This is a genomic window from Micromonospora sp. CNZ303 (assembly GCF_004345505.1).
Genome location: NZ_SLVT01000002.1, coordinates 274840 through 331152, shown reverse-complemented (window position 1 = coordinate 331152; position 56313 = coordinate 274840). Strand labels below are relative to the sequence as shown.

The window sequence follows — 56313 nt, the reverse complement described above, 5'->3', positions numbered from 1 at the left end:
GTCGGTGAGCTGCGGGCCCACGAGCGCAGCCCACACCTGATAGACGGTGACGACCCGAGCGACGAGCGGGAGGTCGTGCTCGACGGGGTTCTCGTCGCCGAGGCCTGTCGAGGGCTCGGCATCGGGCGCCGGTTGGTCACCATGCTCGCCGCCGAGATGGACCGCTCAGGCATCCGCACGGCCCACGCGATCGCCGAGGACGGTGGCGTCGACCTGCTGCTCGCCTGCGGATACCAGTTCAAGACGAGCCGGCCGTGGGCCCTGCGGTACGACCGTCGGCCCACAACGGCGAACCGACCGTCAGGGCAGGGCGGGTGAGGCCAGGGCCGCGGCGGCGGTAGTGAGGGCGGCGAGCGCCTCGCGCATGCGCCAGGCGTCACGGTCGCGGGGGCCGATGGGGTTGGAGACGGTACGCAGCTCGACGAAGGGGACGCCGGCCTGCGCGGCGGCGACGGCCACGCCGTACCCCTCCATGGCCTCGGCGACCGCGTCGGGGTGACGCCGGCGCAGGGCGTCGGTGCTGGCGGCGCTGCCGGTCACCGTGCTGACGGTCAGCACCGCGCCCACCGTCGCCGTCGGTAGCGCGGCCCGCAGGGCGGCCAGCAGGCCGGGGTCGGCGGCGAGCGCGATGCCGCCACCGAGCCACTCCGGGGGCATGCCCAGCTCGTCCACCGGGAGGAAGCCCGCCGGCGACTCGGCACCCAGGTCGGCGGCGACGGACACGGCGCCCAGCACCGTCGCGCCGACCTCCGCCCGGCCGGCGAAGCCGCCCGCCACGCCCGCGCTGACCACACCGCGGTACGGACGCCCGGCCGCCTCGGCGAGGACCAGCAGCCGGGCGGTGGTGGCGGCGGCCACGGCGGGGCCGACCCCCACCGGCAGCACCGTCGTCGACGCATCCGTCAGGCCCGCGCGGACCGCCTCGGCCTCGGCGGGCACCGCCGTGACCACCAGCAGGCCCGTCACGGCAGGGGCCCCTGCGGCTCCCGCCGGGTCTCGTCGTCCGCCCCGCCCGGCCCGCCGACGGCCGACGACGGCCGGTAGATGTGGTACCCGGGCGGGTCCAGTGCCGGGTCGTCCAGCGGCGAGCCCTGCGCCGGGGCGGGCGAGACGGGCGCCACCCCGGTTTCGGCAGTGGCCCCCGCCTCGGTGCGTGCGCCGGCGCCCGTGCCGGCCGGCTCTTCCCCGTTACCTCTGCCGGTCCCGGTGTCGCTGCCGGTTTCGTCGGTTTCGTCGGCCAGTTCGTCGTCGGCGAGCGGGCGACCGGCCAGCCGCTCGGCGCGCAGGCGGCTCGCCACCACCACGCCTCGGACGGCGGCCAGCGTGCCGGCCCCGGCGGCGACCGCGATCCCGATCCGGCCGTCGAAGGGTACGAGCCCCAGCCCGCCCCCGGCGACGAACGCGAGCATCAGCACGGTCTCGGAGTGCGCGAAGGAGCTGGCCCGCAGCCGCTCGGGGATGCGCTCCTGGATCGAGGCGTCCACGGTGAGCTTGGCGATGCCGCTCATCAGCGCGGCCACCAGGCAGAGCAGGGCGACCATCGGCAGCGAGAACTTCAACGCGGCGAGGATCGCCACCCCACCCACGATGATCATGCCGCTGGACTGGATCGCGACGGGTCGGTGGATGCGCAGACGGGTGCCGATCGCGGTGGCGAGGAAGGTGCCCACGGCCAGCGCGGCGCCGACGAGGCCCAGCGCACCCTCGTCGCCCAGGTCCCGGCCGAAGACGACGGTGGTCAGGTCGCCCGCCTTGATCGCGAAGGCCAGGAAGAGCAGCAGGAACCCGTATAGCCCGCGTAGCGTCGCGGCACCGATCAGGGTGGCCATCACGAGCCGGCCGGCCGGCCGTCCCCGGCCCAGCGGGCGGTCGCCGGTGCGCCGCCAGAGCGCACGCAACGGCCGGGGCACCCGCTCCGGTGGCTCGGAGTCGGCCTTCGGCGGCAGGCGCAGGGAGATCACCATGCCGACCAGGAAGATGATCGAGGCGACCCGGAGCGGCCACTGCGGCCCGAACCAGAAGGCGGCCAGCCCGATCGGAGCGACCAGGGCGCCGGCCACCGTGCCGTAGACGCTGGCCCGGGCGCCCACCTGGGAGAGCCCCAGCCCTTCCGGCAGCAGCCGTGGGACGGCCGCCGAGCGGGCCACCCCGTATGCGCGGGAGAGCGCCAGCACGCCGAAGGCCGCCGGGTAGAGGCCGAAGCCGTGGATGTAGTCGGAGATCAGCCAGGCCAGGAAGGCGCGGCCGAGCATGGTGGCGGCCAGCGCGTACCGGCGGCCGTGGCGGAAGTGGTCGAGCAGCGGGCCCACCACCGGGGCGAGCATGGCGAACGGCACCATGGTCACCAGCAGGTAGAGGGCGACCTTGCTGCGCGCCTCGCCGAGCGGGACGTTGAAGAAGATCGTCCCGGCGAGGCCGATGGCGATCAGCGTGTCCCCGGCGCAGGAGACCGCGTGCAGGTCGAAGAGGCGGACCATGCCGACCTCGCCCCCGGCGCCCCGGGTGCGGGCCCGGCCCGCCCGCCGGGTCATCCAGCGGCCACTGCTGACCGAGCCACGGAACAGCAGGCGGACGGCCTTGATGCCGGTGCCGACGGTCCGCCCGAGTACGGACCGCCCGGAGCGGGAGAACAGCGGCATGCCCCCCATCCTCACCCATCCGGTCCGTCCGTGCCGCACCACTGTCCCAGAACGTCGTCGGCGGGTGCCTGTCGGTCGCCCGTACGCATGGGGAACAATGGTCTGGTGACCAGGCCCGCCTCCGCTCGTGCCGCTCGTCTCGACCAGGTCTGCGCCGCCGCAGTCGAGGTGGCGCGTGACGCCATCACCGAGGTCGACCCCTCGGACATCGGCGACCATCTGCAGGCCGTCGCGGAGGGCGACCGGCTCGTCACCCACTACTTCGAGTGTCGGCTCGCCGGCTACCGGGGCTGGCGGTGGGCGGTCACCGTCACCCGCGTGCCGCGCAGCCGGCACGTCACCGTCTGCGAGACGGTGCTGATTCCCGGCACGGACGCGATGCTCGCGCCCGGCTGGCTGCCGTGGCAGGAGCGGCTCAAGCCGGGCGACCTCGGCCCCGGCGACCTGCTGCCCACCCCGGCGGACGACGACCGGCTCCAGCCCGGCTACCTGCTCTCCGACGACCCGGCGGTCGAGGAGACCGCGTGGGAGCTGGGTCTCGGTCGGGCCCGGGTGCTCTCCCGGGAGGGGCGCAGCGAGGCCGCCCAGCGCTGGTACGACGGCGACCACGGCCCGTCCGCCGCGATCTCGGCCGCCGCCCCCGCCGCGGCCCGCTGCGGCACCTGCGGCTTCTACCTGCCGCTCGCCGGTGCCCTGCGGCAGTCCTTCGGGGCCTGCGGCAACTTCTACGCCCCCGACGACGGTCGGGTGGTCAGCGCAGACCACGGCTGCGGGGCGCACTCGGAGACCCTGATCGAGGCCGCCGAGACCCCGGTCGACGAGATGCCGACGGTCTACGACGACAGCGCGGTCGAGCCCGTGGCGGTCAGCCGGGCGCCGGGCTCCGTCGAGGCCGCGGAGCCGGCGGAGCCGTACGGCCACCCCTGACGCCACTGGCGCGGCGCCGATCCGGCGGACCGGTGTCGTCGCAGGTCAGCGGCCGGCGCGGCGGCGGCGTCGGTTGGCGTCGTGCCGCATCATCACGGCGAGACCGGGGAAGCCCCACAGGAAACCGGCCAGGCAGGTCCACAGCCAGTCCTGGTGATCGTGCGCGGTCAACCAGTCGCGGAAGAAGATCAGCAGCACCAGCCCGGCGAGCGCCCAGGCCGCCATCCCGGCGAGGGCGAACGGCACCATCGGCGGGTCGAGCGGCTCGGGCCGCGGGGGCTGCTCCTTCGGCACGCGGCAAGCGTACGCGATCAACTTTTCCTGCTGGCCGGTGATCTGCGACGATGCGCGCGACAACGGAAGATCCACCTGCGAGGACCTGATGGCAGTAGCGCCGCCCGAGAACGGCACACCACCCGACCCAGCGCACCCCCGGAACGGTTTCGACCGGTACTTCGAGATCTCCGCCCGTGGCTCGACGATGAGCCGCGAGGTACGCGGTGGCCTGGCGACCTTCTTCACGATGGCGTACATCGTGGTGCTCAACCCGCTCATCATCGGTGGTGCCGTCGACGGCGACGGCAAGAAGCTCTCCATCGCCGCCCTCGCTGCGGCAACCGCCCTGGTCGCCGGCCTGATGACCATCCTGATGGGCGTGGTCGGCCGGTTCCCGCTGGCGCTCGCCGCCGGCCTCGGCGTCAACGCGCTGGTCGCGTACGAGATCGCCCCGGAGATGACCTGGGCGGACGCGATGGGTCTCGTGGTGATCGAGGGCCTGATCATCGCGGTGCTGGTGCTGACCGGCCTGCGTACGGCGGTGTTCCGCTCGGTGCCGACGCAGATGAAGACGGCGATCGGCGTCGGCATCGGCCTCTTCCTGACCATCATCGGCCTGGTCGACGCCGGCTTCGTGCGCCGGGTGCCGGACGTGCAGAACACCACTGTCCCGGTCAGCCTCGGCATCGGCGGCAGCCTGGCCAGTTGGCCGCTGCTCGTCTTCGTGGTGGGTCTGCTGCTGACGATCGTGCTGATGGTGCGGCGGGTCAAGGGCGCGATCCTCATCGGCATCCTCGGCTCCACCGTGGTGGCCATCATCGTCGAGGCGGTGGCGAACATCGGGCCGTCCTTCGTCGACGGCAAGCCCAACCCGAAGGGCTGGGCGCTGAACGTCCCCGAGCTGCCGAAGACCTGGGTGGACGTGCCGGACCTGTCGCTGCTCGGCAACTTCAACCTGTTCGACTCGTGGGGCCGGGCCGGCTGGGTCGTCGTCCTGATGTTCGTGTTCACCCTGCTGATCACGGACTTCTTCGACACCATGGGCACGATGGTCGCGGTCGGCCAGGAGGGGAGCATGCTCGACGAGCGGGGCACCCCGCCGCGGGCCAAGGAGATCCTGCTGGTCGACTCGATCGCGGCGGCTGCCGGCGGTGCGGCGAGCACGTCCAGCAACACGTCGTACATCGAGAGTGCCGCCGGTGTGGCGGAGGGCGCCCGTACGGGCGTGGCCAACCTGGTCACCGGCGGGTTGTTCCTGCTGGCGATGTTCCTGGCGCCGCTGGTCGTGGTGGTGCCGTTCGAGGCGGCGTCGACGGCGCTGGTGGTGGTCGGCTTCCTGATGATGACCGCGGTGCGGACGATCGACTGGTCCGACTACGAGATCGCGATCCCGGCGTTCCTGACGATCGTGCTGATGCCCTTCACGTACTCGATCTCCAACGGCATCGGCGCGGGCCTGATCACGTACGTGGTGGTGAAGCTCGCCAAGGGCAAGGCCCGGGAGATCCACCCGCTGCTGTACGGGGTGGCGGCCCTCTTCGTGCTCTACTTCCTGCGTGGACCGATCGAGTCTGTGGTGCTCTGAACACGGCCTGCTCCGGGCCGGTGACCGAACGGGGTACCCGGCCCGGAGCAGGACAAACTTCTCGTGAGCGTGGTCATATCAGTGGTCATTCGCCAAGCTAATTAGTTAGGCTAACTATCGTGACGGAGCGGACGGTGACGGCGAAAAGCGTGCCACCGGCGCAGCTGGCACCTCAGTTGCGTGATGCGATCACCCGGCTGAACCGACGGGTCCGCCAGGCCCGGCCGGTCGGCGACCTCACGGTCACCCAGCTCTCCGCGCTCACCAGCCTCCGGCTGGCGGGTGCGCTGACACCTCGGGAACTGGCCGACGTGGAACGGGTGCAGCCGCCCACGATGACCAGGATCGTCGCGAAGTTGGAGGAGCGCGGCCTCGTGCAGCGCACCCCCCATCCGACCGACGGCCGGCAGGTCATCCTGGCGGCGACCGAGGGGGGACGGGCCGTGCTCGACCAGTTCGAGCGGGTCCGTGACGAGTGGCTGGCCCGCCGGCTGGCCGACCTGACCGAAGCCGAGCGGGAAACCCTGCGGCAGGCCGCCGAGATCCTTCAGCAGCTCGCCCGAGCCTGACCCGCGCGTCGTGCCACCGCGCCGTCCGCCGTCGATGACGCGTACGACCGCGAGGAGGCGCACCAAGAGTGCAGGCGAAGCTGAGCACGATGTTCCAGTCCCTACAGGTCCGCAACTACCGGCTCTTCGCATCCGGACAGCTGATCAAGCTGATCGGCGTCTGGATGATGTTCATCGCCCAGGACTGGCTGGTCCTCGAGCTCTCCGACAACTCCGCCACCGCGCTCGGCGTGGTGACCGCGCTCCAGTTCACCCCGGTGCTGCTGCTCACCCTGCTCTCCGGGCGGCTCGCCGACCGCTACGACAAGCGGATGCTGCTCTTCGTCGCGAACGCGTTCTGGACCGTCCTGGCCCTCGCCATGGCCCTGCTGGTGATCACCGGCCTCGTGCAGCTCTGGCACGTCTTCGCGTTCGCGGCCCTGCTCGGCGTCGCCAACGCCGTGGAGACCCCCGTGCGGCAGGCGTTCGTCTCCGAGCTGGTCGGTACGTCGCTGCTGCCGAACGCGCTCTCGCTCAACGCGGCCGTGTTCAACTCCGCCCGGATCGTCGGGCCGGCCGTGGCCGGCTTGGCCATCGCCGCCTTCGACGTCGGGCCGGTCTTCCTGTTCACCGCGCTCAGCTCGATCGCCCCGCTGGTCACCGTGATCCGGATGCGCCCCGCCGAGCTGCACCGGGAGGCGCTGCCGCCGCGCGACGAGCGGGCGTCGGCCAAGGTCGTCGACGGCCTGCGCTACGTCTGGCGGCGGCCCGACCTGCTGCTGCCCATGGCGGTGATGTCGGTGATCGGCATGTCGCTGTTCAACTTCCAGCTGACCCTCGCCGCGCTGGCCAAGACCGTGTTCCAGACCGGTGCCGCCTCGTTCGGGCTGTTCAGCACCGCGCTGGCGGTCGGCGCGCTGGTCGGGGCGCTCGCCGGCACCGGGCGGCGCAGCCGCCCGTCGGTCTGGCTGGTGCTCGGCGCGGGGGTCGGCTGCGCCAGCTTCGGCACGCTGGTGGGGCTCGCCCCGGCGTACTGGATGGTGGTGACGCTGCTGCTGCCGACCGGGTTCTTCATGGTCTTCTTCGCCCAGGCGGCCAACCAGCGGGTCCAGCTCGGCACGGACGCCGCCTTCCGCGGCCGGGTGATGGCCCTGTGGGTGCTGGTCTTCCTCGGCACCAACCCGGTCGGTGCGCCGCTCATCGGCTGGGTCGCCGAGACCTACGGCGCCGGTGCCAGCATCTGGATCGGTGGGCTGATCTCGCTGGCCACCGTCCTGGTCGCGCTCACCTGGCAGCTGCGCCGCTCCGGCGCCCGGCTGCGCTTCCGCATCCTGCCGATGCCGCGCTTCTACGTCACCTCCGCCGACTGCTGAGCCCGTCACCGGGTTTGCCGACCGCTTCCCCGACCGAGGGCGCGGATGACACGAAAGCGGTAGCGGTAAGGGGGAAAGAGGCTTAGCGTCGATACGTGGAGCTCGGGCGCGCGCTGCTGCTGATCCTGGCCATCGTCGCCATGGCCAGCCTGCCGGCGCTGATCGCCCTGGTCTTCTGCGCGGACGAGATCATCGACCGGGTCGCCTGCGGGTACGCCGAGTGGCGTGAGCGCCGGCAGGAGCGGCGCACCATCGTCCGGCTGGACCGGGCCGTCGAGGCCGACGCGCTGACCCGCGACATCGACCTCACCGCCTTCGACCGGCCCGACCGGCGCCCGCTGGAGGAACTCGCCGCCGACCTGCGCCGCCTGCGCAGCCAGGGGGTGGGTTCCGACGGCCGCCAGCCCGTCTGGCACGGCATGGTCCTCCAGGCGTACGACGACCGGCTCCGGCTGGCCTGCCGGGCCCTCGGGCTGGCCGAGCACCTGACCGAGCTGGAGGGCGTCGACCTGGAGCTGGAACGCGTCCGGGTGGAGGGCCTGCTGCACGCGGCCGGGCTGACCCTGCCGGCCGCCCGGGCCGGTCACTGGCAGCGTCACCGCTGAGGGCGGGGCCCGCGTGAGGCTCTTCGTCGCGCTCTACCCGCCGCCCGAGGCGGTCGCGCACCTCGGCGCGCAGGTCGCCCGCCTGCGGATCGGCGCGGCGGCCGCCGCCGGGACCAACGTCCGGCTCGCCGACCCGGCCAACGCGCACGTCACCCTCGCCTTCCTCGGCGACGTCGAGGCGGACCGGCTGGTCGCCGTGGAGAGCGCGCTCGGGCTCGCCGCCGAGTGGTCGAGCGACGGCCGCCAGGCCGCGCCCCGGCTCCGGCTGGCCGGCGGCGGGCGGTTCGGGCGGGGCCGGTTCACCGTGCTCTGGGTCGACCTGCGGGGCGAGGTGGAGCCGGTGCTGGTGCTGGCCCGGCTGATCCGCTCCCGGCTGCGGCACGCCCGCCTGCCGCACGACGAGAAGCCGTTCCGCCCGCACCTGACCGTCGCGCGCCCCGGCGACCGGGTGCCCCCGGCCGACGTGGCCGCCGACGTCGCCACCCTCGACGACTACGAGGGCCCGGAGTGGCCGGCCGGCGAGATGGTCCTCGTGCGCAGCCACCCCGGCCCCCGCCCCACCTACGACCGCCTGGCTGCCTGGCCTCTCTGACGCTCCCCGGTCACCAGGCCCAGGCCTCGGGGCCGGGGCCGCCGTTGCCCACGGGCGGGAAGAGCTCGTCCAGGCGGGTGAGGGCGTCCCCGCCGAGGTCGACGGTCAGGGCGCCCAGGGAACGGTCGAGCTGGTCGGTGGTGCGCGGTCCGATGATCGGGGCGGTCACCCCGGGCCGGGACAGCAGCCAGCCGAGGGCCACGTCCGCCGGGTCGTGACCGAGGTCGCCGCAGAGTTTCTCGTACGCCTCGATGGTCGGCCGGTGCTCGGCGAGCGCGTCGGCGGAGCGGCCGCTGGCGCCCCGCGCGGCCCCACCCTCGGCCATCTTCCGCAGCACTCCGGCGAGCAGCCCGCCGTGCAGCGGCGACCACGGGATGATGCCCAGCCCGTGGTGCTGCGCGGCGGGCACCACCTCCAGCTCGACGTACCGGGTCATGAGGTTGTAGATGCACTGCTCCGAGACCAGGCCGAGGAAGTGGCGCTTCCCCGCCGCCTCCTGCGCCACGGAGATGTGCCAGCCGGCGAAGTTGGACGATCCGACGTAGAGGACCTTGCCCTGGGCGACCAGGGTCTCCATGGCCTGCCAGATCTCCTCCCACGGCGTGCTGCGCGAGACGTGGTGCATCTGGTAGAGGTCGATGGTGTCGGTCTGGAGGCGGCGCAGCGAGTCCTCGCAGGCCCGGACGATGTGCCGGGCGGAGAGGCCCTGCTGGTTGGGCCACTCGCCCATCTTGCCGTAGACCTTGGTGGCCAGCACGACCTTCTCCCGCCGGCCGCCGCCCTGGGCGAACCAACGCCCGATGATCTGCTCGGTGATCCCCTCGCCGGTCTGCCAGCCGTAGACGTCGGCGGTGTCGAAGAAGTTGATGCCGTGGTCGAGGGCCCGGTCCATGATCGCGAAGCTGTCCGGCTCGGTGGTCTGCGGCCCGAAGTTCATCGTGCCGAGGCAGAGGCGGCTGACCGACAGGCCCGTACGGCCGAGGTTCGTGTACTCCATGGGGCCACCCTGCCACGGCGGCAGTTGGAGCGCCTCGCGTTGACTCCGGCGACCGGTGGTCGCCGGAGTCAGGCGGTCACGAGGACTCGCGGGCCGCCGGGCCGCTGCCGAAGAGCACGTCGTCCCAGCTCGGCAGGCGCTTGCGCGGCTTGCCGCCGGCGTCGGTCGACTCGCCCGCCGCTGCCGCCGGCGCGCCCGTACGACGGGGCCGGAGCACCGCCAGCGACGGCACGGCCGGCACCTCCTTGGGCGCGTCCGAGTCGTCGTCGAAGGCGGAACCCTGCCCGCCGCCGAGCAGCGCCGCCGCCCCACCGCCGACCGGCCGCTGGCGTGGCGCGTCCTGCCCGGCCAGGGCGGCCGGGGTGCGGGGTTCGAGCCCACGACCCGAGGTCGAGCCGAGCGGACGGTCGAGCGAGGCGAGCAGGGCGTCCCGCCCGGCCCGGATCGGGTCGCGCCCGGGACGGCTGTGCTCCGCCGCCGCCGGCAGGCCGTGCCCGCCCCGGCTCGGCTCGCCGCGCGACGGGCCGGGCAGCGCGTGGCCGCCCCGCTCCGGTGCCGGCTCCTGGCCGAGGATCGGGGTGGGCCGCTCGGCGCAGAGGTATTGCGCCATGTCGTCGTGCGGGGTGACCGACTGCCGGGTCTTGTCGAGATCCCAGATCGCCTGCGCGGTCGCCTTGCCCGAGGGCCAGGTCGCCACGATCCGCCAGGTGCCGTCGTCGCGGCGCCACGCGTCCCAGGAGATCTTCTCGGTGTCGATCCCGTGCTGGGCCAGCCGGCCGTTGACCACCTCTGCGAGCGGGGTGGGCTTCTCCGCGCCCTTCAGCCGGGTGCGGCGGGCGTGCTGGGCGAGCATGGCCCGCTCCTGGAGCACCGGGCCGGCGTAGCGCAGCACGCGGTCGACCGGCACGCCGGCGATCCGGGCGACGTCCTCGGCGGACTCGCCGGAACGGATCTTGGCCTGAATGTCCCGTGGGGAGAGTGAGGGCACCGGGTCGGCGGTCGCCGACGGGGCCACCGCGAGCGGCGGGGCGCCGGGCTCGGCGTGCAACGCGCCGGCGATCCGTTCGTCGATGGGCAGGGCGAGCAGTCGCCCGACCTCGTCGGCGAGCACCAGGGCCTGGCCGTCCTCGGAGAGGGCGACGAAGCGTACTGGGCGCATGGCGTAGCCTCCGTCCCGCTTCGCTGGCCGTCACGCCACGAGCCGGCCACCCGGGCGTCCTCGCACCACCGTACGCGCATCTGTCCGCAGGTGGGGGATGCGACACCCGCATGTCGCGACTGAGCTGCGACGATGATCACGGTCGGTGGCCGCCGACGTGTCCGGCGGCCACCGACCGTGACGGCGATCAGAGTCGCTCGACCACGTAGTCGATCGACTCGGTCAGCGCCTCGACGTCGGCCGGCTCGACGGCCGGGAAGAGCGCGACGCGGAGCTGGTTGCGGCCCAGCTTGCGGTAGGGCTCCGTGTCCACGATGCCGTTGGCGCGCAGCGCCTTCGCGATCGCGGTGGCGTCGACGGAGTCGGCGAAGTCGATGGTGGCGACCACGTTGGAGCGCAGCGCCGGGTCGGTGACGAACGGCGTCGCCACCTCGGAGCGCTCCGCCCAGCCGTACACGATCGCGGCGCTCTCGGCCGTGCGCTTGGCCGCCCAGGCCAGCCCGCCCTGGGAGTTCATCCAGTCGGTCTGCTCGGCGGCCAGGAAGATGGTGGCCAGCGCCGGGGTGTTGTAGGTCTGCTCCAGCCGCGAGTTGTCGATCGCGGTGACCAGGTCGAGGAAGGCCGGGATGTAGCGGCCGGACGCCTTGATCTCGCCGGCCCGCTCCAGCGCGGCCGGCGACATCAGGGCCAGCCACAGGCCGCCGTCGGAGCCGAAGCACTTCTGCGGGGCGAAGTAGTAGACGTCGGTCTCGCCGACGTTGACGTCCAAGCCGCCGGCGCCCGAGGTGGCGTCGACCAGCAGCAGCGAGCCGGGGTCGGCGCCGGCCACCCGGCTGATCGGCACCGCGACACCCGTCGAGGTCTCGTTGTGCGGGGTGGCGTAGACGTCCACCCCGGCCTCGGCGGTCAGGGTGGGCGCGGTGCCGGCCTCCGACTTGCGGACGGTGGGCTCGCCGAGGAACGGGGCGTCCTTGACGGACTTGGCGAACTTCGCGCCGAACTCGCCGAAGCTGGCGAACTGCGCCCGGTCCCGGACCAGGCCGAACGTCGCGACCTCCCAGAAGGCCGTGGTGCCGCCGTTGCCCAGCACCACCTCGTAGCCCTCGGGGAGGGAGAAGAAGTCGGCGATGCCGCGGCGCAGCCGGGCCACCTCGTCGCGGACGGTCTTCTGCCGGTGCGAGGTGCCCAGGTAGCTCGTCGCCACCTCGGCGAGGGCGGAGACCGCCGCCGGACGGACCTTGGACGGCCCGCAGCCGAACCTCCCGTCGGCGGGCTTGAGGTCGTCGGGAATCCGGATGGTCGGTGCGTCAGCCACGGTTGTCGAGATCCTTCCGCATGGGCGAGGGCGGGCCCGGTGTTCAGGCGGGCGCGGATCGACGGCGGACGCGCGCTCAGGCGCACGACGTGGCCGGGACCCGGGCCCGGTCCGGCGACACTGCCGGCCCTCATCCTCCCACCCGCGCCGGCCGCGCCGACCGCTGATCCCACCAGCGACGTTGAGGCGTCCACCACAATCCGTGCCGGTACGCCGCCCCGATGTCGCACGCCGACCGCACCCGGTTGCAAGGAAGGGCCCCTTCCTATACGCCAGGCGTTAGGAGGGGCCCTTCCTTACACCTCAGACGCCGTGCGGGATGGCGTCCCAGCCCTCGACGTCGCTGGGCTTGCGGCTGCCCGGGCCGACGTAGCGGGCCGACGGGCGGACCAGCCGCTGGAGCTTCTTCTGCTCCAGGATGTGCGCGCTCCAGCCGCCCATCCGGGCGCAGGTGAACATGGAGGTGAACATGTGCGCCGGCACCTCGGCGAAGTCCAGCACCACGGCCGACCAGAACTCGACGTTGGTGGCGAGCACCCGGTCCGGCCGGCGGGCCTGGAGCTCGGCCAGGGCGGCCTTCTCCAGCGCCTCGGCGATCTCGAAGCGCGGCGCGCCCAGCTCCTTGGCGGTGCGGCGGAGCACTCGGGCGCGCGGGTCCTCGGCCCGGTAGACGCGGTGGCCGAAGCCCATCAGCCGCTCGCCCCGGTCGAGGACGCCCTTGACGTAGCCCTCGGCGTCGCCGCTGCGCTCGACCGCCTCCAGCATGCTGAGCACGCGGGACGGGGCGCCGCCGTGCAGCGGGCCGGAGAGGGCGCCGATGCCGGAGGAGATGCAGGCCGCGGCGTCCGCGCCGGTGGAGGCGACGATCCGGGCGGTGAAGGTGGAGGCGTTCAGGCCGTGCTCGGCGGCCGAGATGAAGTAGGCGTCGACCGCCTTGACGTGCCGCGGGTCCGGCTCGCCCCGCCAGCGCTTCATGAAGCGCTCGACGATGGTGGACGCCTTGTCGATCTCCTTCTGCGGCACGGCCGGCAGGCCCAGGCCGCGCGCCGACTGGGCGACGAAGGAGAGCGCCGTGACCGACACCCGGGCGAGGTCCTCGCGGGCCTGCTCGTCGGAGATGTCGAGCAGCTGGTTGAGACCCCAGTACGGGGCCAGCATCGCGACCGCGGACTGCACGTCCACCCGGATGTCACCGGAGTGCACCGGCACCGGGAACGGCTCCGCCGGCGGCAGACCCGGGCCGAACCGCCCGTCGACCAGCAGCGCCCACACGTTGCCGAAGGAGACCTGGCCGATCAGATCCTCGATGTCGACGCCGCGATAGCGCAGCGCGCCGCCCTCGCGGTCGGGTTCGGCGATCTCGGTCTCGAAGGCTACGACGCCCTCCAGCCCGGGTTTGAAATCGGCCATATCGCTCTCCTGGATCTGCTCGGTGCGCCCGCCCGGGCTCCGGTCCCGGCCCAGCCGGGCGAGCGCCTTAGGCGACCCTCAGGGATGTGTTCGTGACATCTTGCCTGCTGGGTAACCGGATTCGCGACCCACTGCGACTGTGCCGCACACGACATCCCCGGTCCGGGTGGCCCGGACCGCGTCGGCGACACTGTGCGGTGCGGGCTGGCCAGCGCCGCAGGCAGCGGGCCGGGTCGACGAGGAGGAGGGGGAACGTGACGGGGGACACAGTCCGGCCGGCAGGTATGCGTAACGAGTACGCCCCGGAGCTGGGCCTTTCCGAGGCGGACCTGGCCGCCGACTGGCACGGCCAGTTCGCCCGCTGGTTCGCCGACGCGGTCGCCGCCGGACTGCCCGAACCGAACGCGATGGTGGTCGGCACCGCCGACGCCGCGGGCCGCCCGAGCGCGCGCACCGTGCTGCTGAAGGGGTACGACCCGGAGGGCTTCGTCTTCTTCACCAACTACGGGTCCCGAAAGGGCGCCGAGGCGGCCGTCAACCCGCACGTGAGCCTCGTCTTCCCCTGGTTCCCGCTGCACCGGCAGGTGGTGGTTGCCGGCCGGGTCGAGCGGGTCGACCGGGCGGAGACGGAGGCGTACTTCGCCAGCCGGCCGCGCGGCTCCCAGCTCGGCGCCTGGGCCAGCACCCAGTCCCGGGTGATCCCCGGGCGGACCGTGCTGGACGAGGCGTACCGGGCGGCGGCGGAGCGGTTCGCCGAGGTCGAGCCGATCCCCGCCCCGCCGTACTGGGGTGGCCTGCGGGTGCGGCCGGAGTCGGTGGAGTTCTGGCAGGGCCGGGTCAGCCGGCTGCACGACCGGCTGCGGTTCCGGCTCACCGGGCCCGGGGAGTGGAGCGTCGAGCGGCTGGCGCCGTGACCCAGCTCAAGGACGCGCGGCCGAGCGGGCTGCGCCGGTTCGCGATCGACGTGCGCCCGCTGGCCGTGCCGGCGTACCGGCGGATGTGGCTCGGCAACGGCATCGCGATGTTCGGCATCCAGCTCACCGCCGTCGCCGTGCCGGTGGAGATGTACGCGCTGACCGGCAGCTCACTCTGGGTCGGGCTGATCGGGATCGCGGCGTTCGTACCGCTGCTGGTCTTCGGGCTCTGGGGCGGCGCGGTGGCCGACGCGCACGACCGGCGCAAGGTGCTGCTGGCGACGGCGGCGGTGCTCTGGGCCGCCACGTTCGGTCTGGCGGTGCAGGCGGTGCTCGGGATCGGCAGCCCGCTGCTGCTGCTCGTCCTGGTGGCGGTGCAGTCGATCGCCTTCGCGATCAGCTCGCCCACCCGCAACGCGATCCTGCCCCGGCTGGTGCCGGCGGAGCTGGTGCCGGCGGCGACCACGCTGAATTTCACCACCTACACGGCCGCCTCGGTGTTCGGCCCACTGGCCGCCGGCCTGATCTTCGCCTGGTGGGGCACCGACCTCGGCCTGCCGATCGCCTACGCGGCCGACGCGGTGCTCTACCTGGTCGCCGTCTGGGCGACCGTGAAGCTGCCGGCCATGCCGCCGGAGCCGGACCCGGACGCGGACCCGGACGCCGCCCCACGGCGGGCCGGGCTGGCCAGCATCGTCGACGGCCTGCGCTACCTGGCCACCACCCCGGTGCTGATGCTCTCCTTCGTCATCGACCTGATCGCCATGGTGCTGGCCATGCCCCGGGCGCTCTTCCCCGAGATCGCCGAGTCCCGCTTCGGCGGCGGCGCGGCCGTCGGCTGGCTCTACAGCGCGATCGCGGCGGGCGCGATGCTTGGCGGGCTGACCTCCGGGTGGATCGGGCGGCTGCGCCGGCAGGGGCTGGTGCTGGTGCTGGCGGTGGTCGGCTGGGGGCTGGCGATCGCGGCGGCCGGCCTCGCCGGCCAGCTCTGGCTGATGGTGCTGCTGCTCGCGGTGGCCGGGGCGGCCGACCTGGTCAGCGCCGTGCTGCGGCAGTCGATGCTGCTGGTCTACGCGCCGGACCGGATGCGCGGGCGGCTGATGGGCGTCAACACGGTGGTCATCGCCGGCGGCCCGCGCCTGGGCGACCTGCGGGCCGGTGCGGTGGCGGCCGGTTTCGGCGGCGGCGTCGCCTGGATCGGCGGCGGGCTGCTCTCGGCGGCCCTCGCGGTGCTGCTCGCGGTGGCCTTCCCGGTGCTGCTGCGCTACCGGGCGGCGGACCCGTCCGGCGGTGACAAGGCGTGACGGGGCGGGTCGGGGCGAGCGACGGCGGGGCGGGAACCGTTAGGGTCGCCGGCATGGACACCCCCGACCAGCGTCCGCCCTCGGGCGCACAGTGGACCATTTCCGCCGCCGGCCACGAGGCCGTCATCGTGGAGGTGGGCGGTGGGGTCCGGACATACCGGCACGACGGGACCGACCACCTCGACGGGTACGACGCCGACGAGATCTGTCCCGGCTGCGCGGGGCAGGTGCTGGCCCCCTGGCCGAACCGGATCCGCGACGGGCGCTACACCTTCGGCGAGCGGTCGTTGCAGCTCACCCTCAGCGAGCCGGACCGGGGCGTGGCCATCCACGGGCTGGTCAACTGGGTGCCGTGGCGGCTGGTGGAGCAGTCGTCCGACGCGGTGACCGTCGGCTACGACCTGCCGCCGCAGCCGGGCTACCCGTGGCCGCTGCGGCTGCGTACCCGGTGGAGCGTCGGCCCGGACGGGTTGCGCGCGGAGCACGAGGCGACGAACCTCGGCGCCGAGCCCGCGCCGTTCGGCTTCGCGGTGCACCCGTACCTGCGGGTGCCCGGGGTGGCGGTGGACGACCTGTCGATGCGGCTGCCGGCCCGCACGCGGTTGCAGGTGGACGGCCGGCTGCTGCCGATCGGGGGTACCCCGGTCGCCGGCACCGAGTACGACTGGACCAGCCCCCGCCGGATCGGCGGCGCCCGGCTCGACCTCTGCTTCGGCGACGTGATCCGCGACGACGACGGCGGTTCGGTGGTCAGCCTGGCGGCCCCGGACGGCACGGCGGGCGTACGGATCTGGGCGGACCGGGAGTTCGGCTGGTGGCAGGTGTTCACCGGTGACGCCCTGCCCGGCGAGCGGCGGCGCCGTTCCGTGGCGGTGGAGCCGATGACCTGCCCGCCGGACGCGTTCCGTTCGGGCCGGGACGTCATCACCCTGAAGCCGGGCGCGACCTGGCGGGGTGCCTGGGGCGTACGGCCCGGGGCCTGAGCGGGGGAGCGCATGGAGTTCGGCGAGGTGGTCCGGCGACGCCGGATGGTGCGCAACTACGACCCGGACCGTCCCGTCCCGCCCGACGTGGTGGAGCGGCTGCTCGACCACGCGGTCCGCGCGCCGTCGGCCGGCTTCGCCCAGGGCTGGGGCTTCCTGGTGCTGGAAGCGTCGGAGGACCGCGAGCGGTTCTGGGCGGCGACCACCCCGGGCGGCGGCGGCCGGGAGCGGTGGCTGGCGGGGATGCGCCGGGCCCCGCTGATCGTCGTCCCGCACGCGAACCGGTCGGCCTACCTGGAGCGCTACGCGGAACCGGACAAGGGCTGGGCGGACCGTTCGGCTGAGCGCTGGCCGGTGCCCTACTGGTACGTGGACACCGGCTTCGCCGCCCTGCTGATGTTGCTGACCGCCGTGGACGAAGGGCTGGGGGCGTGCTTCTTCGGCATCCCCGCGCAGCGCCTCGACGCGTACCGGGAGGCGTTCGGGGTGCCGGGGGAGTACGAGCCCGTCGGCGCCGTCACGGTGGGTTATCGCGCGCCTGACCACCGGTCACCGTCGCTGCGCCGCGGGCGTCGCCCGGTGGGCGAGGTGGTCCGGCGGGGGCGCTGGAGCTGAGCGGCGCCGGATGTGCCGTCAGGTGTTTCGTCCGGTGGCGAACCGGACGGCGGGTGGCGAAACTGACATCGGGGAGCAGAACGCGGTGTGGTGCAGCCCGCTACGCTGGCACGGTCATCGGTGCCGCAGGTCGCGGTGCCGCGCCGCGACCCGACCCGGTGTCGTGGGTCGGCCCGGCCAGGGGGAGGGGAGCGTGCCGTCGTGATCTTCAGAGCGGTCCGGGACGGGCGTCCCTACCCGGAGCACAACCTGACGCTCAAGCAGTGGGCGGAGATCCCGCCGAGGCCGCTGCGCCTGGACCAGTTGATCACCACCAAGCGTGAGCTGGCGCTGGACAAGCTCCTCGCCGAGGACTCCACCTTCTACGGCGACCTCTTCCCGCACGTCGTGCAGTGGAACGGCGGGCTCTACCTGGAGGACGGGCTGCACCGCGCCCTGCGCGCGGCGCTCCAGCAGCGCAACCAGATCCACGCCCGGGTGCTCGTCCTCTCCGGCCCGATCGAGTGAGCGCGAGCCGCCGGTCGTCCGACCCGTCCTGACCTGCTATTTCGCGGATTCGACGCGGCGGGTTCGCCTGCCGGCGCGCTTCGACGAGCGGCTGTCGCACCGGAGCCGTACCGTCATCTCAGACGACGTGTCTGACGAGGACGGTGAGGGCCATGGCCCGCGACGGTGACATCAACGAGCCCACGAGGGAGTTCCCCGGTTATCCGACCGGCGAGGCGCTCAAGGAGCGGTCGGCTGTCACAACCGAGCCGGATGCGGGCGCGCCACCACCACCGGCGGGCGGGCCTGCGCGCGGCCTGCTCTGGGTGCTCGGCGCGGCGGCGCTGGCGGTGGTGGTGCTGCTCGGTGTGCAGGCCACCGGCCTGCTGCCGGACTTCCGCAACCCGTTCGCCAAGGAACAGACCGACCGCAGCCAGCCGCCGCTGCTCAAGTCGATCCAGGATCTCAGCCGCTACGTCGCGGCCGAGGGCAACTTCCAGGTGGTCGTCGATCTCCAGAACGACCGGCGCAACGTGCCCGACTGGCTGCTCAGCCAGCGCACCCTCTTCGTCGGGGCGGGCAGCGTGGAGGCGTACGTCGACTTCGCCAAGATCTCCGAGGGCGCGGTGGTGGAGTCGGCCGACGGCAAGTCGGTGGAGATCAGGCTGCCGGCGCCGCAGCTCGCCAAGACCAACCTCGACCTGGAGAAGAGCTACGTCTTCGCCGAGGAGCGCGGGCTGCTCAACCGGGTCGGCGAGCTGGTGAAGGGCGACCCCAACCGCCAGCAGCAGGTCTACCAGCTCGCCGAGGAGCGGATCACCACCGCCGCCCGCGACAGCGGCCTGACCCAGCGGGCCGAGGAGAACACCCGCAAGATGCTGGAGGGGCTGCTGCGCTCCCTCGGCTACGAGAAGGTGACGGTCACCTACACCGCCCCCTGACGGCGCTCCCACGACACGACGGCGCCCGCCCCTGTCGACGGGACGGGCGCCTCGTGCTCACCCCCGCCTCGGGCGGGGGCGGGTGGGCTCAGTAGCGGGCGGCGGCGTAGCGGTCCTCGTTCGGCATCAGGACCCAGAGCACCAGGTAGACGACCACCTGGGTGCCGGGCAGCAGCAGCGACAGCAGGAACAGCAGCCGGATGAAGCCGGCCGACCTGCCGAAACGCTGGGCCAGGCCGGCACAGACGCCGGCGATCATGCGCCCCTGATGGGGGCGGACCAGTTTGCGACTCATCGTCGTACTCCCACTCTGCGGCGTTCGCCGCCTCTGCCCTCAACGGTAGGAAGGGGTGGCCACCGCGCCCTCGGTCCGGAGGAGGATCGGCGGTGCCCGTACCCGTAGGTGGTTACCCGGGAACCGGCCCCGCGACGCCCCCGGGACCCGCCGGGACGTGTCGACCGGTCGCGGCTGGCGGCAGGCGCTGAGCTGGGCGGGTAGGCTCGCCGGTCGGGCACCCACACCCCCGGGTGCCGGACGGCCGCCCCGACCGGGCCGGCCACGACCGTGCCGGAGACCCACGAGGTACGACGGCGAGGAAGTGCAGCCATGATCAGCGTTTTCGACCTCTTCAGTGTCGGCATCGGGCCGTCCAGCTCCCACACGGTGGGGCCGATGCGGGCCGCCCGTACCTTCGTCGCGGGCCTGAAGGCCGACGGGTTGCTGACCGGCACGGTCCGGGTGCAGGCGGAACTCTTCGGCTCGCTGGGCGCGACCGGGCACGGCCACGGCAGCGACCGGGCGGTGCTGCTCGGGTTGGCCGGCGAGGCCCCGGAGACGGTCGACACCGACACGGTCGACGCGCGGATCACCCGGATCCGTGCCGAGCGCCGGCTGGGCCTGCTCGACGCGCACGAGATCGACTTCGACCCGGACCGCGACCTGGTGCTGCACCGGCGCCGGTCGCTGCCGTACCACCCCAACGGGATGACCTTCGTCGCGTACGACGACCGGGGCGCGGAGCTGCGGGCCCGGACGTACTACTCGGTCGGCGGCGGTTTCGTGGTGGACGAGGCGGCGGCCGGGGCGGACCGGATCAAGCCCGACACCACGCGCGTACGTCACCCGTTCCTCACCGGCGCGCAGCTGCTCGACGTGACCGCGTCGACGGGGCTGTCGATCAGCGAGGTGATGCTCGCCAACGAGCTCTCCTGGCGCGGTGAGGGCGAGGTGCGCACCGGCCTGCTGGAGATCTGGCGGGTGATGCGGGAGTGCGTCGAGCGGGGCTGCTCGCGCGACGGGGTGCTGCCCGGCGGGCTGAAGGTCCGCCGCCGCGCCGCCGAGCTGCGCCGCAGCCTGGAGACGGAGTCCGACCCCGCCGACCCGCTGCGGGCGATGGACTGGGTGACCCTCTTCGCCCTCGCCGTCAACGAGGAGAACGCGGCCGGCGGTCGGGTCGTCACCGCGCCGACCAACGGGGCGGCCGGCATCATCCCGGCGGTGCTGCACTACTACACCCGGTTCTCCCCGGGCGCCTCCGAGGAGGGGGTGGTGCGGTTCCTGCTGGCGGCGGGCGCGATCGGCGTGCTGTTCAAGGAGAACGCCTCGATCTCCGGTGCCGAGGTGGGCTGCCAGGGCGAGGTGGGCTCGGCCTGTTCGATGGCCGCCGCCGGGCTGGCCGAGGCGCTGGGCGGCACCCCCGCGCAGGTGGAGAACGCCGCCGAGATCGGCATGGAACACAACCTGGGCCTGACCTGCGACCCGGTCGGTGGTCTGGTGCAGATCCCCTGCATCGAGCGGAACGCGGTGGCTAGCATCAAGGCGATCACTGCCGCCCGGCTGGCGCTGCGCGGCGACGGGGTGCACCACGTCTCGCTGGACAAGGTCATCAAGACCATGCGCGAGACCGGCGCGGACATGAAGGTGAAGTACAAGGAGACGGCGCGCGGCGGACTGGCCGTCAACGTGATCGAGTGCTGAGGGGGCGTTCGTTCATCGACTGCTAGCCTGTCGTCCGTCCGGTGAGGCGGGAGGCGGCGGTGACCTCTGGCGTCGCGGCGTTGTGGTCGCACCGCACCTCGCTGCGCATCCTGGTCCGGCGCGACCTCGCCGTGAAGTACCAGCAGTCCGTGCTCGGTTACCTCTGGTCGCTGATCGAGCCCCTCGGCCTGGGGGCGATCTACTGGTTCGTCTTCGGGGTCCTCTACTCCCGGGACACCAACCGCCACCTCGGCGACGCGGCCGACTCGTACCCGCTGTTCCTGCTCACCGGGATCTTCGCCTGGATGTGGACCAGCTCGGCGCTGAGCGAGGCGACCAACGCGCTGACCGGCCAGGCCCGGCTGATCACGACGATGAACGTGCCGCGGCAGGTCTTCCCGATCGGCCGGGTCACCGGCCGCTTCGCCGAGTACGCCGCCGGCCTGCCGATCCTGCTCGCCGTCGCCGTCGGGTACGCCGCGTCCGGCCGGGTCGAGCCGGGCTGGTCGCTGCTGGCCCTGCCGCTCGCGGTGGCGGTGCAGGCCGTCCTGCTGGTCGGGCTGGCGCTGCTGCTCTCGGCGGTCAACGTGCTGATGCGCGATGTCGAGCGCTTCATGCGGCTGGTCGTCCGGGTGCTCTTCTACGCCACCCCGATCATCTATCCGCTGAGCCTCGTGCGCGACGCCGACCTGCCGGGCTGGCTGAAGGCCGCCTACGAGCTGAATCCGCTGGTCGGCATCTTCCAGCTGCACCACGCGGTCTGGTACCCGGACGAGTTCCCGGACGCCCGGCTGCTCGCCACCTCCGTCGGCGTGAGCCTGCTGGTGCTGGCCGCCGGCTGGTGGACGTTCCGCCGGCTCGAACCCGCCGTACTCAAGGAACTGTAGGGATGGCCGATCCGATCATCGAGGCGGAGGGGCTCGGCATCCGGTTCGTCCGCAACCGGCGGCGGCAGTTGCGGCTGCGGGAGCTGTTCATCCACCGGGGGCGGCGCGGCGCCGACGACGGCCGGTTCTGGCCGCTGCGGGACGTGTCGTTCTCGGTCCGGGCCGGGGAGACCGTCGGCGTGGTCGGGCGCAACGGCACCGGCAAGAGCACCCTGCTGCGGCTGATCGCCGGCGTGCTCATCCCCGACGAGGGCCGGATCCGGGTGCGTGGGGACGTCGCGCCGCTGCTGGAACTCTCCGCCGGGTTCTCCAACGACCTGACCGGGCGGGAGAACCTCTACCTGGTCGGCGGCCTGCACGGACTCCCGTCGGGCTACCTGCGGCGGCACTTCGACGACATCGTCTCGTTCGCCGGCGAGCAGGTGGAGCGGGCCGTCGACACGTCGGTGCGGCACTACTCGTCGGGCATGAAGGTCCGGCTCGGCTTTGCCATCATCTCGCACCTGCCGCACCCGATCCTGCTCATGGACGAGGTGACGGCGGTCGGGGACGCGGAGTTCCGCAAGAAGTGTTATGCGACGATCGACCGTCTGCTCGGGGAGGGGCGCACTCTGGTGCTGGTGTCACACAACGAAAAGGACCTGACCCGGTTCTGCCGTCGGGGGTTGTACCTCGACGGGGGCCGGCTGACCGTCGACGGGACGATCGCCGAGGCGCTCGCCGCGTACCACGCCGCGGTCCCGCGGTGACGCTCGCGATCGTGCTCGCCGCCGACGCACCGGCCGCGAGCCTGCCGACCCGCTCGGGCGAACACCTCGCCGACCGGCTGGCCGACCAGCTCCGGCGCGCCGGGGCGCACGAGGTGCGCCACGCCGCCGGGCTGGACGAGCTGGCCGACCTCGTCGACGCGGCCACGGGCCCGGTGCTCGTGACCGGCGCCGACCTGGTCGCGCACACCGCCGTACTGCGGCACCTGGCCACCAGCCCCGTCGGGCCGACGGTCGCGTTGGTGCTCACCGATCCGCCCGGCGACGGCCACACGGCCGTGCGCGAGGAGCGCGGCCAGGTGGTCGGGGCCGGAGCGGCGCAGGCGCTGGACGGCGAAGCCACCGGCGTGTTCGGTGGCGCGCTGCGGGTCGGCGTGGACGACCTGCCGTCGCTCGCCGCCGCCGCGCGCGCGGCCGCCGCCGGGGTGGTGCCCGTCGGCGCGCCGTCGGCCGCCGCGCCGCCGCCGGCCGGGCCCGCCGTGGACCGGCTCTTCGCCGGCCTCGCCGGGCTCGGTGTGCTGACCTTCGCTCAGCGGGTACGCCTGCTCGTGGCGCACCGGGTGGGCGACCCGGCGGGGCTGGCCGCCGCGGAGGCGGCCGTGGCCGCCGTCGACGAGGACCGGGCCGAGCTCAGGCTCTCGGTGAAGGAGCGGGACGACTTCTTCACCACCTTCTTCGTCAGCACCTGGTCGCCGTACGTGACGAAGGCGTCGGCGAAGCTCGGGCTCGGCCCGACCGCCGTCACGATGATCTCGGTGGCCTTCGCGGTGGCCGCCGCGGTGCTCTTCGGCACGGGCGGCCGGCTGGCGCTGGTCGCCGGGGCGGTGCTGCTCTACCTCGGCTTCGTGCTGGACTGCGTGGATGGCCAGCTCGCCCGCTACACCCGGCACTTCAGCGCGTGGGGCGGCTGGCTGGACACGATGGCCGACCGGGCGAAGGAGTACGTGGTCTACGCCGGCCTCGGCTACGGGGCCACCCAGGCCGGCTTCCGGTACGGCTGGGCGCTGGCGATCGCCGCGATCACCCTCCAGACCGTGCGGCACATGACGGACACCTGGTACGGCGTGCTGCACGACGAGGCGGCGCGCCGGCCGAAGGCGGTGGGCACCGCCGGCGGCGGCATCGGCGACAAGCTGAACGCCGCCTCCAACCGGGTGCAGGCCGACACAGGTTCGGTGTCGTACTGGCTGAAGCGCACGGTGGTCTTCCCGATCGGGGAGCGGTGGGCGTTGATCGCGATCACCGTGGCGTTGTTCGGCCCGCTGGTCAGCCTGTACGCGGTGCTGGCCTGGGGGGTGCTGGCCTTCGCGTACACCGGGGCGCTGCGTACGCTGCGGGCCCGCTGGATGCGGGTGCCGGTGCTGGACACGGTCGACGCCACCCTGCACCGCGACGACGGGCCGCTGGCCCGGCTCCTGCCGGCGCTCCGGCCGGTGGGCCCGCTGGCGCTGGCGGTCGTCGCGGCGCTGGGCCCGGCGGCGCTGCTGGTGGCGGCGCTGCTGACCCGCGACGGGGCGCAGGTCCCGCGGTGGGCGGTGCCGGTCGCGCTGCTGGTGCTGCTGGTCGCCGGCCTCGGCGCGGGCGCGACGCACGCCGGGCCGCTGGACTGGCTGGTGCCGGCCGCGCTGCGGGCGGGCGAGTTCCTGTTCGCCATCGCGGTCGGGGTGGTCGGCGACGTGCCGCCGTGGCTGATCTTCGGGTACGTCTTCGTGCTGACCCTGCACCACTACGACCTGACCGCCCGGTTGGAGAAGCGGCAGTCCGCCCCGCCGCTGCACGTGGGCACGCTGGGCTGGGAGGGCCGGTCAGTGCTGCTGGCCCTGGCGGCGATCGTCGGTTTTGCGGGTATCGGTATGGCTACACTCGGTACGTACCTTCTCGTGGTTTTCGTGGGGAGTGTCGCCCTCGCCTGGGTCGTCCTGCCCGCCCGCGCCGCGCGGGCGTCGGTGGGCCTGGTCGGCGCGGGAGGTCGCTCGCCGGGCTGACGACAGGGGCCGGCCGATGACACTGATCAGCTTCGTCGTGCCGGCCTACCGGGTGCAGGGCTACCTGCGCGAATGCCTCGACTCCATCCTCGGGCAGCCCGTCGCCGACATCGAGGTGATCGGCGTCGACGACTGCTCGCCCGACGACAGCGGCGAGATCCTGACGGAGTACGCGGCCCGCGACCCGCGGATGCGCGCCGTCCGGCTGACGGAGAACGTGGGGCTCGGTCCGGCCCGCAACATCGGGCTGGACCGGGCCGCCGGCGAGTACGTCTGGTTCGTCGACGGCGACGACTGGCTCGCCCCCGGGTGCCTCACCGAGGTGGTCGGCCGCCTCCGCGCCACCCGCCCCGACGTGCTCCTGGTCGACCACGTCCGGACGCACTGGAACGATGCCACCAGCCGCAGCGCGATGGCGGAGGTCTTCCCGGAGCCGCCCGGCGAGGAGACCTTCCGGCTGCGGGACCGGCCCGAGACGCTGCGGCTGCTGCACACCGCCTGGAACCGGCTGGTCCGCCGGCGGTTCCTGATCGAGGAGGGGCTGCGCTTCGCCCCCGGCTGGTACGAGGACGTCTCGTTCAGCTATCCCGTGCTGATGGCCGCCGAGCGGATCGGCGTGCTGGACCGGGTCTGCGTCAACTACCGGCAGCGCCGCACCGGGGCGATCACCAGGACCAGGGGCGAGCGGCACTTCGAGGTCTTCGACCAGTGGCACCGGGTGTTCCGGCTGATGGACGCCTGGGGGCCGGCGGTCGACGACCTGCGCCCCGCGTTGTTCGAGCGGATGATCTGGCACTACCTGAGCGTGCTCGGCAACGGGGAGCGGATCGACCCCGAGCTGCGGCCGGCCTTCTTCGCTGAGATCACCGCCGACCACGCGCGCTGGCTGCCCCCCGGCGGCTATCCGGCCCCGGCGGGCGCGGAAGGACTCAAGCACCGGCTGGTGGCCGCCGGGCGCTGGCGTACCTTCAGCGCGCTGCGCACCGCCTACCGCGCGCGGGACGCCGCCCGGCGTACCGCGCGGAGCGCCAAGCGGCGGTTCGTGCCCCCGGCCCGGCGCGCGGCCCGGCTGGCCCGGGACGCCCTGCTGCGCGAGTACTACCGGGCCGAGCTGCGCCGGCCGGTCGATGAGACGCTGGCCGTCTACGCGGCCTACTGGTACCGGGGCTACTCGGACAACCCGGCAGCGATCTTCGAGGCGGCCCGGCGGCTGGCGCCGCAGGTGCGCGGGGTCTGGATCGTCCGGCGGGACCGCGTGCACACCGTGCCCACGGGCGTCGCGTACGTGGTCGCCGGGACGCCCGCGTACTACCGGGCGCTGGCCCGGGCGCGGTGGCTGGTCAACAACGTGAACTTCCCGGACCACGTCCGCAAGCGGCCAGGCACCGTGCACGTGCAGACCCACCACGGCACGCCCGTGAAGGTGATGGGCCTGGACCAGCAGCGCTACCCGGTCGGCGCGGTCGGGATGGACTTCGCCGGGCTGCTGCGCCGGGTGGACCGGTGGGACTACAGCGTCAGCGCGAACAGCTTCTCCAGCCAGATGTGGGAGCGCGCGTACCCGGCCGCGTACACCACGTTGGAGGTGGGCTACCCGCGCAACGACCGGCTGGTCACCGCGACCGCCGGGGAGGTGCGCCGGCTGCGTGCCGACCTCGGCCTCGGGCCCGACGAACGGGTCGTCCTGTACGCCCCGACGCACCGGGAGCACCTGCCCGGCTACCGGCCGCCGTTCGACACGGAGCGGCTGCTCGACGTGCTCGGCCCGGCCGGCCGGCTGCTGATCCGCAGCCACTACTTCCACGACCGGGAGCTACGCGCCCGGCGCCCCGCCGACCGGGCCCGGGTACGCGACGTCAGCGGCCATCCGCGCGTGGAGGACCTCTACCTCGTCGCGGACGTGCTGATCACGGACTACTCCTCGGCGATGTTCGACTACGCCGTGCTCGACCGGCCGATCGTCGTCTACGCCCCCGACTGGGAGGCGTACCGGCTGGCCCGGGGCGTCTACTTCGACGTGACGGCGGAGCCGCCGGGCGCGGTGGCCACGAGCTTCGCCGACCTGCTCGACCTGTTCCGCGCCGGCGAGGTCGACTCGGCGGCGGCGCGCGCGGCCCGGCAGCGGTTCCGGGCCCGGTTCTGCGCGCTCGACGACGGCCACGCCGCCGAGCGGGTGGTCCGCCGGGTCTTCCTCGGCGAACCGGCCAGCGACGGCCGGTCGCCGCGCGGGGTCGGCGCGCTGGCCCCGGCGTCGCAGGCGCAAGGCGGACCCCGCTGACGCTGGCTCGTCCCGCCGGGTGGGCGTCACAGGGCCGTCACAAGCCGAACATGGAACGTTTACCCGATGTGCGAACCGCATGATCCTCGTCACAGTCATTCGGGATTCGGTCGACGAGGTGGGGGGAGGGCACGGTGACAACCGTCGCACTCAAGGATGTCACGAAGGTGTTCCGGGACGGCACCCTCGCCGTCGACAGCGTCAATCTCGACGTCAACGACGGCGAGTTCATGGTGCTGCTCGGCCCTTCGGGCTGCGGGAAGTCCACGGTGCTGCGGATGGTGGCCGGGCTGGAGGACCCGACGTCGGGCGCGGTGATGCTCGACGGCGAGCTGGCCAACGACCTGCCGCCGCGCGACCGGAAGATCGCCATGGTCTTCCAGGACTTCGCGCTCTACCCGCACATGACCGTCGGCGACAACATCGCCTTCCCGCTCAAGCTGGCCGGGTTGGAGCCCGAGCCGCGAGGCGAGCGGGTCACCGACGTGGCCAGCGCGCTCGGCATCGGCGACGTACTCGGCCGCAAGCCCAGCCAGCTCTCCGGCGGGCAACGCCAGCGGGTCGCGATGGGCCGGGCGATCGTGCGTCGTCCGGGCCTGTTCCTGATGGACGAGCCGCTGTCGAACCTCGACAGCGGGCTCCGGGCCGAACTGCGCGCCGAGATCTCCGGCCTGACCCGGGAGCTGGGCGTCACCACCATCTACGTCACCCACGACCAGGCCGAGGCGCTGACCATGGCCGACCGGGTCGCCATCATGCGCAAGGGCGTCCTCCAGGACGTCGGCACCCCCACCCAGGTCTACGGCCGCCCGGCCACCCTCTACGTGGCCGCGTTCCTCGGCAGCCCGCGGATGAACCTGCTGGAGGCCTCGGTCTACGTCCACCTCGACCGCTACGTCACCCTCACCCTCGGCGACCAGGCACTCCACCTGCCGTGGGACGACATCCGCAGCCGGGCGGTCGCGCACTACCACGGCGAGCGGATCGTGGTCGGGATGCGGGCCGAGGCGCTCACCCCGGTCGCGCCGGACACCCAGGGCGCCGTGCTGCACGGCCGCATCCGCTACCTGGAGCACCACGGGCACGAGTCGCTCGCCTTCCTCGACATCGGGGCCACCGCGATCGTGGTGGACGAGATGGGCACCCGGACCGAGGCGCCCACCGGCCAGCGCGGCCTGCGCCGCTTCGGGCAGGTGATGCAGCGGCTGACCGGGCGCGCCGCCGAGGAGGAGCCCGCCGCCCCGGTTGCCGCCACCCGCACCAGCGTGCTCAACGACCCGGGCCGGCACCACCGGCGCCCCGCCGAGCTGGCGGTCCGGCTCGCGCCGTACCCGGGGATCGCCGCCGGGCACCCCCTGGCCGTCTCCGTACGCATGGACGCGCTGCACTTCTTCGACGAGCGCGGCGACCGCATCGACGTGGGCTGGCGCTGACGGAGGTGCCCTTCCTTACACGCGAAGGCGGGCTTGCCGGGGAAGTTACCGGCTAGTAACGTCGGGCCATGACCACCGACTCGCGCCAGGTGGCGGCCGGCATGCTGGAGGCTGTGCCGTTCGCCCGTACGCTCGGCATCGAATTCGTCGAAGTGGCCCCCGAGGCGGAGGGCGGGGTACGGGTGACCGTCCGACTGCCCGACTCGCCGGCCACCCACAACCACGTCGGCGGCCCGCACGCCGGGGCCATGTTCACCCTCGGCGAGACCGCCTCCGGCGCGGTCGTGCTGGCCGCGTTCGGGCAGCTGCTCGACCGGGCCACACCGCTGGCCGTGCGGGCCGAGATCGCGTACCGGAAGCTCGCCATGGGCCCCGTCCTGGCCACCGCGCGCCTCGACCGGCCGGTCGCCGAGGTGGTCGCGGAGCTGGAGTCCGGCCGCCGGCCGGAGTTCCCGGTCCAGGTGGAGATCGCCACCGAGGAGGGCAAGCCGACCGGCGGGATGACCGTGGTCTGGACGCTGCGCCCGAACTGAGCCGCGCGGCAAGCGGACCGAAAGCGGTTTACGGGCGCGGAGGTCTGGATAGATTCGTACCGTGCTGGGCCTGCCTGCTCACGTGACCGCCTGTCTCTTCGATCTGGACGGTGTGCTGACGCAGACCGCCCGGGTGCACAACGCCGCGTGGACGGAGACGTTCGACGCCTTCCTGCGCCGCCACGCCGCAGCCACCGGCGCGGAGTTCCGTCCCTTCGACCCCGGGCCGGACTACAACCGCTACGTCGACGGCCGACCGCGCGCCGACGGGGTGCGCACCTTCCTCGCCTCCCGGGGCATCGTGCTGCCCGAGGGGTCGCCCGACGACCCGCCGGACGCCGACACCGTCAACGGGGTCGGCAACAGCAAGAACGTGCTGCTGCTGGAGCGGCTGCGCACCCACGGCGTGGACGTCTACCCCGGTTCCGTCGCGTACCTGGAGGCGGCGAGCGCCGCCGGGCTGCGCCGGGCGGTCGTCACGGCCAGCGCGAACGGCCGGGAGGTCGTCGCCGCCGCCGGGCTGGAACCGCTGCTGGAGGCGCGGGTGGACGGGCTCGTCGCCCGCGCCGAGGGACTGCGCGGCAAGCCCGAGCCGGACACGTTCCTGGCCGGCGCGAGACTGCTCGGGGTCGACCCGCGCAACGCCGTCGTCTTCGAGGACGCCCTCGCCGGGGTCGCCGCCGGCCGCGCCGGCGGGTTCGGGTACGTGATCGGGGTGGACCGGGTCGGCCAGGCCGACGAGCTGCTGGCGCACGGTGCCGACGTCGTGGTCACCGACCTCGCCGACCTGCTCGACCCGGGGCAGACCGCGTGATCCGGGAACGGGCCTATCCGGTCGAGCCGTGGCACGTCCGGGAGATCCGGCTGGACATGGACGTCCTGGCCCAGTCGGAGTCGGTCTTCGCCCTCTCCAACGGGCACGTCGGGCTGCGCGGCAACCTCGACGAGGGGGAGCCCCACGGCCTGCCCGGCACGTACCTCAACTCCTTCTACGAGCTGCGCCCGCTGCCGTACGCCGAGGCGGGCTTCGGGTTCCCCGAGTCCGGCCAGACCGTCGTCAACGTGACCAACGGCAAGCTGATCCGGCTGCTCGTCGACGACGAGCCGCTCGACGTCCGCTACGGCGAACTCCTCGCCCACGAACGGGTCCTCGACTTGCGCGCCGGCACCCTGCACCGGGAGCTGCACTGGCGTTCCCCGGCCGGCCGCGAGATCAAGGTCCGCAGCACCCGGCTCGTCTCGTTCACCCAGCGCGCCGTCGCCGCGATCAGCTACGAGGTCGAGGCGGTGGACGGCCCGCTGCGGCTGATCCTCCAGTCGGAACTCGTGGCGAACGAGGCGCTGCCCGCGCAGAGCGGGGACCCGCGGGTCGCGGCCGTGCTGGAGTCGCCGTTGCAGGCCGAGGAGGAACTCACCACCGCCGACGGCGGGCTGCTGATCCACCGGACCAAGGTCTCCGGGCTGCGGGTGGCCGCCGCCATGGAACACGAGGTGTACGCCCCGGGGCGCACGACCAGCCAGTCCGAGGGGTACGAGGACTGGGTGCGTACCACGATCGGATGCGTGCTCCAGCCCGGCGAGACGCTGCGCGTGGTCAAGTACCTCGCGTACGGCTGGTCGAGCCGCCGGTCGCTGCCGGCGATGCGCGACCAGGTCGAGGCCGCGCTGACGGGGGCGCGGATCGACGGCTGGGACGGGCTCCTCCGCGAGCAGCGCGAATACCTCGACGAGTTCTGGGACGCCGCCGACGTGGTGGTGGAGGGCGACCCGGAGATCCAGCAGGCAGTCCGGTTCGGCATGTTCCACGTCCTCCAGGCCGGCTCCCGGGCGGAGCGGCGGCCCATCGCCGCGAAGGGCCTGACCGGTCCGGGGTACGACGGGCACGCGTTCTGGGACACGGAGATGTTCGTCCTGCCGGTGCTCACCTACACCCAACCGCCCGCCGTGCGGGACGCGCTGCACTGGCGGCACGGCACCCTGGCCGCCGCGCGCGAGCGGGCCCGGACGCTCAACCTGGAGGGCGCGGCGTTCCCCTGGCGCACCATCGAAGGGCCGGAGTCGTCGGGGTACTGGCCGGCCGGCACCGCCGCCTTCCACATCGCGGCCGGCGTCGCCGACGCGCTGCGGCGCTACGTCCAGGTCACCCAGGACACCGAGCTGGAACGCGAGATCGGGCTGGAGCTGCTGGTGGAGACCGCCCGGCTGTGGCGGTCGCTGGGTCACCACGACCGGCACGGCCAGTTCCACATTGACGGGGTCACCGGCCCCGACGAGTACACGGCGGTGAAGAACGACAACATCTACACCAACCTGATGGCGCAGCGGAACCTGATCAGCGCGGCCGACGCGGTGATGCGCTACCGGGACGAGGCGTTCCACCTCGGCGTGACCGACGAGGAGGCGGCAGCCTGGCGGGACGCGGCGGCGTCCATGCACATCCCGTACGACGAGGAGATCGACGTCCACGAACAGGTGGAGGGCTTCACCCGGCTCCAGGAGTGGGACTTCGCGCACACGCCACCGGAGAAGTACCCGCTGCTGCTGCACTACCCGTACTTCGACCTCTACCGCAAGCAGGTCGTCAAGCAGGCGGACCTGGTCCTGGCCATGCACTGGCGCGGCGACGCCTTCACGCCGGAGCAGAAGCTGCGCAACTTCCTCTACTACGAGCGGCGTACGGTGCGCGACTCCTCGCTGTCGGCGTGCACCCAGGCGGTGCTGGCCGCCGAGGTGGGCCACCCCGAACTGGCGCACGTCTACCTGCGCGAGGCCGCGCTGATGGACCTGCACGACCTCAACGAGAACACCCGTGACGGGGTGCACATGGCCTCGCTCGCCGGCGCGTGGATCGCCCTGGTGGGCGGGTTCGGCGGGCTGCGCGACCACGACGGCAACCTTTCCTTCGCGCCGCGGCTGTCGAGCCGGCTCGGGCGGCTGGAGTTCTCCCTCCAGTGGCGCGGGATGCGGCTGCGGGTCGACGTCCGGCCGCACCAGACCACGTACGCGCTGCGCTACGGCGACCCGGGAGACGTGCTCGAGTTGCGGCACCACGGTGAGCCGGTCCGGGTCACCTGCGGGGAGCCGGTGACGATGCCGATCCCCGCCGCGGAGGTGTCGGGCCCCGTCCCGGAGCAGGCCCCCGGCCGGGCTCCCCTGCTCCGCCTGCCCGAGAACGAGCCGTGACCGGCCGCCGGCCCGCCGTCGACGACGGCGGCGGGCCGGCGGCGTAGGACGCTGTGCCGGTCACCCGGCGGCGTCGGTCAGAGCGGCCTGCCCTGTGACGGGCGGTCCGCCGCGTCGCGGGGCGCCATCGCCCGCGGGTCGTCGGCTGTGCGCGCCTGGGCGGCGTCGTCCGCCCAGTCCCGGCCGCGTTCGGTGTCCTGTTCCCGCCGGTCCCGGTCGGTGGTCTGCTGCCGGGTCTCCCGCTGCTGCTGGGCCATGGCGATCCTCGCGATCCGTCGGGGCGCGGTTGCGCCGGTACGGTCTGCGGTCACCCGACGCCTACCCGGGCCCCTCGGCGACAAACGCCGGGGGCGCCGGGGCCGCTTGCCGGCGCCGGGGACGGGTATGCGGCCGGAACGGGGACGACCGAGGACGTACGGGAGGCGAGATGGACGTGCGCAGCAGTGCGGTGGCGATCCCGGCGGGGGACGCCGAGCTTCCGGCCGACCTGCTGGTCCCGGCGGAACCGGCCGGCGTGGTGCTCTTCGCACACGGCAGCGGCAGCTCCCGGCACAGCCCGCGCAACACGGCCGTGGCGCACGTGCTCAACCGCAGTGCCCTCGGCACCGTGCTGGTCGATCTGCTGACGCCGGCCGAGGACCAGGTCGATGCCCGTACCGCCGAGCTGCGCTTCGACATTCCCCTGCTCGCCCGGCGGCTCGCCGCGATCGTGGACTGGCTGGCGGCGGAGCGGCCCCTCGGCGCCGTGCCGATCGGGCTGTTCGGGGCCAGCACCGGGGCCGCCGCCGCCCTGGTGGCGGCGGCGGCCCGACCGGACCTCGTCGGCGCGGTGGTCTCCCGGGGCGGCCGTCCCGACCTGGCCGGCGCCGCGCTCGACCAGGTACGCGCGCCCACGCTGCTGCTGGTCGGCGGCCTGGACGAGCAGGTGATCACGCTCAACGAGCAGGCCCAGGAGGCGCTGCCGGACACGGCCGAGCTGACGGTGATCCCGGGGGCGACCCACCTCTTCGAGGAGCCCGGCACCCTGGAACAGGTGGCGCACAGCGCCGCCGACTGGTTCACCACCCACCTCCCCGCCCCGCACTGAGGACCCACCCGGTGGGTGGTCAGGCGGGGGTCGGGGGCGCGGGCGTCGGGCGCTGGCGGTGTTGCTGGACGGTGTCGATGACCCGCCAGACGACGGCGGTGACCGGCACCGAGACGAAGGCCCCGGCGATGCCGGCGATCAGGGTGCCGGCGGTCACCGCCACCAGGATCACCGCCGGGTGCAGGCGCACCTGACGCTTCATGACCAGCGGTTCCAGCAGGTTGCCCTCGACCTGCTGGACGGTGATCACGGCGGCGAGGACGAGCAGCGCGGTCACCGGCCCCTTCGCCGCGAGCGCGACAAGCACCGCCACGGCGCCGGCCACGGTCGCCCCGATGATCGGGATGAACCCGCCGAAGAAGGTGATGAGCGCGAGCGGAAAGGCCAGCGGCACCCGGAGCACCACCAGCGCCAGGCCGATGCCGATCGCGTCGATCGCGGCGATCAGCATCGTGCCCCGGCTGTACGCGCCGAGCGTCCGCCAACCCGTCCGGCCCGCCTCGGCGGTCACCTCCCGGTTCGGCCCGGTCGTGCGGGACAGCGTCCAGCGCCACATGGACCTGCCGTCCTTGAGCAGGAAGAACAGCAGGACGAGCGCGAGCAGCGCCGAGCCGAGCACCTCCGCGGCCGTGCGGGCGCCGGAGACCGGGTCGACCGAGCCCTGCCCGAGCCCCTGGCGGGCCTGGTCGAGCAGCTGGTCGAGCTGTCGGTCGCTGACCGGCAACGTCGAGGTCACGAAGTCCCGGGTCCGTTGCAGGCCCTGCACCAGCTCCTCGCTCAACTCGCTGAACTGGTTGGCGGTCAGACTCCACACCAGCGCGCCGACGCCGAACAGCAGGCCGAGCAGCAGCAGTACCGTGAGCAGGGCGGCCAGCGCGGCGGGCAGATGGAGCCGGCGCAGCGCGAGCTGCACCGGGTCGAGCAGCGCGGCGAGGAAGATGGTGACGGCCAGGGCGATGGCCAGCGGCGCGAGCAGCACCGCGATCTTCCCCAGCAGGTACAGCCCGGCGACGATCACCACCAGGCAGGCGCTCCACACCACGGCCGAGCGGACCAGCCAGGGGAGCGCCGCCCAGGTGGTCTGTCGGGAGCCCGCGTCCCGGCCCGCCGTTCCCTCGGGCGTACGCCCGGCATCGTCTGCGACCACGTCGGCCCTCCTCGATCTCCGGCGAGTCGGTACCCGGCCGGCGTCCCTTCGACACCCGCGTCCCCTTTCACGCTAGATGGGCGGCCGGGGCGTCGGGGGCGGCCGCCCGTTTCCCGACCGCCCCCCGGGCTGCTTCTCCGTCGCGTTTGAGCCCCCGGGCCCAGGGAAGCCTGAGATCGGAACCGGCTTCGAGGAGGACCCCGATGAGCGACTTCATGGACAAGGCCAAGGACTTCGCCGACAAGCACGACGAGCAGGTCGACAAGGGCCTGGAGAAGGGCGGCGACATGGCCGACAAGCGCACTGGCGGCAAGTACGACGAGCAGATCGACAAGGGCGTCGACCAGGCCCAGGCGCGCACCGGCGAAGGCGACCAGGTCCGCTGAACCCCTCGTAGCGTCCCGGGTCGCAGCAGGTGACCCGGGACGACTGCTTCCTGACGGATCGACGCGTACCGCTAGCCAAGGATCGACCACTCTCGCTACTATCCGCAGTCGGAGCATGACTCAACGTGGAGTCGTCCCCGACCGGACCGGTGCCCTCCCCTTGGGGTGCCGTGACGAGAGGAAGCCATCCGGTGACCGAGGCCCCCGAGACGACCGTCCCCCACCGCTATCCGTTCAGCGACCCCGACCGGCTCAACCTCGACCCGCGCTACGCCCGGCTGCGCCGGGACGAACCACTCACGCTGATCCGGATGCCGTTCGGTGAGCCGGCCTGGCTCGCCACCCGGCACGCCGACGTCCGCACCGTGCTCGGCGACCCGCGGTTCAGCCGGGCCGCCTCGGTGGGCCGGGACGAGCCCCGCAACTCGCCGCGACAGCAGGAGGGCGGGATCCTGTCGATGGACCCGCCGGAGCACACCCGGCTGCGCCGGCTGGTGGCGAAGGCGTTCACCGCCCGCCGGGTGGAGGAGTTGCGACCCCGGACCAGGGAGGTGGCCCACGAGCTGGTGGACGGCATGCTCGCGGCCGGTCCGCCGGCCGACCTGGTGGAGCACCTGGCCACCCCGCTGCCGATCCGGGTCATCTGCGACCTGCTCGGCGTCCCCGTGGCCGACCAGGACCGCTTCCACGCCTGGTCCGAGGCGATCGTGTCGACCACCTCGCTGAGCCCGGAGCAGGCCCAGGAGTACACCGACAGTCTCCTCGCGTACATGGGCGAGCTGATCGCGCAGCGGCGCGAGCGACCCACCGACGACCTGATCGGCGCGATGGTCCGGGCCCGGGACGCCGACGACCGGCTCGCGGAGGACGAGGTCGTGCGCCTGGCCGCCGGGCTGCTCGCGGCGGGGCACGAGACGACGGTGACCCAGATTCCCAACTTCGTGTACGCCCTGCTCACCCACCCGGACGAGTGGGCCCGGCTACGGTCGCGCCCGCACCTGGTCCCGGCTGCCGTCGAGGAGCTGATGCGGTACGTGCCGCTCGGCGCGTCCTCGGCCTTCGCCCGCTACGCCACAGAGGACGTCGAGGTGGGCGGCGTGCTGGTGCGGGCCGGCGAGCCGGTGGTGGTGTCGATCTCGTCGGCCAACCGGGACGAGACGGTCTTCGCCGACGCGGACCGGCTCGACCTGACCCGGCAGGTCAACCCCCACCTCGGCTTCGGGCACGGGGTGCACCACTGCGTCGGCGCGCAGCTCGCCCGGATGGAACTCCAGGTCGTCCTGGAGACACTGATCGCCCGCACGCCCGGCCTGAGGCTGGCCGTGCCGGAATCCGAGCTGACCTGGAAGAGCGGCCTGCTGGTCCGGGGGCTCGTCGCCATGCCGGTGAGTTGGTGAACAGATGAGTGCGACGGACGAGCAGTGGCGCGTACACGTGGACCCGACCCGGTGCATCGGGTCGGGGATCTGCGCGGGCACCGCGCCGAGGCACTTCGTGCTGGTGGACGGGTTGGCCCGCCCGCTGGCCGAGCGGGTGGCGCCCGACGACGCGTTGGTGGACGCCGCGGACTCCTGCCCGATGGAGGCGGTCATCGTGTCCGAGGCGGACGGCCTGCGCCGGATCGCTCCGGAGACCTGAGCCGGGCGGGTCCTGCCGGAGGCCTGGGCCGGGCGGGTCGCGTGGCTCGCCCGGTGGCCGCCCTCCGCGCCGGCCGGTGACATGCCGGTGGCCACGCCCCGGGCCGGGCGTGGCCACCATGAGCGCGCGGTCAGCGCTGCTGCTGGCCCAGCTCCGCCGTCGACGTGACGCGGCCGCTGAGCGCGTCCCGCATCCGGTCCACCAGACCGGCGCCGGGGTTGAGCAGCCGGTTCGCCGGCGGCCGGTCGGGCGCAGCCGGGTGCGGCCGGGTCGGGGCGGTCTTCTTGGTCGCCTCCACCTTGCCGGCCAGCTCGACCATCTCCTCGGTGGCGACCGCGGCGCGCAGGCGGGGGAAGAGGTCCGACTCCTCGTCCTTGACGTGGTGCCGGATCGTGCTGGTCAGGTGCGCCAGCAGCTCGTCGAAGCGCGGGTCGGACGGATCGACCGACTCCAGCTCCTTCATGGTCCGCTCGGCGTCGGCGTGCTCGGAGATCTCGTGCTCGGCGATCTCGTCGCCGTCCGGCAGCGCCTTGCGGGCGGTCGGATAGACGTGCATCTCCTCGGCGACGGCGTGCCGGACCAGCTCGGCGATCACCACGTCGGCAAGCTGCCGGCGGTGCTCGGGGGTGCCCTGCCGGCTCTCCAACTGCACGAAGAGTGCCTCGACCTCACGGTGGTCGGCGGTCAGGACGTCCACGACGTCCTGACCCCTGATGTCCTGTGGGTTGGTCATGTCTGCCCCTTACCGGTTGCGGAACGGTCGGTTGTGGGCCTGGTACCCGGGAACCGTCCACCGAACCCACCGGTCATCAATGTGTCGCCGACCCGCGTCCCGCGCTCGCCGCGCGCCCGTCACGCCGGTACGCCGAGGGCCGGCCCCCGCAGGAGGCCGGCCCTCGGCGGGGTCGGATCAGGACGAGTAGCCGCGCTCGGCGATCCAGTTGGCGACCTTCTCCAGGGTCATCCAGTACTCGCCCTCGGGGGCGGCCGGGTCGGCGATCCGGATCAGGTCACCGCCGTCCCGGTAGCCCACCAGGGTCAGGTAGTGCCCGCCCTCGTACGAGTGCGGGTTGCCGACCGTGTCGACCGCGGTGCCCTTGATGTTGGCCACCACCGGCCGGCCCTTGTCGAGGGCCGCGACGACGTCGGACCGCAGCCGGTCGACCTGCTCCGGCTTGGCCACCGGATCCGGGATCTCGGTGGTCCGGTACCCGCCGCCGGTCAGCTCGTTGAGCACGCGGGTGATGTCCAGGGCCGAGTCGGTGCCGGCCTCGGTGGTGCCCAGCCTCTTCGCGACCTCGTCCTGGGGGAGCGCCCGGCCCAGCGCCGACAGGGCGATCCGGGTCGCGGCCGGGCCGCAGTAGTAGAAGTTGGGCTGCGCCTGGTACTCGATGCCCACGGCGCGCTCGGCACGCCGGTCGGCGCGGCCGTTCTTGGCGGCGCGGTCGTCCGTGTGCACCGCGCCGACCGGGTTGGTCGCCGCCGGCGCCGCCTGGGCGGTCACCGCCGGACCCGCGAGGCATCCGCCGGCCACCAGCAGGCCGGCGACGGAGAGACCGCTCTTCTGGACGATCGGATTCATGGGTCGGGCTCCAATCGGGGGTCGACGCCGCCGGGGGGCCGGGGCGCGCAGCACCGGGAGGCGCTCGGCTCGGGGAATTCGACGGCCCGGGGCGGTCGGCCCACGGGCGTACTCAGGGATGCAACGGCCCTGCTCCGGTGGGCATTCCGGGCCCGCGGCCGGGAGCGCCGGCCGCACGTCGAGGTTCAACCGGGCCACGGGCGGCAGGATTCCGGCGTACGGATGCCCCGCGTCACAACCGGACCGGTCAGGCGTACGTGGGTGGCGCGGGACGGGACGAACCGGTCAACCGGTCACAGGCTGCCCAGTAGGCGCGTGACCGCGATCTCGATGACCACCCGGTCCGGATTCGGGCGGGGCGTCCGGTAGCGCTCGGCGTACCGGCGCTCGGCCTCGGCGACGGCCGGCCGGTCGGAGCGCACGACGGCCCGCCCCTCGATGGTGAGCCAGCGCCGTCCGTCGACGTGGCAGACGGCCACCGGGGCGCCCCCGGGGCCGGCGGCGGCGACGTGCCGCGCCTTGCGGGACGCGCCGCCGGTGATGACGCGGGCCAGCCCGGTCGACGCGTCGAAGGTGACCCCCACCGGTACGACGTGCGGGGTGCCGTCTGGGCGCAGGGTGGTCAGCGTGGCCAGGTGCCGTTCCCGGCAGAACGCCACGACCCGCTCGTCGTGGGGCGCCAACCGATGGTCGCCGGGCATGTCCGTCCCCTGTCTCGTGGCGCGGCACCGGTCAGGGCACGCGACGGTGCGCCCGGTCGGCGTCGGACGGCGCGTCGGGTGCCCCGGGCAGCGGCGCGCTCGCGGCGCGGCGCTGCCGGACCAGCCGGCCCAGGTAGAGCAGCGCGCCGGTGAGCACCGCCATGTCGTCCAGGTAGATGGGGTCGGGAAGCAGGTCGATCGGCAGGACGGTGTAGAGCAGCGCCCCGTAGAAGGCGAGCTTGCCGTTCAGCCCAAGCGTGCCGAGCAGGCGGCGGGTGCGGATCACGCGGACGGCCAGCACCACCGCGCCGACCAACGTGACGACCGCCACGACGCCGACGACGATCCACGCCTCCCTGGACATGCCGTCACGCTAGCCCAGCGGGACCGGTTCCGCCCGGCCATGCCGGTCAGTACGCGGGAACCGCCGCCCGGCCCCGGGCCACCGACGGCGCCTCGCGGCCGGTCAGCGCCGGAATCTCCCGGGTCTGCTCCGCCACCCCGGCCCCCTCGACCAGCGGCAGCAGCGACTGCGACTCCTCGGGGCGGCGGTTGACCGCGGCGAACGCCTCGTCCCGCAGGCTGCGCGCCGCCTCGGCGGCGTTCTCGGCCGCCCGCCACGCGGCCTGCTCCCGCTCCCGGGCCGCCCGCTGCCGGGCGAGCAGGTTGTCGCGTACCGCCCGGCGCAGCACCAGTTCCTGCTCGACCGGGTGCAGCCGGGGGTCCCACCCGTCGCGGTGCGCGAAGACGTCGCTGAGCTGTTCGACCGACAACTCCTTGCGCCAGTACGCGTCGAGGGCGGCGCGGTGCAGGAAGCGCTCGCGCTCGGCGTACTCGGCGGGCGTCCGGACGGTACGCGGAAGGGGCATCGCCTCGGCGACCGCCAGCCGGCGCACGTCCGCCTCGGCGGCCTCGTACGCCTGCCAGGCCGCCTCGACCTCCTCCTGCGCGGTCAGCCACTCGGCCCGCAGGCGGGCGGCGGTGGTGGCGGCCCGTTCGGCGGCGACCGAGACCTCCCCCGCGTACCGGGAACGTTCGCGCTCCTCCTCGACCCGTTCCAGCTCGCTCGGCATCGCGGCGCGCCGGATGCGGGAACCGGCGTCGAAGCGGAGGCGGCCGGGACGCAGCAGCAGGCCGGCCACGGTGACGGCGACGACCCCGAGCAGGCTCAGCCAGATCACGGCGGCCCGGGGCACGTCGAGCAGGACGGAGGAGAACACGTTTTCCATGGTCAGCACCTCGCGGTCGATCGAGGGAATCGACAGGGTCTGTGCCCGGCGTACGGGCGGGTGGGCATCGTGGGCGCGCGTGCGGGCGTACCGCGGCGGTGGCCGCTCCGGCGACGGACCGACGGGTGGCCGCCGGTGACGTGACGGCCGGGGGCCCGGGCGGACGGACGCGCGTGCCGGCGGTCCGTCGCCGTCCGTCGCCCCGGATGCGGAGCCGGTGGCCGACGGTTCAGGCGGCGGGCGGACCGCGCCGGGCGGGGACGCCCCTGCCGGGGTCGCGGGCGGGGCCGTCCGGGCGGGCGACCGCCACGGCGGCGGTGTCCGCCGGAGTGCCGTCGCGCCGGAGCGCTGGCGGGGCGGCGAAGCCGTCGGCCTGCTCGGGGCGCGACAGCGGTGGGGTGAGCCGGGCGCTCGCGACGGCCGGACCGGCGGCCGTGACGGCGGCCGGAACGGGGGCGGTGACGGCGGCCGGGCCGGCGGCGAACGGTGCCGGTGCGGCGGACGCGCCGCCGAGGCCCACGGCGAGCACCAGCGCGGCGACCGCCAGCCGGGTCAGCTCACGCAGGGAGCGCAGCGTCACCGACCAGAACGGGTCGACGGACGCTACGGAGGGCACCCGTCCAACCTATCGCCCGGGCCGGGCCCGTGCAGCGCGCCGACGACCCGGGATCGGGTGACCGCCGCCACGATGTCCGAAAAGGATCGTCGGGCGGGTGGGACGCGCCCGCCGGGACCGACGCCGCACGTGCGACGGCCCACCCGGTGGTATGCCCGCCGGGTGGGCCGTCGTCGTGCTGGTGCGCGTCAGCTGTCGGTGCCGAGCACGGGCGGAGCGGCGGCGGCGCCGTCGCCCCAGACCATGTCGTCCTCCGTCAGCCAGGTCAGCCGGCCGTCGGCGTCGTCGTCGTGCGTGCCCCGGGTGCCGCCCAGGACGCCGGGGCGGCCCGCCCCGCCGCGTCCCGTCCCGCTGGCCGCCCGGTCGCCGCCCTGTCGTGCGCCGTTGTCGAAGCGCCGGCCCATCCCGGTCGCGGACCGGTTGTCCGCCACCGGAGTGCCGCCGGCGGCCCGGACCGCCGAGGCCGGTGCGGTGCCGCTCGCGGCGAGGGCTCCGGTGCCGAGCACGCCGCCCGCCGGTCCGAACTGGAGGCCCGGCCCGCCGGCCGAGGCCGTAGAGGTGCCGCCCAGCCCGACGGGACCCGTCGCGGGGGGCGGGCCGGTCAGCACGGTGGCGCCGGCGAGGGAGGTGCCGGCCGGGACGCCGCCGGAAACGCCGTCGGCCACGCCGTCGCCCGGCTGCCCGCCGCCGACGGCGCCCGGGACGGGCGTCCCGGTCGCGCCGCCGCCCGGTCCGGAGCTCGGCCGGTCGGGGGCCGCGACGGTGGCGCCGCCGGGCTGCCCGGCGAGGCCGGAGGTGGTCGGCGCGGCCGTCGGCGTGCTGGCGCCCGGGCCGCTGCGCGGGGGCGTCGAATCGCGGCTGGTCGTGCCCGGGATGTCCGGATGCGGCGGGGGCGGCGGGACGAGCCGGCCGTACGCCGAGAGGTCGTAGCCGGCGGCCAGCTCGGCCACCACGTTGACCATGCGCTGGTGGGCCTTCTCCTGCTCGGCCTTGTCCTGCTGGTGCCCCAGCAGCCCGCCGACCACGATGCCCGGCACACCGAACACGGCGCCCTTGGCCGCGCCGGAGAGCGCCTGGTCGTGGTCGTCGGTCTCGGCCGGACTCTCCGCCTGCGCGCGGGCGGTGCGCAGCTCGCCGGACATCAGGGTCAGGCCCCGGCTCACGTCCGCCATGCCCTCGCCGAGCTTGTCGGCGTAGTCGGTGACGAGCGTCAACCGCCGCTGGAACTCCTGCGAGGCCGAGCCCGTCCAGGTGTTGGCGAGCTTGTCGAGGTCGCCGCTGAGCTCGCGGGACAGCCCGTCGAGCATGCCCTTGAGCGCCGTCCACTGCGCGGCGACGCCGTCGATCTGGCCCGGCTGGCCGGCCATCACGGCGTCGTAGAGCTGCTGGTGGCTGACGTGCTGGTAGCGCTGGGTGTATTCAGACACGCGGATCCTCCTTCCGCTTCAACGCGTCGTCCACCCCGTTCAGCACGGCGGCGATGTCGGCGGAGTTGGCCGCGTTGCGCTCCTCGGCGGTGCGGTAGTTGGCCAGGATCGTCGCGGTGGCGCTCTGCGCGGCCTTCACCGCCGCACGCAGCCGGTCGACCTGGTCCACGTAGGACTGGTGGATCTCGGAGTAGCGGCGGGAGTTCTCGGTGGCGTCGGCGAACGAGCCCAGCGCCGGGGGCCGGCACTGCATCTCGGTGCTCAGCTTCCGCAACGCCTTCTCCGCCTCGGTCAGCCGGTGGGCCAACTTCTGGTGGAAGTCTTCCAGGGACAGCAGGTCGACTGTCGTGCGCCCGGTCATGGCAGCATCCCCGTACGTCATCGTCGATAACCGTTGGCAGGGCTCAGGTTAGTCGACGGGTGCGACGCGGGCGACCCGCCACCGGCGTCGATCCGTCACGCGCGGGTCCGGCCCCGCTCGCGGGCGGGCCGACCTCAGCCGTCCGCTCCCGGGCTGGCGGACGAGCCGTCCGGCGAGGCCGGCGCGTCCGACGCCGGTTGCCCGGAGGGCGTCACCGGCGTACCGGACCGCTCCGGCGCGGGGCTGCCCGTCGGCTTCGCCGCGCCGGCCGACGGCTTCGCCGGGGCCGACGGCGCGGGGCCGGTCGCGAAGTGGGCGAGCGCGTCGTCCCGCGAGAGCGTCGGCCCCGTGGGCACGAGGGCCAGCAGCGACGCCGGTACGGCCAGCGGGGTGACCCCCTCGTAGCCGAGCGCCGACATGGCGCCGACGCCGAGCGGGTAGCGGACGCCCTGGGCGCTGATCAGGTGGACGGTGGCGCCGGGGGCGGCCGTGCCGCTCTCGCCGGCCCCGGGCGTGGCCTGCACGAGCACGCCCTTGCCGCCGGGCAGCAGCACGCCCTCGGCGGTACGCACGCCGTCGCGCGCGCTCTGCCGCACGGGCACCCCGCCGGGCGCGGCCAGCTCCGCCGGCACCCGGTCGAAGACCTCCAGCGTGGTGGTGGGCGGCCCGCCGTCGGTGCCCGCACGGTAGGTCGCGCAGACCGCCGTCCGGCCCGCGGTGACGGGGTGCAGCGCGGGCAGGGCCTGCGGCATCCCGGCCTCCTCCGCCCGCTGGTCGGTCAGCAGCTTGCCGGCCTGCGCCGGGGTGATGTCGGTGACCTGGCCGCCGTCGCGCAGCAGCAGCAGCGCGCTGATCTCGCCGATCGCGGAGAGACCCTCCCGGGTGAGCACGTAGTGCTGGCCCGCCGCCCGGAAGACCTGACCGACCTTGGCCGGGCGCTCGGTCAGGGTGCTGGCCTCGTCCTCGCCGGCGATCGTCGGCTGCCGCATGACCGGCCCGGCCGGCACGGCGTTGAGCAGTTGCTGCCCCACGGGCAGGCGGGGCGCGTTGGCCATCCGCAGCGCGGCGAGCGCGGAGTCGCCGCCCGTCACCTGCAACCGCCGGTCGCCGGTGAGCAGGTGCCGCTGGCCGTCGGCCTCCACCAGCACGGCCCGGTCGCCGAGCGGCGCACCACCGGGCAGTGGGCGGTCGATCACCACCCGGGTGCCGGAGCGGCGGGGATCGGCCGGGTCCGGGACGTCGCAGACTGACCAGGGCAGGCCCGTCAGGGACTTGCGGTCCGGCAGCGCGTCGGGGGCGCCGACGATGCCGACCGTACGGCCCCGGGGCCGGTCCCGGATCGACGCCTGGGACATCGTGCGGACCTGCGGGGCCGGCTCGTTGATGATCAGTCGGGCCGAGGCGTAGTTGAGGGTGGGGTGCAGCTGCCCGTCGACGAAGACGTACGTCGCCCCGGTCTCCCGCTCGATCACCAGGGTGTTCGGCTCCAGCGGCGCCGTGTTGCCGGTGAACTGCCCGTACGCGCCGACGCCACCGAGCACCACGGCCGCGGCGATGACGCTGCCGAAGACCGCCATGCCGAGCCGCCGCATCGGCAGGTTGCTGGTCTCCGGGTCGCCCGACAGCAGCGCCGAGACGATCCGGCGGGTGACGAAGCGGTACGCCTGCACCTGGTCGCGGCGGGTCCGCATGACTTACCTCCGGCGGGGGTGGGTCCGCGACGAGCAGGTCCGAGTCGGTGTCGCGGGCTTCCCTACGATAAGGGGCCGTCGACGGGTCACCGGGACCAGCGCCCGACCCGATCCGGCGGACGCTCCGCCGTCCAGAAAGGGACTGTCAGCGATGACGCAGGTTCAGGCGCCACCCGGTCGTCCGGCACCGCAGCCGTCCGGCGTCGCCCAGCGGCCGGTCGTCCCGGCCGACCGGCGCGACCGTGGTCGGATCGGGCCCGTGGCCGTGGGGCAGCTCGTGGTGCTGGAACTCTGCGCCCTGGCCGTCTGGGCGGCGCTGGGCGGGCCGGTCTGGCTCGCCGCCGTCGTCGGCGTGCTGTCGCTGGCGGTGGTGGGCGCGGTCTTCGCCCGCCGGGGTGGCCGCTGGTGGTACGAGGACCTGCTGCTGCGCCGGCGGCTGCGGCGGCGTCGGGAGGCGGCCCGGAGCGCCGTCGCCGCGGGCGGCGGGACCGACCCCAGGCTGGCCCCGCTGGCCCCGGAGCTGGCTGTGACCGAGCTCACGGACCGCGGCACCCGCCTCGGCATCGGGCAGGACGCGCAGGGCTGGTTCGCGGCGGTGGCGTTGCAGGGCCACGCCGGGGCGCCCGCCGGATCGGTCGACGCGTCGGTGCTGGACCGGGCGCTGCGCGTGCTCGCCGACTTCACCGGCCCGGTCACCCGCGCCCAGGTCGTCTCGCACACCCTCGTCTGGTACCCGGCGCCGGGGGCGCCACCCGCGGCCCACCGGACGGTCTGGCTGGCGCTGCGGCTCTCCGTACGCGACGCCCGCGTCGAGACCGTCAGCCGGGGCGGCGGCATGCCCGGCGTGCACCGCACGCTCTCCGCCGGCATCGGCCGGCTGGGCAAGGCGTTGACCGCGGCCGGGCTCGCCCACCGCCCCCTCAGCCGCGACGAGCTGCGCGCGGCGGTCGTCTCGGCGGCCGGGCTGGACCTGGCGCCGACGCCGCCGGCGGAGACCTGGACGGGGCTGGGCGGCGGCGGCTGGACCCAGCGTTGCCTGGTCCTGCGACCCCGGGCCGACGCGCCGTTCGGCCCGCTGGTGGACGCGGTGACGGCGACGTCCGCTCCCTCGCACACCCTGGCCGTCGTGGTGCAGCCGGGCGGGCGCGTCGCCCCGCCGATGCTCCGGGTGGCGGCGCCCGACGACCACGTGGAGGCGCTGGTCAAGGCGGTACGCGAGGTGGCCCGCCGGTCCGGCGCCCCGGCCCGCCCCGTGGACGGCCAGCACGGCCCCGGCGTCTACGCCACCGCCCCGGCCGCCACCACGATCACGACCCTGCATCCGACGGACTGAGGACCGGGGACGCCGAGCGCGGGTCAGGGCCGCAGGTTGACGATCCAGCCGTAGAGGCCGACGACCCAGAAGGCCAGCGGGACCAGCGCGATGATCAGCATGATCTCCACGATGTCGAGCAGCCGGCCCCAGACCGGGGAGATCCGCTTGCCGGCCACGGTGAGCCCGTAGATCAGGCTCACCACGGCCGCGAGCACCAGGCCGCCGAGGATCAGGCCGAGGCGTACCGCCGTCGAGCCGTTGCCGAACGTGGCGGCGGCGGTCAGGCCGAGCCCGGCCGTGCCGGCGAAGAGCACCGGGGTGCGCTGGGCGCGGCCCAGGAACGGCCGGGCCCGCAGCAGCGACAGCAGGGCCAGCACGAGGCAGAGCAGCACCGCCGGCAGGCTGCCGTGCAGCGCGAGCACGACCTGGGCGCCGAGCACCAGCAGCGACACCGTCCAGAGCAGGCCCGTCAGGAACCCGTCGGCCCGCTCGCTGAGCTGGAGGACCTGCCGGCCGTCCACCGACTCGGTGTCGCTCTTCAGGTCGTCGGGGCCGGTCGGGATGGACGGCACCGGCAGCCGGGCCAGCCGGTACGCCGCCATCGGCAGCGCCGGCACCGCGCCGAACGCGACCGCGGCGACGACGGCCGCCGCGGCCGGCGCGTCGGTGTCGAAGGCCAGGCTGACCACCGCCCCGAGGCCGGCGCCCGCGCCGACCGCGACCGCGCCGAAGAAGAGCGGAAGCCGGTCGCCGACGGCCAGCGCGGCCACCGCCGCGCAGAGCACCACCGCCGTGGCGCCGAGGAGCACGTGCGGGGCGCCCAGCCCGGTCAGCGGGCGGTCGCCGGCGAGCACCAGCAGGCCGCCGACGCCCGCGTACGCCAGGCCGACGACCCCCAGCACCGACCCGGTCGCGCTGTCGGCGGCGGCCCGGGACAACACGGCCGCGGAGACCACCAGGGCGACCGCGACGACCAGCGCGGCCAGCGCACCCGGCAGGTGCGGCGGCCCGGTGAACAGCGCCGCCAGCGCGCCGGCGCCGAGCGCCGCGGCGGCGAAGAGCACCGCGAAGGAACGGGTGGTGCCGACCTGCCAGGCGCCCGGGCGCTGGTTGGTGGCGGTGGCCACGGCGTCGACCACGTCGTCGAAGACGATCTCCGGCGCGGTGGCCGACCGGGGGTTGAAGTAGAGCACCTCGCCGTCGCGGACGCCGAGCTGCGTGGCGGTCCGGCCGCCGTCCAGCGGCTGGCCGCCCAGCCGGGCCAGGCTCCAGCCGCCGTGCCGCACCCCCTCGTCGGCCAGGTCCTCACCCGCGTAACGGAGCAGGGTCGGCAGCAGGTCGGCGAGCGGTACGTCCGACGGCAGCGCGAGGTCCATCCGGGTGCGGGGCGCCACGATGGTGATCCGGCTCAGGCCGCCGGTCGCCGTCTTCGTCGCCACAGTGGCCTCCTCGCGCTCTCTACGATCACCCCTGGCCGGCGGCGCCGACGCACGGGTTCCTGACGCCCACGGGAGATTACCTACGATGGCGGGCACGTACGATGCCCACCCGACGACTCCGGTCGCTCGCCGAACTTCATCAGGGCCGCTTCTGGGGAGGAGACAGCCGTGAGCACGGTGGTGTTCCGCCGGCTCCCGCGTCAGCCGGGGCCTGCGCTGCCGCGAGGCGAGGTGCTGCTGGAGTCGCCTCCGGAGCTGCCCGAGCCCACCCCGCGCGGGATGGGGCAGCTGCTGATGATCCTGCCGATGGTCTGCGGCGTGGGCGCCATGGCGTTCCTCTACGCCGGCCGGGGCGGCGGCACGATGACCTACATCGCCGGTGGCCTCTTCGGTGTCTCGATGCTGGGCATGGCGATCGGGTCGCTGAGCAACGGCAACAACGACAAGGCCGAGCTCAACGCCGACCGGCGCGACTACATGCGCTACCTGGCCCAGATGCGCAAGCGCACCCGGCGCGCCGCCGAGCAGCAGCGGGCGGCGATGGCCTGGCGGCACCCGGAGCCCGACGCGCTCTGGTCGATCGCCGCCTCGCGGCGGCTGTGGGAGCGGCGGATCACCGAGGACGACTTCGGCGAGACCCGGATCGCCACCGGCCCGCAGCGCCTGGCCGTGGAGATCGTCCCGCCGGAGACCAAGCCGGTCGAGGACCTGGAGCCGATGAGCGCCATCGCGCTGCGGCGCTTCGTCCGCGCCCACTCGAGCGTGCCGGACCTGCCGACCGCGCTCTCCGTACGGGCGTTCAGCCGGGTGGTGCTGCGCGGCGACCGGGAGCCGGTGCTCGACCTGACGCGGGCCGCGCTCGGCCAGCTCGCCACCTTCCACGCCCCGGACGACATGGTCGTCGCGATCGTCGCCGCGCCCGACCGGCAGCCGTCCTGGGACTGGGTGAAGTGGCTGCCGCACAACCACCACAGCGCCCGGACCGACGCGGCGGGCGCCCGCCGGATGGTCTTCGCGAGCCTCGCCGAGGCTGAGGAGGCGCTCGCCGGCGAGCTGGCCGGCCGGCCCCGGTTCGCGCCGGAGGCGAAGCCGCTGACCAGCGCGGCGCACCTCGTGGTGGTCGTCGACGGCGGCGAGGTCTCGGCGGCCTGCCAGCTCATGGGGCCGGGGCTGCTCGGCGCGACCGTGATCGACCTCTCCGGCACCGTGCCCCGGGACGCCGGGCGCTGGCTGCTCTGCCTCGACGTGGGCGACGGCAGCTCCCTCGAACTGGTCCGCGGCACCTCCTCGTCGCGGCTCGGCCGGCCGGACCGGCTCACCGAGTCCGCCGCCGAGGGGTTGGCCCGGCAGATCGCCCCCTTCCGGCTCTCCCAGCAGCAGACCACGTCCGAGGAGCCGCTGGCGAAGAGCATGGAGCTGCCGGACCTGCTCGGCGTCGGCGACGCCGCCGCGGTCGACGTGCAGCAGACCTGGCGCCCGCGCAGCCACCGCGACCGGCTGCGCATCCCGCTCGGCGTCGGGCCGGACGGCAACGTGGTCGAGCTGGACTTCAAGGAGTCCGCGCACGAGGGCATGGGCCCGCACGGCCTAATCATCGGCGCGACCGGCTCCGGCAAGAGCGAGCTGCTGCGTACGATCGTCGGCGCGCTGGCGGTGACGCACTCCTCCGAGGAGCTCAACTTCGTCCTGGTCGACTTCAAGGGCGGCGCCACCTTCGCCTCCCTGGACGCGCTGCCGCACACCAGCGCCGTGATCACCAACCTGGCCGACGAACTCCCGCTGGTCGACCGCATGAAGGACGCGCTGGCCGGCGAGATGACCCGCCGCCAGGAGGTGCTGCGGGCCGCCGGCAACTACGTCTCGCGCTACGACTACGAGAAGGCCCGCGCGGCCGGCGAGCCGCTGGACCCGATGCCCAGCCTGCTCATCATCTGCGACGAGTTCAGCGAGCTGCTCGCCGCGAAGCCCGACTTCATCGACCTCTTCGTGATGATCGGCCGGCTGGGCCGGTCGCTCGGCGTGCACCTGCTGCTGGCCAGCCAGCGGCTGGAGGAGGGCAAGCTGCGCGGCCTCGACACCCACCTGTCGTACCGGATCGGTCTGCGTACCTTCTCGGCGGTGGAGAGCCGCATCGTGCTCGGCGTGCCCGACGCGTACGAGCTGCCCAACGCCCCCGGCCACGGCTACCTGAAGACCGACACCAGCACCATGCTGCGGTTCCGGGCCGCGTACGTGTCCGGGCCGTACCGGGCCCCGGGGCAGGCCGCCGCGTCGTCGCGGGCGCTGGTGCAGCGCCGGATCGTCCGGTACGGGGTGGACTTCGTGCCGGTGCAGAACCCGACCCTGCCGGTGCCGGACGCGCCCGAGCCGGAGCAGCCCGCCGACGGCAAGGCCGTGGCGATGCTGGACGTGCTGATCGACCGGCTGAAGGGGCGGGGCCGCCCGGCGCACCAGGTCTGGCTGCCGCCGCTGGCGGAGCCGCCGGGCCTGGGCGAGCTGCTGCCGCCGCTGAGCGTCGACCCGAGGTACGGCCTCTGCACCGCCTCGTGGCGTGGTCGCGGGCGGCTGGCCGCACCGGTGGGCATCGTGGACCGGCCGTACGAGCAGCGCCGTGACCCGATGCTCGTGGACCTGGCCGGCGCGGGCGGCAACGTGGTGATCGTCGGCGCCTCGCTCAGCGGCAAGAGCACGATGCTGCGCTCCATGCTCGCCTCGCTCGCGCTCACCCACACGCCGCGCGAGGTGCAGTTCTTCTGCCTCGACTTCGGCGGCGGCGCGCTGCGCAGCCTGGACGGGCTGCCGCACACGGCCGGCGTGGCCGGGCGGCGGGACACCGAGGCGGTACGCCGTACGGTGGCCGAGGTGGTGGCCGTCCTGGACGAGCGGGAGAACCGGTTCGCCCAGCACGGCATCGACTCGGTGGCGAGCTACCGCCGGCGCCGGGCGGCCGGGGAGTTCGCCGACGACCCGTTCGGCGACGTCTTCCTCGTCGTCGACGGCTGGAACACCCTGCGCCAGGAGTACGAGGAGCTGGAGCAGACGATCACCACCCTGGCCAACCGTGGCCTGGGCTTCGGTGTGCACGTGGTGCTGACCGCCGTGCGGTGGGCGGAGATCCGGATCAACATGCGGGACCTGCTCGGCACGAAGCTGGAGCTGCGTCTCGGTGACGCCAACGAGTCGGAGATCGACCGGCGGGCGGCGGCGAACGTTCCGACCGGCTCGCCCGGCCGCGGTCTGACCCGCGACAAGCTGCACTTCCTGACCGCCATCTCCCGGATCGACGGCCGGCGCGACATCGACGACCTGACCGAGGCGTCCATCGCCCTGTCCCGGCACGTCGCGGAGGCCTGGAAGGGCCAGCCGGCGCCGAAGGTACGGCTGCTGCCGCGCCGGCTGCCCCTCAGCGAGCTGGCCCGGGTCGTGGACCGCTCGGCGCCGGGCCTGCCGATCGGCGTCAACGAGTCGGCGCTGGCCCCGGTCTACCTCGACCTCGCCAACGAGCCGCACCTGACGGTCTTCGGCGACGCCGAGTGCGGCAAGACCAACCTGCTGCGGCTGATCGCGCGGGGCATCACGGAGCGGTACACGCCGGCGCAGGCCCGGCTGGTCATCGCCGACTACCGGCGCGGGCTGCTCGGCGCGGTCGAGGGGGACCACCTGCTCGACTACGCGCCGTCGAACCAGGTGTTCGCGCAGGGGCTCGCCTCGATCCGCAGCGCGCTGTCCAACCGTCTGCCCGGCCCGGACGTCACCACCGCGCAACTACGCGACCGCAGCTGGTGGAAGGGGCCGGACCTCTACATCCTGGTCGACGACTACGACCTGGTCGCCTCGGGTGGGAGCAACCCGCTCAGCGCCCTGCACGAGCTGCTGCCCCAGGCCCGCGACATCGGCCTGCACCTGATCGTCACCCGGCGGGTGGGTGGCGTGGCCCGGGCGCTCTACGAGCCGGTCCTGCAACGCCTGCGCGAGCTGGACCAGCCCGGCCTGCTGATGTCCGGCAACCGGGAGGAGGGCGCGGTCTTCGGCACGCTGCGGCCGAGCCCGCAGCCGCCCGGCCGGGGGACCCTGGTGCGCCGCCGCGACGGCCAGCAGCTCATCCAGACGGCCTGGTCGGAGCCGGCCTGAGGCTGCCCACCGACGCGGCGGTCGGCGGGACCGCCCGGGTGTGACGGCATCCGGTAACCTGCGGCACGAGCGTCGCAGCCGACGAGAGGACCGTTGTGAGCACATCGTGGACGCCCGGCGGCATGGGCGGGGCCGGTCTGGAGGGCATCCTGCGTCAGGCGCAGGAGCAGCAGCGCCGGCTCGCGGACTTCCAGCGGCAGCGCGCCGAGCTGCGGGTCGTCGGGGAGAGCCCGGACGGCCTGGTCCAGGTCACCGTCGACGGCGACATGAAGGTCGGCGACATCCAGATCGACGCCCGGGCGATGCGGCTGGACAGCTTCAGCCTGGCCGAGTCGCTCCAGGCCGCCATCGACGCCGCCTACGAGGCGCACGCCGAGCGCCAGCGCGAGCTGCTGGAGGAGATGCTCGGCGGTGCCGACCTGGTCCGGCGGGCCGAGGCGGGCAAGGTCACCCCCGAGGAGTGGTTCCAGCAGTTCGGGGTGGATCTCAACGACCCGCTGCGCCGGCTGCGCGGCTGACGAGAGGAGAGGTCCCGTGGCCAACGTCGTCGACGTCGACGCCATCCGCAAGGCCGGGCAGAAGCTCGCGGCCGCCGACGGCCCGATGGCCTACCTGCGCAACGCGCAGCGGGCACTGGAGGGCGTCAAGCTGTCGGGCATGTCCATGACGCTGCTCGGCCTGTCCGCCGTCAGCGCGCACAACGATGCCGTCGACGGTCACCTCGACAACCTGCGCACCGGCGTCGAGCACCTGGAGCGGGCCGCCGCCAACCTCGAACAGAGCGCGCTCAACTGGGAGAAGTCGGACCAGCCCTGGGTGGTCAAGTGACCTCGCGGGTGCGGGACGCAGGGAGGGCTCGATGCCGGAGATCCTGATCGCGAATTCCTCGGGCTCGGTGGTGGGGACGCACAGCGTCGCCGCGCAGACCGCGCCGGTCCGCTCGCTGGCCGGGGCGGCCCGGGCCAACTGGGTGTGGCTGGTCGGCGCCGCCTTCCTGACCGCCGCCATCATCCACCTCGAGACGTTCGACAACGACGAGGTCAACCAGTCCATCAAGGAGTGGGGCGACGCGGCCCGCTTCCTGGGCGGCGACCAGTTCGGCGCGGCGCTGGAGAGCGTGATCCCGTCCAGCGAGGAGTGGGACTTCGACGACCGGGACGCGTTCGACGCCTTCGTGCAGAAGCTGAACGCCGAGATCGGGGCGCTCGCGGAGGCGCTCAACGCTAACAAGGACGCGCTGACCGCCGTCCGCGACCACTTCAACGCCTCGATCGACGCCCTGGTCGGCGCGCTGGTGCCGATCCTCATCGCGGTCATCGCGGCCGTGGCCCTCCAGGCGTTCCCCGCGACCGCGCCGCTGGCGCAGGCGATCGGGGTGGCCGGCCTCACCGCCACCGCGGCGATCCTCGGGCTCATCTTCACGGACATCGGCGCGCTGTTCTCCACGGTGGCGTCGGCGTTCCGCGGTAACAGTCAGTACAACTTCGTCTCGGACTCCCGTCCGGGCTGGGCGACCGGCGACGCCGACCCCGACATCCAGGACATCCAGATCGACTGGGTGCAGGACCCGGGCTTCTACCGGGCCTGAGCGGCCGGGCCGAGAGGTGGGTGCCACCGTGTGGCAGAGCATGTTGTTCGGGTACGCGCTGGTGACCATCCCGGTCTTCATCGTCCTGGGGCTCGTCGCGCAGCTCACCCGGTCGCGCCTGGCCCGCAGGGCGATGGAACTCGTCCTGCTCAGCGGGGTGGCGGCATTCGCGGTGGCCCTCGGCACCCTCGCCGACGACGCGGTGCAGTGGGTGCTCGTGTCGATGCTCGCCCTGATCTTCGTGGTCGGGGTGGTGCTGCATGTGCGCTCGTACTCCCGCTCCGCATAGGTGCGAGGGCCGCTCCGGCGGCGGTCGGGCGACCACTCGGGGCAGGGCTGCGAGGCATGGACACCGTCCGCTACGGTCTTGACTGAGTGTCCGTCGGTGGGGTGATTGCCTTGCGGCGGGGGAGGACGCGGCGACTGCGCCGCCACAAGAAGACGGAAGGGTGTGAAGCATGGCGTTCGAGGTCGAAGCAGCGACTCTGCATACCGCCGCGGGTGACGTGCGCTCCACGCGCAGCGATGTCGACGGCGAGCTGAAGAAGCTGTGGAACGTGGTCGACGACCTGGCCATCGCCTGGAAGGGGCAGGCGTCCACCGGCTTCCAGTCGCTCATGCAGCGCTGGAACGAGGACACGGGCAAGCTGCTGACGGCGATGGACAACATCGCCGACCTGCTCGACAAGTCGGGTACGACGCACCAGGTCAACGACGAAGAGCAGCAGCAGATGCTGGACAAGTTCCACTCTGCACTCAACCCGTGATCCGCCGAGCCGAGCAGAGGAGGAACTCATGAGCATCAAGGTCGACTACGCGGTCCTCGAGAGCAGCAACCAGCAGATGATGGCCATCTCGAAGACCATCGACGAGAAGCTGGACACGCTGCGTTCGATGCTGTCGAAGCTCCAGTGGGACGGCGAGGACCGTGCCGCCTACGAGCAGCACCAGGCGCAGTGGGACGCCGCCGTCCGGGACATCAACAAGATCCTGAACGACATCGGTGGCGCCGTGGGCATCGCCCGCGAGAACTACGTCAGCACCGAGATGAGCAACGCCAAGGCGTGGAACTGACACAGTCGCCGACGCGGCTCCGGTCCGGTTCGACCGGGCCGGAGCCGCGTCGCGTTGTGCGTCGATAGGTCCTGGGAGAATCATGCGTGCGGGCAAGCCTTCGCGGTCCAAGCTCCGGCTGGCCGTCGCGGCGCTGGCGGTGGTCGTCGGCGCCGGTTCCGGTCCACTGGCCGCGCCGGCCCCGGCCCGCGCCGACACGGTGCGCGGCCTCCAGTGGTACCTCGACACCCTGAAGATCCCGCAGGCCCACAAGCTCACCAAGGGCAGGGGCGTGACCGTCGCGGTCATCGACACCGGGGTCAACCCCAACCTGCCGGACCTGCGCGGTCAGGTCCTGCCGGGCAAGGGCATCGGTTCCGGGACGGCGGCCGACGGTCGGCGCGACGACGCCAGGAAGGCCCACGGTTCGGCGATGGCCGGGATCATCGCGTCCCGGGGCGGTGGCGCGATGCGGCACCTGGGCATCGCCCCGGAGGCGAAGATCCTGCCCGTCGCGATGGGTGACTCCTTCGATTCGGCAGACCTCTCGAAGGGCATCCGCTGGGCGGCCGACGCCGGCGCCGACGTGATCAACATGTCCGTCGGGACGGGCACGGCGGCGACCCCCGACGAGATCGCCGCCGTCCGCTACGCCCTGGACAAGGACGTCGTGCTGATCGCCTCGGCCGGCAACCGGCTGCAGAACGACCGCGTCGTCACCAGCCCCGCCAACATCCCCGGCGTCATCGCGGTGACCGGGCTGGCGAAGAACGGCGAGTTCTTCGCGCAGAGCGCCACCGGTCGGGAGGCCGTGCTCGCCGCGCCGATGCAGGAGATCATCTCTCCCCGGTCCGCGTCCGTGTCGTCCAACGGCTACGGCATCGGCAGCGGCACGAGCGACGCCGCCGCCATCACCTCCGGGGTGGCGGCGCTGGTCCGCGCCAAGTACCCGGACCTCGACGCGGCCAACGTGGTGAACCGGCTGATCCGCACCGCCCGCGACCTGGGCCCGGCCGGCCGCGACAGCCAGCACGGCTTCGGCGCGGTCGACCCGATCGCCGCGCTGACGCGATCGGTGCCGGCGGTCGACGCGCACCCGCTGCTCGCCGGCGCCCCGGACGGCGCCGCCCCGTCCGCGGGCGCGGCCACGCCGCAGAAGGACGACGGGCCGGCGGTGTCGATCAGCATGAAGAAGGACACCGGTGCGCTGGTGCAGGGGGCGCTCTGCCTGCTCGTGCCCGTCGCGTTGCTGATCCTCGTGATCGTGCTGGTGCGCCGGTCCCGCCGAAAGGCGGCCGTCGCCCGGCCCGGCCCGCCTGGCTACCCGCCGCCCGGCGGCCCGCCCGGATACCCGCCGCCCGGCGGCCCGCCCGGCTATCCGCCGCCGGGCTATCCGCCGCCCGGCCCGCAGGCCGGTCCGCCCGGGTACCCGCCGCACCCCGGCCACCCGCCGTCCGGCGGCGCCCCGTCAGGGTCGCACGGCAACCCGCAGTTCGGCGCGCCCGGCTATCCGCCGCCCGGCGGGGCACCGGGCACGCCCGCACCGCCCCAGGCGGGACCCCCGCCCGGGTACGGCCCGACGCCCACCGGCGGAACCCACCCGTACGGTGCGCCGCCGGCACCACCTCCGCCGACCCCCGGCGGACACCAGCAGTAAGCCACATTGTCAGTCGGCGACGGGGAGGAACCGATGACGGACGACAGGACGGACCAGCCGGAGGAGATCCGGGTGGACACCCCATACATGCCCATCACCCCGCTGGCACCCACCGTGCACGTCAGCGGCATCACGATGGACAACGTCAACCGGGCGCAGACCCCCTCCGGCCTGGTGCCGGGGTCGGGCGAGAGCGGCGACAACACGGAGTGGGACGCGTCCAGCCTGGACAAGGCCATCGAGTGGTTGGAGTCGCACGCCTCGTTTCTCAACAAGCAGTCGTACACGATGGTCGAGATCCAGGACCGGATGGGCGGCGCGGCGGCGTCGGGCGGCATGAACGGCGTGGGGGGCGGGGCGACGAGCCCGCTCGGCGCCTTCGACCGGGCGGGCGACCTGGCCCGCAAGCACGGCAGCCTCTTCACCACCACCCAGCAGAGCGTCCGCAAGCTCGCCGAGGACCTCTACCAGGCCGCCAACGCGCTGCGCGAGGTCAAGGAGAACTACGAGACGGCGGAGAAGGCGAACGCCATGTCCGCCGCCGAGATGGAGCGCGCCTTCAGCCAAGCCGCCACCAACGGATCCAACGGCTGATCGGGAGGGTGACAGGATGCCGAGCTGGGAAGAGATGTGCCAGCAGATCGTCGTCGCGGGCAGGCCGGGCGACGTCACCAGCGCTGCCCTGGGCTGGGAGCAGCTGCTGAAGAACCTGAACTCCGTCAAGGAGAGCCTGGAGACGAACGTCGCCGATCTCGGTGAGGTGTGGAAGGGCCCGGCGTACGAGTCCTTCAAGACCCACATCAAGCAGATCGCCACGGACACGGGCCGGGTCGTCGACGACGCCGAGAAGCACAACGGCATCGTCCAGTCGCTGAAGACCGCCGCCGACAAGCTGAGCGCCGCGCAGGCCGAGTTCCCGATCCCCGCGAGCTGCGTCAACGACGTGCTGGAGGCGCGCAACGGCCGCATCGTGATCGACACGGGCCTCTTCGAGATGAAGGTCAAGCCCGACTTCCTGGGGCTGCTCGACCCGCTCACCTCGCTCGCCGACTGGCTCAACGACAAGTCCGACGAGGCGGCCAAGGTCTACAACCAGGTCAGCGGCGAATACGTGACCATCGACTCGGGCACTCCCGGCCAGACCACGCCCGGCATGACCCAGTCGCCGAACGTGGAGACCCCGAACCTGGGCGGTGGCCCGGGTGCCGGCCCGATGGGCGGTGCGCCCAGCATGGGCGGGATGCCCTCGACCGGTGGCATGCCGGGCGGCGGCATGCCGTCGCTCAGCGGGGCCGGCGTGCCCGAGACCGGGACCACCGGGATCGGCTCCACCGCGCACCCCGGCCTGAGCACCGGCGGCTACGACCCGAGCGGTGGTTACGACCCCACCGGTGGCTACGACCCGAGCACGGGCAGCCTCGCCGACGACTACGGCAGCGGTCTGGCCGGTGCCGGCGCCCCGACGGTTCCCGCCCTCGGCGGCGGTGGCGGTGGCGGCGGCGGCGGCCTGCCCGGCACCACCGGGCTCGGCGGCGGTGGCGGTGGCGGGCTG

General features: G+C 73.8%; 57 protein-coding genes (2 of these 57 cut by a window edge). 37 read left to right on the top strand and 20 right to left on the bottom strand.

Annotated features, from left to right (window positions below):
- A protein-coding gene (locus tag EV374_RS04845) for a GNAT family N-acetyltransferase (protein WP_486485584.1) crosses the window boundary here: on the top strand, positions 1–318 show its end. Its footprint begins 576 nt before the window's first position; only the last 318 of its 894 coding nucleotides appear in the window; its start codon lies off the left edge, out of view; the stop codon is at positions 316–318.
- Here EV374_RS04845 and EV374_RS04840 read toward each other — a convergent pair.
- The gene (locus tag EV374_RS04840; RefSeq protein WP_132231942.1) at positions 301–966 is read right to left on the bottom strand and encodes a futalosine hydrolase; all 666 of its coding nucleotides are present in this window, start codon (positions 964–966) and stop codon (positions 301–303) included. The two genes, EV374_RS04845 and EV374_RS04840, sit on opposite strands and share 18 nt — an antisense overlap.
- Positions 963–2639: an MFS transporter gene (locus EV374_RS04835; RefSeq protein ID WP_132231940.1), complete on the bottom strand. Its 1677-nt coding sequence runs from the start codon at positions 2637–2639 to the stop codon at positions 963–965. The genes EV374_RS04840 and EV374_RS04835 overlap by 4 nt, the downstream gene beginning before the upstream one ends.
- 87 nt (positions 2640–2726) lie before the next feature.
- Between EV374_RS04835 and EV374_RS04830 the strand changes: the two genes are divergently transcribed.
- On the top strand, positions 2727–3566 hold the full coding sequence (locus EV374_RS04830) for a DUF3027 domain-containing protein (protein WP_132231938.1): 840 nt from the start codon (positions 2727–2729) through the stop codon (positions 3564–3566).
- 45 nt (positions 3567–3611) lie between these two features.
- Here EV374_RS04830 and EV374_RS04825 read toward each other — a convergent pair whose 3' ends face one another.
- On the bottom strand, positions 3612–3860 hold the full coding sequence (locus EV374_RS04825; protein ID WP_132231936.1) for a DUF2530 domain-containing protein: 249 nt from the start codon (positions 3858–3860) through the stop codon (positions 3612–3614).
- A gap of 88 nt (positions 3861–3948) precedes the next feature.
- Here EV374_RS04825 and EV374_RS04820 point away from each other — a divergent pair, with 88 nt between their 5' ends.
- From EV374_RS04820 to thpR, 5 genes are all read left to right on the top strand, one after another.
- Complete coding sequence (locus tag EV374_RS04820; protein ID WP_132231934.1) at positions 3949–5427, top strand: NCS2 family permease; 1479 nt, start codon at positions 3949–3951, stop codon at positions 5425–5427.
- Between the two features lie 119 nt (positions 5428–5546).
- Positions 5547–5996 (top strand): MarR family transcriptional regulator, encoded by a 450-nt coding sequence (locus tag EV374_RS04815; RefSeq protein WP_207913886.1) that lies wholly within the window; start codon positions 5547–5549, stop codon positions 5994–5996.
- Between the two features lie 68 nt (positions 5997–6064).
- Positions 6065–7348 carry an MFS transporter gene (locus tag EV374_RS04810; protein WP_132231932.1) on the top strand — a complete coding sequence of 428 codons (1284 nt, stop codon included), beginning with the start codon at positions 6065–6067 and terminating at the stop codon, positions 7346–7348.
- Between the two features lie 95 nt (positions 7349–7443).
- The gene (locus EV374_RS04805; RefSeq protein ID WP_132231930.1) at positions 7444–7953 is read left to right on the top strand and encodes a hypothetical protein; all 510 of its coding nucleotides are present in this window, start codon (positions 7444–7446) and stop codon (positions 7951–7953) included.
- A 13-nt stretch (positions 7954–7966) separates the two neighbouring features.
- Positions 7967–8545, top strand: coding sequence for an RNA 2',3'-cyclic phosphodiesterase (thpR, locus tag EV374_RS04800; RefSeq protein ID WP_132231928.1), 579 nt, complete (start codon positions 7967–7969; stop codon positions 8543–8545).
- A gap of 10 nt (positions 8546–8555) precedes the next feature.
- Here the strand turns inward: thpR and EV374_RS04795 are convergent, their stop codons facing one another.
- The 4 genes from EV374_RS04795 to EV374_RS04780 form a co-directional block, all read right to left on the bottom strand.
- The gene (locus EV374_RS04795) at positions 8556–9542 is read right to left on the bottom strand and encodes an aldo/keto reductase (RefSeq protein ID WP_132231926.1); all 987 of its coding nucleotides are present in this window, start codon (positions 9540–9542) and stop codon (positions 8556–8558) included.
- A 76-nt stretch (positions 9543–9618) separates the two neighbouring features.
- Complete coding sequence (gene sepH, locus EV374_RS04790; RefSeq protein WP_132231924.1) at positions 9619–10701, bottom strand: septation protein SepH; 1083 nt, start codon at positions 10699–10701, stop codon at positions 9619–9621.
- A gap of 187 nt (positions 10702–10888) precedes the next feature.
- Positions 10889–12016, bottom strand: coding sequence for a phosphoserine transaminase (serC, locus tag EV374_RS04785; RefSeq protein WP_132231922.1), 1128 nt, complete (start codon positions 12014–12016; stop codon positions 10889–10891).
- 303 nt (positions 12017–12319) lie between these two features.
- Positions 12320–13426 carry a citrate synthase 2 gene (locus EV374_RS04780; RefSeq protein WP_132231920.1) on the bottom strand — a complete coding sequence of 369 codons (1107 nt, stop codon included), beginning with the start codon at positions 13424–13426 and terminating at the stop codon, positions 12320–12322.
- Positions 13427–13710: 284 nt separating this feature from the next.
- Between EV374_RS04780 and pdxH the strand changes: the two genes are divergently transcribed.
- The 6 genes from pdxH (at position 13711) to EV374_RS04750 (ending at position 18669) form a co-directional block, all read left to right on the top strand.
- Positions 13711–14340 (top strand): pyridoxamine 5'-phosphate oxidase, encoded by a 630-nt coding sequence (pdxH, locus tag EV374_RS04775; RefSeq protein WP_165947718.1) that lies wholly within the window; start codon positions 13711–13713, stop codon positions 14338–14340.
- Positions 14337–15644: an MFS transporter gene (locus EV374_RS04770; protein WP_132231916.1), complete on the top strand. Its 1308-nt coding sequence runs from the start codon at positions 14337–14339 to the stop codon at positions 15642–15644. The genes pdxH and EV374_RS04770 overlap by 4 nt, the downstream gene beginning before the upstream one ends.
- Positions 15645–15697: 53 nt before the next feature.
- The gene (locus EV374_RS04765) at positions 15698–16627 is read left to right on the top strand and encodes an aldose 1-epimerase family protein (protein ID WP_132231914.1); all 930 of its coding nucleotides are present in this window, start codon (positions 15698–15700) and stop codon (positions 16625–16627) included.
- Positions 16628–16639: 12 nt separating this feature from the next.
- Positions 16640–17242 carry a nitroreductase family protein gene (locus tag EV374_RS04760; protein ID WP_132231912.1) on the top strand — a complete coding sequence of 201 codons (603 nt, stop codon included), beginning with the start codon at positions 16640–16642 and terminating at the stop codon, positions 17240–17242.
- Positions 17243–17443: 201 nt separating this feature from the next.
- Positions 17444–17749 (top strand): type II toxin-antitoxin system VapB family antitoxin, encoded by a 306-nt coding sequence (locus tag EV374_RS04755; protein ID WP_089002310.1) that lies wholly within the window; start codon positions 17444–17446, stop codon positions 17747–17749.
- Between the two features lie 152 nt (positions 17750–17901).
- Positions 17902–18669: a DUF4230 domain-containing protein gene (locus tag EV374_RS04750; protein WP_132231910.1), complete on the top strand. Its 768-nt coding sequence runs from the start codon at positions 17902–17904 to the stop codon at positions 18667–18669.
- Between the two features lie 88 nt (positions 18670–18757).
- Here EV374_RS04750 and EV374_RS04745 read toward each other — a convergent pair whose 3' ends face one another.
- Positions 18758–18964, bottom strand: a complete 207-nt coding sequence (locus EV374_RS04745) for a PspC domain-containing protein (RefSeq protein ID WP_132231908.1) — start codon at positions 18962–18964, stop codon at positions 18758–18760.
- A 312-nt stretch (positions 18965–19276) separates the two neighbouring features.
- Between EV374_RS04745 and EV374_RS04740 the strand changes: the two genes are divergently transcribed.
- From EV374_RS04740 to EV374_RS04700, 9 genes are all read left to right on the top strand, one after another.
- The gene (locus EV374_RS04740) at positions 19277–20647 is read left to right on the top strand and encodes an L-serine ammonia-lyase (RefSeq protein ID WP_132231906.1); all 1371 of its coding nucleotides are present in this window, start codon (positions 19277–19279) and stop codon (positions 20645–20647) included.
- Positions 20648–20706: 59 nt separating this feature from the next.
- Positions 20707–21534, top strand: coding sequence for an ABC transporter permease (locus EV374_RS04735; protein WP_132231904.1), 828 nt, complete (start codon positions 20707–20709; stop codon positions 21532–21534).
- Positions 21535–21536: 2 nt separating this feature from the next.
- The gene (locus tag EV374_RS04730) at positions 21537–22283 is read left to right on the top strand and encodes an ABC transporter ATP-binding protein (RefSeq protein WP_132231902.1); all 747 of its coding nucleotides are present in this window, start codon (positions 21537–21539) and stop codon (positions 22281–22283) included.
- Complete coding sequence (locus EV374_RS04725; RefSeq protein ID WP_132231900.1) at positions 22280–24286, top strand: CDP-alcohol phosphatidyltransferase family protein; 2007 nt, start codon at positions 22280–22282, stop codon at positions 24284–24286. The genes EV374_RS04730 and EV374_RS04725 overlap by 4 nt, the downstream gene beginning before the upstream one ends.
- A gap of 16 nt (positions 24287–24302) precedes the next feature.
- A complete protein-coding gene (locus EV374_RS04720) occupies positions 24303–26564 on the top strand; it encodes a bifunctional glycosyltransferase family 2 protein/CDP-glycerol:glycerophosphate glycerophosphotransferase (RefSeq protein ID WP_132231898.1) in 2262 nt (753 codons plus the stop codon).
- A gap of 134 nt (positions 26565–26698) precedes the next feature.
- Positions 26699–27997 carry an ABC transporter ATP-binding protein gene (locus EV374_RS04715; protein WP_132231896.1) on the top strand — a complete coding sequence of 433 codons (1299 nt, stop codon included), beginning with the start codon at positions 26699–26701 and terminating at the stop codon, positions 27995–27997.
- Positions 27998–28065: 68 nt separating this feature from the next.
- Positions 28066–28530: a DUF4442 domain-containing protein gene (locus tag EV374_RS04710; protein WP_132231894.1), complete on the top strand. Its 465-nt coding sequence runs from the start codon at positions 28066–28068 to the stop codon at positions 28528–28530.
- A gap of 61 nt (positions 28531–28591) precedes the next feature.
- Positions 28592–29344 carry a beta-phosphoglucomutase family hydrolase gene (locus tag EV374_RS04705; protein ID WP_132231892.1) on the top strand — a complete coding sequence of 251 codons (753 nt, stop codon included), beginning with the start codon at positions 28592–28594 and terminating at the stop codon, positions 29342–29344.
- Entirely contained in the window at positions 29341–31713 is a 2373-nt protein-coding gene (locus tag EV374_RS04700) for a glycoside hydrolase family 65 protein (protein WP_132231890.1), read from the top strand. The genes EV374_RS04705 and EV374_RS04700 overlap by 4 nt, the downstream gene beginning before the upstream one ends.
- 77 nt (positions 31714–31790) lie before the next feature.
- Here the strand turns inward: EV374_RS04700 and EV374_RS04695 are convergent, their stop codons facing one another.
- Positions 31791–31970, bottom strand: coding sequence for a hypothetical protein (locus EV374_RS04695; RefSeq protein ID WP_132231888.1), 180 nt, complete (start codon positions 31968–31970; stop codon positions 31791–31793).
- Between the two features lie 170 nt (positions 31971–32140).
- Between EV374_RS04695 and EV374_RS04690 the strand changes: the two genes are divergently transcribed.
- Positions 32141–32800: an alpha/beta fold hydrolase gene (locus tag EV374_RS04690; protein ID WP_132231886.1), complete on the top strand. Its 660-nt coding sequence runs from the start codon at positions 32141–32143 to the stop codon at positions 32798–32800.
- 19 nt (positions 32801–32819) lie between these two features.
- Here EV374_RS04690 and EV374_RS04685 read toward each other — a convergent pair whose 3' ends face one another.
- The gene (locus EV374_RS04685) at positions 32820–33947 is read right to left on the bottom strand and encodes an AI-2E family transporter (RefSeq protein WP_132231884.1); all 1128 of its coding nucleotides are present in this window, start codon (positions 33945–33947) and stop codon (positions 32820–32822) included.
- A 203-nt stretch (positions 33948–34150) separates the two neighbouring features.
- Here EV374_RS04685 and EV374_RS04680 point away from each other — a divergent pair, with 203 nt between their 5' ends.
- The 3 genes from EV374_RS04680 to EV374_RS04670 all read left to right on the top strand — a co-directional run bounded on the left by EV374_RS04680 (position 34151) and on the right by EV374_RS04670 (position 35971).
- Complete coding sequence (locus EV374_RS04680; RefSeq protein WP_132231882.1) at positions 34151–34333, top strand: antitoxin; 183 nt, start codon at positions 34151–34153, stop codon at positions 34331–34333.
- A gap of 191 nt (positions 34334–34524) precedes the next feature.
- A complete protein-coding gene (locus EV374_RS04675; RefSeq protein ID WP_132231880.1) occupies positions 34525–35730 on the top strand; it encodes a cytochrome P450 in 1206 nt (401 codons plus the stop codon).
- A 4-nt stretch (positions 35731–35734) separates the two neighbouring features.
- Positions 35735–35971 (top strand): ferredoxin, encoded by a 237-nt coding sequence (locus EV374_RS04670; RefSeq protein ID WP_132231878.1) that lies wholly within the window; start codon positions 35735–35737, stop codon positions 35969–35971.
- Positions 35972–36101: 130 nt separating this feature from the next.
- Here EV374_RS04670 and EV374_RS04665 read toward each other — a convergent pair whose 3' ends face one another.
- From EV374_RS04665 to eccB, 9 genes are all read right to left on the bottom strand, one after another.
- A complete protein-coding gene (locus tag EV374_RS04665; RefSeq protein WP_132231876.1) occupies positions 36102–36704 on the bottom strand; it encodes a hemerythrin domain-containing protein in 603 nt (200 codons plus the stop codon).
- Between the two features lie 177 nt (positions 36705–36881).
- Positions 36882–37553 carry a C39 family peptidase gene (locus EV374_RS04660; RefSeq protein ID WP_132231874.1) on the bottom strand — a complete coding sequence of 224 codons (672 nt, stop codon included), beginning with the start codon at positions 37551–37553 and terminating at the stop codon, positions 36882–36884.
- 293 nt (positions 37554–37846) lie between these two features.
- Positions 37847–38254: a pyridoxamine 5'-phosphate oxidase family protein gene (locus EV374_RS04655; RefSeq protein WP_132231872.1), complete on the bottom strand. Its 408-nt coding sequence runs from the start codon at positions 38252–38254 to the stop codon at positions 37847–37849.
- 31 nt (positions 38255–38285) lie between these two features.
- A complete protein-coding gene (locus EV374_RS04650) occupies positions 38286–38618 on the bottom strand; it encodes a YkvA family protein (protein ID WP_132231870.1) in 333 nt (110 codons plus the stop codon).
- A 46-nt stretch (positions 38619–38664) separates the two neighbouring features.
- Positions 38665–39483 (bottom strand): hypothetical protein, encoded by an 819-nt coding sequence (locus EV374_RS04645; RefSeq protein ID WP_132231868.1) that lies wholly within the window; start codon positions 39481–39483, stop codon positions 38665–38667.
- Positions 39484–39712: 229 nt separating this feature from the next.
- Complete coding sequence (locus EV374_RS04640) at positions 39713–40099, bottom strand: hypothetical protein (protein ID WP_486485583.1); 387 nt, start codon at positions 40097–40099, stop codon at positions 39713–39715.
- Positions 40100–40287: 188 nt separating this feature from the next.
- Positions 40288–41526 (bottom strand): WXG100 family type VII secretion target, encoded by a 1239-nt coding sequence (locus EV374_RS04635; protein WP_132231866.1) that lies wholly within the window; start codon positions 41524–41526, stop codon positions 40288–40290.
- Positions 41519–41887, bottom strand: coding sequence for a hypothetical protein (locus EV374_RS04630; RefSeq protein ID WP_132231864.1), 369 nt, complete (start codon positions 41885–41887; stop codon positions 41519–41521). The genes EV374_RS04635 and EV374_RS04630 overlap by 8 nt, the downstream gene beginning before the upstream one ends.
- Before the next feature lie 134 nt (positions 41888–42021).
- Complete coding sequence (eccB, locus tag EV374_RS04625) at positions 42022–43578, bottom strand: type VII secretion protein EccB (protein WP_132231862.1); 1557 nt, start codon at positions 43576–43578, stop codon at positions 42022–42024.
- Between the two features lie 151 nt (positions 43579–43729).
- Between eccB and EV374_RS04620 the strand changes: the two genes are divergently transcribed.
- Positions 43730–44911 carry a type VII secretion protein EccE gene (locus EV374_RS04620; protein WP_132231860.1) on the top strand — a complete coding sequence of 394 codons (1182 nt, stop codon included), beginning with the start codon at positions 43730–43732 and terminating at the stop codon, positions 44909–44911.
- 23 nt (positions 44912–44934) lie between these two features.
- On the opposite strand, the gene eccD is transcribed toward EV374_RS04620, so the two are convergent.
- Entirely contained in the window at positions 44935–46332 is a 1398-nt protein-coding gene (gene eccD / locus EV374_RS04615) for a type VII secretion integral membrane protein EccD (protein WP_132231858.1), read from the bottom strand.
- Between the two features lie 168 nt (positions 46333–46500).
- Here eccD and eccCa point away from each other — a divergent pair, with 168 nt between their 5' ends.
- From eccCa to EV374_RS32415, 10 genes are all read left to right on the top strand, one after another.
- Positions 46501–50463, top strand: coding sequence for a type VII secretion protein EccCa (eccCa, locus tag EV374_RS04610; RefSeq protein ID WP_132231856.1), 3963 nt, complete (start codon positions 46501–46503; stop codon positions 50461–50463).
- 95 nt (positions 50464–50558) lie between these two features.
- Positions 50559–50981 (top strand): YbaB/EbfC family nucleoid-associated protein, encoded by a 423-nt coding sequence (locus tag EV374_RS04605; protein ID WP_421457021.1) that lies wholly within the window; start codon positions 50559–50561, stop codon positions 50979–50981.
- Positions 50982–50997: 16 nt separating this feature from the next.
- Positions 50998–51291, top strand: a complete 294-nt coding sequence (locus tag EV374_RS04600) for a hypothetical protein (protein ID WP_121396953.1) — start codon at positions 50998–51000, stop codon at positions 51289–51291.
- Positions 51292–51322: 31 nt separating this feature from the next.
- On the top strand, positions 51323–52051 hold the full coding sequence (locus EV374_RS04595; protein WP_132231854.1) for a hypothetical protein: 729 nt from the start codon (positions 51323–51325) through the stop codon (positions 52049–52051).
- A 28-nt stretch (positions 52052–52079) separates the two neighbouring features.
- The gene (locus tag EV374_RS04590) at positions 52080–52340 is read left to right on the top strand and encodes a hypothetical protein (protein WP_132231852.1); all 261 of its coding nucleotides are present in this window, start codon (positions 52080–52082) and stop codon (positions 52338–52340) included.
- 169 nt (positions 52341–52509) lie between these two features.
- A complete protein-coding gene (locus tag EV374_RS04585) occupies positions 52510–52818 on the top strand; it encodes a WXG100 family type VII secretion target (protein ID WP_089002280.1) in 309 nt (102 codons plus the stop codon).
- 28 nt (positions 52819–52846) lie between these two features.
- Positions 52847–53125 carry a WXG100 family type VII secretion target gene (locus EV374_RS04580; RefSeq protein ID WP_101413905.1) on the top strand — a complete coding sequence of 93 codons (279 nt, stop codon included), beginning with the start codon at positions 52847–52849 and terminating at the stop codon, positions 53123–53125.
- Between the two features lie 82 nt (positions 53126–53207).
- On the top strand, positions 53208–54761 hold the full coding sequence (locus EV374_RS32420) for a S8 family serine peptidase (protein WP_165947714.1): 1554 nt from the start codon (positions 53208–53210) through the stop codon (positions 54759–54761).
- Between the two features lie 33 nt (positions 54762–54794).
- The gene (locus EV374_RS04570) at positions 54795–55355 is read left to right on the top strand and encodes a hypothetical protein (protein ID WP_132231850.1); all 561 of its coding nucleotides are present in this window, start codon (positions 54795–54797) and stop codon (positions 55353–55355) included.
- A 16-nt stretch (positions 55356–55371) separates the two neighbouring features.
- A protein-coding gene (locus tag EV374_RS32415) for a hypothetical protein (protein ID WP_165947713.1) crosses the window boundary here: on the top strand, positions 55372–56313 show its 5' portion. The gene runs 390 nt beyond the window's last position; the window shows 942 of its 1332 coding nt (coding positions 1–942); it begins with the start codon at positions 55372–55374; the stop codon falls past the right edge of the window.

What these genes read in the sequence shown, in the direction of transcription:
- EV374_RS04835 (WP_132231940.1), bottom strand. Translation starts at nt 2,639, where the DNA reads ATGCCGCTGTTCTCCCGCTCCGGGCGGTCCGTACTCGGGCGGACCGTC.
- EV374_RS04830 (WP_132231938.1), top strand. Translation starts at nt 2,727, where the DNA reads ATGGGGAACAATGGTCTGGTGACCAGGCCCGCCTCCGCTCGTGCCGCT.
- EV374_RS04820 (WP_132231934.1), top strand. Translation starts at nt 3,949, where the DNA reads ATGGCAGTAGCGCCGCCCGAGAACGGCACACCACCCGACCCAGCGCAC.
- EV374_RS04795 (WP_132231926.1), bottom strand. Translation starts at nt 9,542, where the DNA reads ATGGAGTACACGAACCTCGGCCGTACGGGCCTGTCGGTCAGCCGCCTC.
- sepH (WP_132231924.1), bottom strand. Translation starts at nt 10,701, where the DNA reads ATGCGCCCAGTACGCTTCGTCGCCCTCTCCGAGGACGGCCAGGCCCTG.
- EV374_RS04780 (WP_132231920.1), bottom strand. Translation starts at nt 13,426, where the DNA reads ATGGCCGATTTCAAACCCGGGCTGGAGGGCGTCGTAGCCTTCGAGACC.
- pdxH (WP_165947718.1), top strand. Translation starts at nt 13,711, where the DNA reads ATGCGTAACGAGTACGCCCCGGAGCTGGGCCTTTCCGAGGCGGACCTG.
- EV374_RS04765 (WP_132231914.1), top strand. Translation starts at nt 15,698, where the DNA reads ATGGACACCCCCGACCAGCGTCCGCCCTCGGGCGCACAGTGGACCATT.
- EV374_RS04760 (WP_132231912.1), top strand. Translation starts at nt 16,640, where the DNA reads ATGGAGTTCGGCGAGGTGGTCCGGCGACGCCGGATGGTGCGCAACTAC.
- EV374_RS04750 (WP_132231910.1), top strand. Translation starts at nt 17,902, where the DNA reads ATGGCCCGCGACGGTGACATCAACGAGCCCACGAGGGAGTTCCCCGGT.
- EV374_RS04745 (WP_132231908.1), bottom strand. Translation starts at nt 18,964, where the DNA reads ATGAGTCGCAAACTGGTCCGCCCCCATCAGGGGCGCATGATCGCCGGC.
- EV374_RS04740 (WP_132231906.1), top strand. Translation starts at nt 19,277, where the DNA reads ATGATCAGCGTTTTCGACCTCTTCAGTGTCGGCATCGGGCCGTCCAGC.
- EV374_RS04730 (WP_132231902.1), top strand. Translation starts at nt 21,537, where the DNA reads ATGGCCGATCCGATCATCGAGGCGGAGGGGCTCGGCATCCGGTTCGTC.
- EV374_RS04720 (WP_132231898.1), top strand. Translation starts at nt 24,303, where the DNA reads ATGACACTGATCAGCTTCGTCGTGCCGGCCTACCGGGTGCAGGGCTAC.
- EV374_RS04710 (WP_132231894.1), top strand. Translation starts at nt 28,066, where the DNA reads ATGACCACCGACTCGCGCCAGGTGGCGGCCGGCATGCTGGAGGCTGTG.
- EV374_RS04695 (WP_132231888.1), bottom strand. Translation starts at nt 31,970, where the DNA reads ATGGCCCAGCAGCAGCGGGAGACCCGGCAGCAGACCACCGACCGGGAC.
- EV374_RS04690 (WP_132231886.1), top strand. Translation starts at nt 32,141, where the DNA reads ATGGACGTGCGCAGCAGTGCGGTGGCGATCCCGGCGGGGGACGCCGAG.
- EV374_RS04680 (WP_132231882.1), top strand. Translation starts at nt 34,151, where the DNA reads ATGAGCGACTTCATGGACAAGGCCAAGGACTTCGCCGACAAGCACGAC.
- EV374_RS04670 (WP_132231878.1), top strand. Translation starts at nt 35,735, where the DNA reads ATGAGTGCGACGGACGAGCAGTGGCGCGTACACGTGGACCCGACCCGG.
- EV374_RS04665 (WP_132231876.1), bottom strand. Translation starts at nt 36,704, where the DNA reads ATGACCAACCCACAGGACATCAGGGGTCAGGACGTCGTGGACGTCCTG.
- EV374_RS04660 (WP_132231874.1), bottom strand. Translation starts at nt 37,553, where the DNA reads ATGAATCCGATCGTCCAGAAGAGCGGTCTCTCCGTCGCCGGCCTGCTG.
- EV374_RS04655 (WP_132231872.1), bottom strand. Translation starts at nt 38,254, where the DNA reads ATGCCCGGCGACCATCGGTTGGCGCCCCACGACGAGCGGGTCGTGGCG.
- EV374_RS04650 (WP_132231870.1), bottom strand. Translation starts at nt 38,618, where the DNA reads ATGTCCAGGGAGGCGTGGATCGTCGTCGGCGTCGTGGCGGTCGTCACG.
- EV374_RS04645 (WP_132231868.1), bottom strand. Translation starts at nt 39,483, where the DNA reads ATGGAAAACGTGTTCTCCTCCGTCCTGCTCGACGTGCCCCGGGCCGCC.
- EV374_RS04630 (WP_132231864.1), bottom strand. Translation starts at nt 41,887, where the DNA reads ATGACCGGGCGCACGACAGTCGACCTGCTGTCCCTGGAAGACTTCCAC.
- eccB (WP_132231862.1), bottom strand. Translation starts at nt 43,578, where the DNA reads ATGCGGACCCGCCGCGACCAGGTGCAGGCGTACCGCTTCGTCACCCGC.
- EV374_RS04620 (WP_132231860.1), top strand. Translation starts at nt 43,730, where the DNA reads ATGACGCAGGTTCAGGCGCCACCCGGTCGTCCGGCACCGCAGCCGTCC.
- EV374_RS04595 (WP_132231854.1), top strand. Translation starts at nt 51,323, where the DNA reads ATGCCGGAGATCCTGATCGCGAATTCCTCGGGCTCGGTGGTGGGGACG.
- EV374_RS04585 (WP_089002280.1), top strand. Translation starts at nt 52,510, where the DNA reads ATGGCGTTCGAGGTCGAAGCAGCGACTCTGCATACCGCCGCGGGTGAC.
- EV374_RS04580 (WP_101413905.1), top strand. Translation starts at nt 52,847, where the DNA reads ATGAGCATCAAGGTCGACTACGCGGTCCTCGAGAGCAGCAACCAGCAG.
- EV374_RS32420 (WP_165947714.1), top strand. Translation starts at nt 53,208, where the DNA reads ATGCGTGCGGGCAAGCCTTCGCGGTCCAAGCTCCGGCTGGCCGTCGCG.
- EV374_RS04570 (WP_132231850.1), top strand. Translation starts at nt 54,795, where the DNA reads ATGACGGACGACAGGACGGACCAGCCGGAGGAGATCCGGGTGGACACC.